Origin of the sequence: Aliivibrio sp. S2TY2 (genome assembly GCF_028765525.1) — a bacterium.
Taxonomy (GTDB): domain Bacteria; phylum Pseudomonadota; class Gammaproteobacteria; order Enterobacterales; family Vibrionaceae; genus Aliivibrio; species Aliivibrio finisterrensis_A.
The window spans coordinates 1-57671 of sequence record NZ_JARACS010000012.1; the positions used below are offsets into that span (position 1 = coordinate 1).

Below are 57671 nucleotides of genomic sequence, written 5' to 3' on the forward strand. Positions count from 1 at the left end.
AATCCAGGTATCCCAACCACTTTTAAGAAAGCTCATCATTAATTTGATGGGCTTTTTTTTTCGTCTGTACTATTCCTCTTTAAATCTCTTCTCACATATCCATGTTCTTTTTATATCACGTAATAAAAAAGGGCGATCAAATGATCACCCTATCTTGTACAGATTCGCTTTACTCATCCCTAAGCTCTAGCCTCTGATATTATTTCTATAAACCTAACGCATATTTCAATGCTTGTGTTTTTAACGCCCCAGATGAATCTGCTAACTTTAAACCTGCATTTCGTAAAAATTTAACTGGAGGTAAAGAATTACTGAATAAGGTATAAAATAGATCCATACTGGATTGCATCGCTAAATTGTCTATTTTTCGTCTTGATTCGTAAATACGTAACGCTTTATCTGTCTCTGTGCCTTTAGATTCTATTTCTTCCAATAAGACTTTTACGTCTTTAAAACCCAAATTTACACCCTGACCGGCTAAAGGATTAATAGTATGGGCTGCATCTCCTAATAAAACACAGCGATGTTCAACGTATTTTTGAGCATGTCGACGCGTTAAAGGAAAAGAACCATGTTGCTCTACAGTAAACTCCCCCAACTCTTGTGGAAAATGCGCTTTAATTTCTTTTTCTAACTGAATAGATGTCATAGAAGAGAGTTGTTTAATGCGCTGAGGCGAGTCATACCAAACTAAAGAACCTTTATTTCCATGTAAAGGTAGGAATGAACGAGGGCCTGAAGGCGTAAACCACTGCCAAGTAATATCCTGTTGTGGTTTTTCTGTTTCAATATTTATCAACATGCAGTGCTGACGATAATCCCAAGCGGTAATACCGATCTTTGCTTTCTGGCGGACATAAGAATTAGCACCATCTGCACCAATAACCCATTTAGTTTTAATTTTATTGCCATTATCCAGTGTTAGTTCATTGTGCTCACTAAAAAATTCAAGCTCGATAATTTTAGCCGGTGTAACAACCGTTAAATTGTCATAAGAAGAAAACTCTTGCCATAGACCTAATTGAATCAAACGATTTTCAACGATGAACCCCAGCTGTTCCATATTAAGGGTATCAGAATGAAAACGAGTTCGACATTCAGGATGCTCCCAAGTTTCTAAACGCTTATAAGGGCAAACTCTTGTTTTCTTAATGTGCTCCCATGCACCTAGCTCATTAAGTAAATCAACGGATGATTGAGAAATAGCAGAAACACGTACATCCATTGATTGGCTATTATCAAAAGAATCCGGAGCTTTATGCTCAATAATAGCAACTTGATACCCTAATTTTGATAAACCAATAGCAGTCGCTGCTCCTACCATTCCACCACCAACAATGGTGTAATCATATTTTTTCATCATCCATAGACCTTATATGAGTCAATTATTTCCTTCATTCTACCGTGATTTTCACGTAATCAAAATCAATCAGGTTGTGCGAATTAACCTTTCTAGCTCAATATGACCTAATACCCATAAAATATTCAAGGGTGTCTACATCTAGTCATTAAGCGCGGAAAGCAGTACAATACGCGCCCTATCCGTTTTGATCGAGCTTGTCTCTCAAAACTGTACCGAATTCTAGTAATAAAATACGAGTGAAAAAGTTACATGACTAAGAAACTGCTAATCAAGACCTGGGGCTGCCAGATGAACGAATACGATTCATCTAAAATGGCCGATCTTTTAGGTGCCGCAAATGGTTATGAATTAACTGAAGATCCAAAAGAAGCGGATGTTCTGTTATTAAATACCTGCTCAATTCGTGAAAAAGCTCAAGAAAAAGTTTTTCACCAATTAGGCCGTTGGAAACATTTAAAAGATAAAAAACCAGACTTAGTGATTGGTGTTGGTGGCTGTGTAGCAACTCAAGAAGGCGACCATATTCGTCAACGCGCTCCTTATGTTGATGTCATTTTTGGTCCTCAAACGCTTCACCGTTTACCAGAAATGATCAAACAGTCTCAATCAAATGAAAAACCAGTAATGGATATTTCATTCCCTGAGATTGAAAAATTCGATAACCTTCCTGAGCCAAAAGCAGAAGGTGCATCAGCGTTTGTTTCTATCATGGAAGGCTGCTCAAAATACTGTACTTACTGCGTAGTTCCTTATACTCGTGGTGAAGAAGTTAGCCGTCCATTAGATGACGTATTATTTGAAATTGCACAACTGGCTGAACAAGGCGTACGTGAAGTAAACCTATTAGGTCAAAACGTAAATGCTTACCGTGGTCCAACGTATGACGGTGATATCTGTACGTTTGCTGAATTGCTACGTATGGTTGCTTCTATCGATGGTATCGACCGTATTCGCTTTACAACAAGTCACCCATTAGAGTTTGGTGATGATATTGTCGCGGTATATGAAGATACACCGGAATTAGTAAGTTTCTTACACTTACCAGTTCAAAGTGGTTCTGATCGCATCCTAACAATGATGAAGCGTCCTCATACTGCAATTGAATATAAATCAATTATTCGTAAATTACGCAAAGCTCGTCCGGATATCTTAATTAGCTCTGACTTTATCGTCGCTTTCCCTGGCGAAACAGATAAAGACTTCCAAGACACAATGAAGCTAATTAAAGACGTTGATTTCGATATGAGCTACAGCTTTGTTTTCTCTGCTCGTCCTGGGACTCCTGCAGCTGATTATCCATGCGATATTCCTGAGCAAACAAAGAAAGATCGTTTAGCTGAACTACAACAACAAATTAACTTCCAATCGTCGCGTTACTCTCGTCTAATGCTAGACACTGTACAACGTGCACTTGTAGAAGGTCCGTCAAAACGTAACCCAATGGAATTACGTGCTCGTACTGAAAACAACCGTGTAGTTAACTTTATCGGTAGCCCTGATTTAATTGGTCAATTTGTTGATATTCACATTACTGAATCATTCACTAACTCTCTACGCGGTAACCTCGTGCGTACAGAAAAAGAAATGGGTTTACGCGTTGCGGTATCTCCAGCAGAGATGATGGAAAAAACACGCCGTGAAGATGATCTTGGTGTAGGTACTTTTACGCCATAATGTGACATCCTCAATAAAATCAAAAACTAAAAAGATGATTAAGGTTTCTTGATCATCTTTTTTCTTATTTAACCTTGAGATAATTTATACTTTACCCAATAAATAATAGATAAGCATTTGTAATTAGCATTCTGAGAGGCAATCTTGAGCATTAAAACAACCAAATTAGAGTTGACCTTAGAGCCAGCAGACAATCACCGTTTATCTAGCCTTTGTGGCCCATTTGATGACAATATCAAACACCTTGAACGCCGCTTAGGTGTCGAAATCAATTATCGAGGCAACGAATTTACCGTCGTTGGTAAACCTCATACTGTTTCAGCCACTATCGACATCCTCAAAGATCTATACGTCGATACTGCTCCTGTAAAAAATCAATACCCTGATATTGAACCAGAACAAATTCATTTAGCGGTGAAAGAGTCGGGGATTTTAGAACAAGCGAAAGAAGAAGTATCAAGCATTCCTTACGGAAAAGAGATCTTCATAAAAACCAAGAAAGGCCTAATTAAGCCAAGAACTGAAAACCAAGCTCAGTACGTAACCAACATGGTAACTCACGATATTACCTTTGGTATTGGCCCTGCAGGTACAGGAAAAACCTACCTTGCCGTTGCTGCTGCCGTTGATGCATTAGAGCGCCAAGAAGTTCGTCGTATCCTGTTAACTCGACCAGCGGTTGAAGCGGGTGAAAAATTAGGATTTTTACCAGGTGATCTTAGCCAAAAGGTTGACCCGTATTTACGCCCTCTTTACGATGCTCTATTTGAAATGCTTGGCTTTGAGCGCGTTGAGAAACTGATCGAGCGCAACGTCATTGAAGTTGCCCCATTAGCTTATATGCGTGGTAGAACCCTGAATGACGCCTTTATCATCCTTGATGAAAGTCAAAACACCACCGTAGAACAAATGAAAATGTTCTTAACCCGTATTGGCTTTAATTCACGAGCGGTTATTACAGGGGACGTAACCCAGATCGATTTACCTCGCGGGGCTAAATCTGGTCTTCGTCATGCCGTTGAAGTTCTTTCTGAAGTCGATGAAATTAGCTTTAATTTCTTTATTGCAGATGATGTTGTTCGCCACCCTGTTGTTGCTCGAATTGTAAATGCTTATGAAAAATGGGAAGCAAAAGATCAAAAAGAGCGTAAACTAGAAGAAATACGCAGAAAGCAAGAGCGTGACGCTCGTATGGCTGACGCAGAAAATAATAAGTAACACAATCAGGTGAACAATGAGTATTGAACTCGATCTACAAATTGCATGTGAAAACGAAAGCGGCTTACCATCAGAAAAAGAACTGATGACGTGGTTAAATGCCGTTATTCCACAGTTTCAACCACAAGCTGAATTAACCATCCGTATTGTAGATGAAAAAGAAAGTCATGAATTAAATCACGAATATCGTGGTAAAGATAAGCCAACTAATGTACTTTCATTTCCGTTTGACGCGCCTCCTGGTATTGAAATTGACCTACTTGGTGATTTAATTATTTGTCGCCAAGTTGTTGAGAGCGAAGCCATTGAACAAAATAAGCCATTATTAGCACATTGGGCTCATATGGTTGTACATGGTAGTCTGCATCTGCTAGGTTATGACCATATCGAAGATGATGAAGCTGAAGAGATGGAATCACTCGAAACCGAATTAATGCAAGGTATGGGATTTGAAGACCCATACATTGCTGAGAAATAACCACGGGATAATCCGTAGTTACTAATGTGCGCTATCCACATTGATAGCATTTACTTTAAAAGAAGCCATGAACGACGAAAATTCACAGAATACAGAAGGTCCGAGTAGAAAGTCCTTCTTAGGACGCCTTTCACAATTTTTCCAAGGAGAGCCTAAAGATCGCCAAGACCTAGTTGATGCATTTAGAGACTCTGAAGAAAATGAAGTTATCGACCATGACACCCGAGACATGCTTGAGGGTGTAATGGAAATAGCAGAAATGAGAGTAAGAGACATTATGTTACCTCGCTCTCAAATGGTTACGGTCGAGAAAACTCAAGACCTTGAATCACTGATAGCAACCATCATTGAAGCGTCTCACTCACGCTACCCAGTGATCAGTGAAGACAAAGACCATGTTGAAGGTATACTCCTTGCGAAGGACTTACTAAGATACTTAGGCTCTGACTGTGAAGCCTTTGAAATAGAGCAAGTTATTAGACCTGCTGTTGTAGTACCAGAAAGCAAACGTGTTGATAAGCTTTTAAAAGAGTTTAGAGAAGAACGTTACCACATGGCCATTGTAGTTGATGAGTTTGGTGGGGTTTCTGGTCTTGTTACTATCGAAGATATTCTTGAAGAAATCGTTGGTGACATTGAAGATGAATTTGATGACGAAGAAGAAAAAGACATTCGTCAGTTAAGTAAACATACCTTTGCGGTAAAAGCCTTAACTGAAATTGAAGACTTTAATGACGCGTTTTCAACTAACTTCAGCGACGAAGAAATAGATACTGTTGGCGGACTAGTATTAACTGGTTTCGGTCATTTACCAGAAAGTGGTGAAACGATTGAAATTTCAGGTTTTACATTCAAAGTCACTGCTGCTGACAACCGTCGAATTATTCAACTTCAAGTAACGATTCCTGATAAAGAATCGGAACATAAAGAACCTGAAGCAGAATAATGCAATCAGCCACTGACATCCTCAGTGGCTGAACTTTATCTAACTTATACAGACTAACTCTCTTTCGCTACCTACATCTATTTGAGTTATAGCCAATGCCTTTACTTTCTCACTACGCCATCCGTCTTCTTATTGCTCTGCTTTCAGGCGCAAGCGCTACCCTTGCTTTTGCTCCCTACTCTTTATGGCCTTTTGCTTTTATTGCCCCTTTACTTCTTTTATTGCTATTGCATAAACAAACAACAAAAAAAGCAACGTGGTTGGGTTTTGTTTGGGGCTTAGGTTACTTTGGTGCCGGTGTGAGTTGGGTTCATGTCAGTATCGACAACTTTGGTGGCATGCCAGTCGCTGCCAGCCTATTTTTAATGATAGGGTTAATCAGCTACCTTGCGTTATATCCCATGCTATTCTCGTTTCTTTTACAACGAATTTTTAACAACCATAAACTAACGAAATACTTATTGGCCGCTCCGGCGCTTTGGCTTGTTACCGATTGGCTACGTGGTTGGGTATTTACCGGATTCCCATGGTTATGGCTAGGTTACAGTCAAATAGATAGCCCACTGTCTGCTTGGGGCCCAATATTTGGTGTAGAAGGCATAACACTAATGATACTGATTTCTGTGGGGGCAATGGTATACAGCCTTCTGGAAAAAAAATGGACTTTGCTTTTAATCCCAGCAGTCATCATTGCCAGCTCTTTTGCCATCAAACCATTTGATTGGGTTACACCTCAATCAGATAAAGCAACAAAAGTAGCGCTAATCCAAGGAAATGTTAACCAAGCAATTAAGTGGCTGCCTAGCGAACGCTGGCCTACTATTATGAAATATATGGATTTAACCCGTAAAAATTGGGATGCCGATGTTATCGTGTGGCCTGAAGCCGCGATACCGGCACTGGAAATTGAAATCCCTAGTTTTCTACGTAATTTAGATAGCGCAGCATCAATGAACAACAGCACGGTAATCACTGGCATTGTCGGCCAAAGCCCTACCGGTAATTTCTACAATAATATTATTTCATTAGGCGTTAATGGAACAAATGGCTACGATTACACGCAGCAACCAAGGTACAGCAAACACCATTTACTTCCATTTGGTGAATTTGTTCCTTTTGAAAACTTATTACGCCCTATCGCACCAATCTTTAACCTGCCAATGTCATCATTCAGTCGTGGTGATTACATTCAACCCAACATGGAAGCCAGCGGCACACAATTAGCCCCTGCATTATGCTACGAAATCGTTTATGGCGAACAGGTCAGAGAAAACATTACACCACAAACTGATTATATTTTAACCCTATCTAATGATGCATGGTTTGGTACTTCTATTGGCCCACTGCAACACATGGAAATGGCTCAAATGCGAGCTTTAGAGATAGGAAAACCTGTTATTCGTTCAACAAATAATGGCGTAACGGCAATCACAGATCATAAAGGCAATATAACGAAACAAATTCCTCAGTTCACTACCGCTGTATTGCGAGGCGAAGTAATACCAACCATGGGTACAACGCCATATCGTTACTGGGGTTCATGGCCTTTATACCTATTAGTCTTTTTATCTTTACTTCTTGCTTGGCGTAAAAGAATCTAATTGAGTTCTATCGGTCTGTATCTATTAATTGAGATACAGACCTTTCTGCTTTAGCCAATAAGCTCAGCTATGGCTTAAGAGATACTCGGGTAAACTCTTCATTCTCACAATGCGTACAAGGCTGAATAATTTGTGCGTGATTAAATTGCTCGCGATGGCCACATTTCTCGCAAACCAAAATACCAAGCCCTACGACTTCACCTGCCTGATAAACGCCTTGATGTGCTAAGTCATCAAACATCTCATGCCATTCAACTTGTGTTTTATCGGTTATTTCAAGCAAACCGTGCCAAATAGAATCAGAGATTAATCGATAAAAAGGAGAATCAGGGAATGTTGTTTTGCTCTTTTCGTAATTCTGAGCAAACTCCTTCATGTCTCGTTTTACATAACTTGAAATTAAAGCCAATTCATCTTTGGTCATATCAGAAGCAGCGTCCACCACTTCTTCGGATGATTTAGCCCAGTGTTCAAATTCTTCAGGGCTTCTTTCTAACACATTCATTACGCGCTCTAAGACGGCGTTATAACCTGTTTTTTGCTTAGACATAAGTCACCTCCGAGAATTCGCTAGATTTATATAGCGAAGAATGAGTTAAAGGTTATCAGGTCGCTTGAGTATAAGCGCTCCATTAGTTATTCTATGCCGATCAAGTATTATCTGATCAAACCGATCTCACATTTTTTGTGATCCACTGACATAACTGGGTAAATCGATGCAAGAACAATATAATCCACAGGATCTTGAACAAAAGATCCAAAAACATTGGGACGACAACAAAACGTTTGTTGTGACTGAAGACGCAAGCAAAGAAAAATTCTATTGCCTCTCAATGTTCCCATACCCAAGTGGTCGTCTACACATGGGTCACGTTCGTAACTACACCATCGGTGATGTGGTTTCTCGCTATCAGCGCCTACAAGGCAAAAACGTAATGCAACCTATCGGTTGGGATGCGTTTGGTCTTCCTGCTGAAAATGCAGCGGTAAAAAATAAAACAGCGCCTGCACCGTGGACTTACGAAAACATCGAATACATGAAAAACCAGCTTAAACTATTAGGCTTTGGTTACGATTGGAACCGTGAATTTGCAACCTGTACGCCTGAGTACTACCGTTGGGAACAAGAGTTCTTCACTAAACTGTACAACAAAGGTTTAGTTTACAAAAAAACGTCTTCTGTGAACTGGTGTCCAAATGACCAAACGGTTCTTGCAAACGAACAAGTTGAAGACGGTTGTTGTTGGCGTTGTGATACCCCTGTTGAACAAAAGAAAATTCCACAGTGGTTCATTAAAATTACAGAATACGCACAAGAGCTTCTTGATGACCTAGATAATCTTGATGGTTGGCCTGAAATGGTTAAAACCATGCAACGTAACTGGATCGGCCGTTCTGAAGGTGTAGAGTTATCTTTTGCTGTTAACGGCGAAGAAGCACCTTTAGAAGTATATACCACACGTCCAGATACGCTAATGGGTGTTACTTACGTTGGCATCGCAGCAGGTCATCCTCTTGCTGAAAAAGCGGCGGCAACTAACCCTGAGCTATTCGCTTTCACTGAAGAGTGTCGCAATACTAAAGTTGCCGAAGCTGAATTAGCAACGATGGAAAAGAAAGGTATGGATACTGGCCTACGTGCTATCCACCCTCTTAACGGTCGTGAAGTGCCAATCTATGTAGCAAACTTCGTATTAATGGATTACGGCACAGGTGCAGTAATGGCCGTTCCTGCTCACGATCAACGTGACTTCGAATTCGCAACTAAATACAATTTGGATATTATTCCAGTAATCAAACCTGAAGATGGTTCTGATGTAGACGTTTCTGAAGCGGCTTACACTGAAAAAGGCGTTCTGTTTGATTCTGGTGAATTCGACGGTCTTGCTTTCCAAGAGGCATTTGATGCAATCGCGGCGAAACTAGAAGCAGAAGGTAAAGGCAAGAAAACAGTAAACTTCCGTCTACGTGACTGGGGTGTTTCACGCCAACGTTACTGGGGTGCTCCAATTCCAATGGTAACCACTGAAGATGGTGAAGTTCACCCAGTGCCTGCAGATCAATTACCAGTTATTCTTCCTGAAGATGTGGTTATGGATGGCGTAACTAGCCCAATCAAAGCTGACAAAGAATGGGCAAAAACGACATTCAATGGCGAGCCAGCACTTCGTGAAACAGATACCTTTGATACCTTCATGGAATCATCTTGGTACTACGCACGTTACTGTTCACCACAAGCTGACGATATTCTAGACCCAGAAAAAGCAAACTACTGGTTACCAGTAGACCAGTACGTTGGTGGTATTGAACACGCATGTATGCACCTTCTTTACTCTCGCTTCTTCCACAAACTTCTACGTGATGCGGGCTATGTAAACTCAGACGAACCATTCAAGCAGCTTTTATGTCAAGGTATGGTACTTGCAGATGCATTTAGCCACACTAATGAAAAAGGCACAAAAGAGTGGATCGCACCAACAGATGTAACGATTGAGCGTGACGCAAAAGGTCGTATCGAGAAAGCAATCGACAACCAAGGCCGTAATGTTGAGCACTCAGGCATGATCAAAATGTCTAAGTCTAAAAACAACGGTATTGACCCTCAAGAGATGGTTGATAAGTTTGGTGCTGATACAGTACGCCTATTCATGATGTTTGCAGCACCTGCTGATATGACTCTAGAATGGCAAGAATCAGGCGTTGAAGGCGCAAGTCGTTTCCTTAAGCGTGTATGGAAATTAGTTCACGAGCACACAACAAAAGGCGCAACTGACGCGTTAGATGTTGCCGCTCTTTCTGGTGACCAAAAAGCACTACGCCGTGATGTTCACAAAACGATTGCAAAAGTAAGTGATGATATTGGCCGCCGTCAAACATTCAACACTGCGATTGCTGCAATCATGGAATTGATGAACAAGCTTAATAAAGCACCTCAAGAATCAGCACAAGATCGTGCCCTTCTTGATGAAGCGCTAAAAGCGGTTGTTGTTATGCTTTACCCTATGACACCACATGCAAGCTTTGCAATGTGGGACGCATTAGGTGAATCGAACATCGATACAGCAGCATGGCCAACGTTTGACGAAAAAGCACTTGTTGAAGATGAAAAAACTATCGTTGTTATGATCAACGGTAAGTTACGTGCAAAACTGATCGTTGCTGCAGATGCAACTGAAGAGCAAGTTAAAGAGCTTGGTCTAAAAGATGAAAACGCAATCAAGTTCCTAGATGGCTTAACGATTCGTAAAGTAATCTATGTACCTGGTAAACTGTTAAATATCGTAGCTAACTAATATTAACCAGTTAGTACTATTTAAACGTAAAAAAGTAATTTGAACCTTTTATCAGATTACTTTTCTATTTAAAGCATAAGCGGATAGCCGCTTATGCTTATTTAACTGCTTTATTTTGAAACGACAAATTAATTAGAACAGTTAAATAAGCATTCTTACACCACTTGAGGGAGTTACTCGGTGAAACGTCTTTTATCTCTATTTTCTCTTCGAACCACTATTGTTCTGACTCTTTCACTTATGGTTTCAGCTTGTGGATTCCACTTGCGCGGTAATTATTTATTACCAGAAGAACTGCATGAAGTTTCTCTGACCAGTTTTGACCAATACAGTGATTTAACCCGTAATGTGCAAAAACAATTAAGAATGAATGGGATCCGTCAGGTTGCACCAACAACCGTAACGCCTAGCTTAAATTTAATCAGTGAAAGTCTTGGTGAGCGTACTCTATCTCTTTATCAAAATAGCAGAGCAGCAGAAAAAGCGCTGACCTATACCGTTACTTATAGCGTACTTATCCCTGAACATGACATTAAAACGTATACGACATCAGTAAACCGTAACTACCTTGATAACCCATTAACTGCCTTAGCGAAATCGGTAGAACGTGACATGATCGAAGATGAAATGCGAACGCAGGCTGCTGAGCAAATTTTACGTCAAATGGCACGTTTAAAAGCAGACGACACACCAGTAGGCACAAGTGTTGAAACAGCAACGCTTGATGATGATACTGAAAGTAAAGTGACAACCAAAGAAGTTATTGAAACGATGGATACATCGACAGGAAATATTCAATAGTCATGAGAGTATTTCCCGAACAACTTGTTCAAAATCTTGAAAGAGGTTTACGTCAGAGCTACTTATTATTTGGCAATGAACCGCTTTTAAAACAAGAAAGTCTCGATGCCATTCGTCAAGCTGCAATAAAACAAGGGTTTGAAGAGAAGCACCAATTTACGCTAGATAAGCAACTTGATTGGGAATTAATCTTTGATTGTACCCAAGCATTAAGCCTATTTTCATCTCGACAAATATTGGAACTCACTATTCCTGATACAGGCTTAACGACTGCACATACCAATAAAATAAAAGAATTGGTTCCAGCACTTCACGATGATATTCTGCTGATTTTTCAAGGGCCAAGAGTCAACAAAGCACAAGAAAATACGCAATGGTTTAAAGCACTAACTCAACTTGGATTATTTGTTCCGTGTAATACACCTGATAATCAACAGTTACCACGCTTTATTCAACAACGCTGTAAAACGTTGAAATTAAAACCCGATGCTGAAGCAGTACAAATGCTTGCTCAATGGCATGAAGGTAACTTATTAGCCCTTGCTCAAAGCTTAGATAAACTGGCACTGCTATACCCAGACGGCTTATTAACCTTAATTCGTATTGAGGAAGCGTTAAATAGAAATAACCATTTCACTCCATTCCAATTGGTAGATACATTATTGTCAGGCCAAGCTAAACGTGCGCAACGTATCTTGCGCCAATTAGAAAGTGAAGGCATGGAAGTGGTAATTTTACTAAGAACGTTACAAAAAGAGATCTTCCTGCTACAAAATTTTCAGCAGGCAATAACTCAAGGCGAAGCTATGTTTACGGTTTTCGACCGATATAAAGTCTGGCAAAACCGCCGTTCACTGTATCAATCCGCATTGCAACGACTACCCATGCCACAGATACAACTACTAATTCGTTCACTGGCATTAATGGAAGTAGCAACAAAAACTGACTTTGATACCAATTGTTGGCCACAACTTAGCCAATTGACGTTAGATATGTGTAATATTCACATTTCAGTGACACCCAACTTATCTCATTGATTGAGTATCACTGATATACTCTTCCATAAATACTCCATTTCTTCTAGGTGATTACTTTGCAAGATAAAGAACTTCATGATTTTCTATTCAACCATGTTGACGATATGAAAGCCGAAAACATCATTACTCTTGATGTTCGCGATAAATCAAGCATTACTGATTTTATGATTGTCTGTACGGGTACCTCTAAACGCCACGTTAGTTCTATTGCTCTGAACGTATCAGATAAATCAAAAGAAATTGGTTTAATGCCTTATGGTATTGACGGTGAAGCGGAAGGTGAATGGGTGGTTGTTGATATGGGAAATGTCATGATCCACATTCTGCAACAAGAGCACCGTGAGCTATATCAACTAGAAAAGTTGTGGAGCTAGTTTAATGAAGCTTCAATTAATTGCTGTTGGTACAAAAATGCCGAAATGGGTAGAAGAAGGCTATAAAGAATACAGCCGTCGCTTCCCTAAAGACATGCCACTTGAGCTTGTTGAAATTACCGCTGGAAAACGTGGTAAAAATGCAGATATCGCTCGTATTCTTCAAAAAGAAGGCGAAGCTATGCTTGCAGCTGTTCCTAAAGGTAACCGCATTGTTACTCTTGATATTCCTGGTAAGCGTTGGGATACCGAGCAATTAGCAGAGCAACTTGAAGTTTGGAAATTAGACGCTCGTGACGTATCCATTCTTATTGGTGGTCCAGAGGGGCTTTCCCCTGCCTGTAAAGCAGCAGCAGAGCAAAGTTGGTCTCTATCCCCGCTGACGCTACCACACCCTCTTGTTCGAGTTGTAATGGCAGAAAGCTTATACCGAGCATGGAGCATTACAGCCAATCATCCTTACCACAGAGAATAAGAGTTGATTAAGCGCAAACGCACACAAATTCGTGATTACCACGCCGAAACGAGACTTTTTGCCTCCCGTGCCATTGTCTCTTTTGCGGGGATCATTGTACTTATTGGTATATTATTGACCAATTTATACAATATCCAAATTAATGAATTTCAAGATTATAAAACACGCTCAAATGATAATCGTATTAAAATCGTTCCTATCGCTCCGAATCGAGGGTTAATTTACGACCGTAATCATTTACCTCTTGCGGAAAATCGCCCTGTTTTTAATTTAGAAATCACCCCTGATAAAGTAAAAGATTTACCTTTATTGCTTACTGAGCTCCAAGGTATTTTACCGATTACTCAGGATAATATTGATGACTTTCAAAAAGAACGTCGTCGTACTCGTCGTTTCAGATCTGTACCAATTTTATCCCAGTTAACTCAGGAGCAAGTGTCTGTTTTTGCGGTTAATCAACACAAATTCTCTGGTGTTGAAGTTAAGGCGTATTTAAAACGCTTCTATCCTTATGGCAAAACCTTTACCCACGTCCTTGGCTATGTTGCTAAAATTAATGATCGAGATCTAGCCCGTTTAGCTCGTGAAGAAAAAGACGCTAATTATCAAGCTACGCGTGATATAGGTAAACTTGGTATTGAACGTTATTACGAAGATATCCTTCATGGAACCGCAGGTTATCAAGAAGTTGAAGTCAACAGCCGTGGTCGTATTGTTCGTACACTAAAATATGTACCACCAATTCCAGGAAAAGATATCGTCTTAAATCTAGACGTAGAGCTACAGCAATTTGTTGAAAAACAACTTGATGGCCGACGCGGCTCAGCCATTGTACTAGAGCCGAAAACCAGTGCTGTATTAGCGATGGTCTCAAGCCCTAGCTATGACCCAAACTTATTTGTGCATGGTATTTCTAGTAAAAATTATAATTCATTATTGAATAACCCAGATCGCCCACTAGTCAACCGAAGCACTTTAGGTATTTATCCACCCGCTTCTACAGTAAAGCCATTTATTGCCGTTTCAGCATTACAAGAAAAAATAGTCACCACCGAAACGACTCGTAATGACCCAGGCTATTGGCGTATTCCTAATTCTAAAACCAAACCATTTAGAGACTGGAAACGCTGGGGGCATGGAACGGTTAACTTAAAGCAATCAATTGAAGAATCTGTAGATACTTTTTTCTATCAAATCTCTTTTGATATGGGGATCGATAAACTTTCAACGTGGATGATGAAGTTTGGCTTTGGTGATTACACTGGCATCGATATTCATGAAGAAAGTAAAGCCAACATGCCCACTCGCGATTGGAAAGTGGCACGCTTTAGAACCCCTTGGTATCAGGGCGATACAATTCCGGTAGGCATCGGGCAAGGATATTGGACAGCAACGCCAATGCAAATTGCTAAAGCTACCGCAGTACTGACTAATCACGGTAAAGTACAAGCACCTCATTTGCTAAAAGCAATTATTGATGGCCAACATGAAATGCCTTTTGAACCTGAGCCGTATCCACCAATCTCTGGGGTAAAAGATAGCTATTGGCAATTAGCCATTGATGGCATGATTCTAGTTAATAATGGTCGAATGGGAACAGCAAGGCGTGCTTTTGCTGGAACGCCTTATGTGAGCGCGGGTAAATCAGGTACATCTCAAGTCTTTGGATTAAAAGAAGACCAAGAGTATAACGCCGACGAAATTGCTGAACACTTAAGAGATCACGCCCTATTCACCGGCTTTGCTCCAGCAAAAGATCCAAAAGTCATTGTGTCTCTTGTTCTTGAAAATGGCGGGGGAGGCTCCAGTCAGGGTGGACCAATTGCAAGGAATGTATTTGATTATGTATTACTGCCAAAATCAGAAGAGGTGACGAAAAAGTAATGAGAGTTGATATTGCTTCAGGAAAGAATCGTGATTTTTTCCACCGTTTCCATTTAGATTTACCCCTATTAATGGGGATATTAACCCTTATGGCAGCAGCATTAATGATAATGTATAGCGCCAGTGGTCAAAGTCTATTAATGATGGATAAGCAAGCAATGCGAATGCTCTTGTCACTTGGAGTCATGCTGCTTTTAGCTCAAATATCGCCAAGAGCTTATGAAGCTGCAGCTCCCTATTTATTCACCCTTGGTATTATTTTATTGCTTGGCGTGCTTTTTTTTGGTGAAGCTTCTAAAGGGGCACAGCGATGGCTTAATTTCGGGTTTGTTCGCTTTCAGCCTTCAGAACTTATTAAGCTAGCCGTCCCTTTAATGGTGGCTCGCTATATTGGTAATCAACCTCTTCCACCCACAATTAAAACTCTATTTTGCGCATTGTTAATGGTGTTTATCCCAACAATCATGATTGCTAAGCAACCTGATTTAGGTACATCAATTTTGATTGCTGCATCAGGTATTTTTGTTATTTTCTTAGCGGGAATTAGCTGGAAAATAATTTCAGCAGCCGCTATAGCCGTAGGCGCATTCATTCCTATTCTGTGGTTCTTTTTAATGCGACCTTATCAGAAAGTTCGAGTGCAAACCTTATTCAACCCAGAGTCCGACCCACTCGGTGCAGGGTATCATATTATCCAATCTAAAATTGCAATCGGTTCTGGTGGTTTAGTAGGTAAAGGGTGGCTTCACGGAACACAGTCTCAATTGGAATTTATTCCTGAACGTCACACCGACTTTATTTTTGCTGTAATTGCTGAAGAATGGGGCTTGATTGGTGTTATCGCCCTTTTATCCATTTATTTATTCATCATTGGTCGCGGGCTTTTTTTAGCAAGTAAGGCTCAAACAGCCTTTGGTCGAATGATGGGGGGCAGTGTTGTCTTAAGTTTCTTCGTCTATATTTTTGTAAATATTGGTATGGTAAGTGGTATTTTACCTGTCGTTGGCGTTCCACTTCCTTTAGTAAGTTATGGTGGTACTTCCATGGTTACCTTAATGGCCGGTTTCGGCATATTAATGTCAATCCATACTCATAGAAATGTTCACTCTAAGGTTAATTAATGCGTATTCTGTTACTTACTATCTCTCTTATATTAGTAGGTTGTGCTTCTGAGCCACCAGTAAATCAAGAAGAGCCTAATGCCGGTCGTTATCAAATAGACAGTGATATCGCACCTAACTCGCCAATATCAGTTAAGCACATTGAAGATGCTCACCCTCGCTATGAGCCTAAAAGCCTTTCAGGCAATAAAGACTATACGCTCTTAGGTAAAGATTACCCTATCGTAAAAGAGCCAAAAGGTTTTACGCAAGAGGGCATTAGTTCTTGGTATGGTAAGAAATTCCACGGCCACAAAACCTCTAATGGAGAGGTATATGATATGTACTCAATGAGTGCAGCCCATAAAACACTGCCTATCCCAAGTTATGTCAAAGTTACGAACAAAGATAACGGCAAGACAGCGATTGTCAGAGTAAATGATAGAGGGCCATTTCATGACGGGCGTATTATTGATTTAAGTTTTGCCGCAGCCACAAAACTTGATGTGGTTAAAACAGGAACAGCAAATGTGAAAATTGAATATATTTCTGTTGAAAAACCAACCAACCCTCAAGATTGGCATGCCATCGATCCAAACCAATATCATATTCAAATGGTTGCTGTAAAAAATGAAGACAGCGCAAAAAAAGCAGCTTTACAATTACAAAAGCAATTTGATGCTCCAACCAACATAGTAAAATCGGATTCCGTATTTCGGGTTCGTTTAGGGCCATTTCTTGATCGTGATCTTGCCGATAGTACCCTGTTAAAAGCAAAAAACAGTCACTATTCATCTGCGTTTATTCTTCAAGAAGCAAAAAAATAATGAGCTTAAATGTCAGTGTTACGTAAATATTGTAACCAGATATCTACCCTCATTTACAATGCAAATATTAGTTGAACTAATCAAATGCACCATTGTCTTTATATAACAACAAGATAGCTTTTAATATGGTTTCATATCCCATGCATTTTATTCGCTATCTTTTCATATAAAATCAGTTATTTAATTACACATCTGGTCATGATATTCAAATCTGCTATTATGTATGCAGTTTCACTACCTCACAGTGCAAAAGTTATTATTATGAAAAAATCAGCGAAACAGTTAAAACGAATTATTTTATCCAGCTTTATTCTTGGCTCTAGTGTTGCAGTTGCTGCACCAGCCGTCATCCCGAACGCTCCGCAAATTGCTGCGAAGGGTTATGTACTGATGGATTATCACTCAGGCAAAGTTCTTGCTGAAAAGAACATGAATGAGCGAATGAACCCAGCAAGTTTAACTAAAATGATGACAAGTTATGTTATCGGCCAAGAAATCGAAAGTGGCAATATTTCGATGGATGACGATGTTGTTATCAGTAAAAATGCGTGGGCTAAAAACTTCCCTGGTTCTTCAAAAATGTTCATTGAAGTTGGCAGCACAGTTAAAGTTCGAGACCTAAACATGGGTATCATCGTTCAATCAGGTAATGATGCTTGTGTGGCTATGGCTGAACATGTAGCTGGTTCTGAAGATGCTTTTGTGGATCTAATGAACGCTTGGGGACGTACATTAAAACTTGAAAATACCCATTTTGGTAATGTGCACGGTCTAGATAGCGATGATCTATACTCTACGCCTTATGATATGGCATTAATCGGACAAGCATTAATCCGTGATGTACCAGAAGAATATCGTGTATATTCTGAAAAGTCATTCACTTACAATGGCATTACCCAATACAACCGTAATGGTCTGTTATGGGATAAGAGCATGAATGTTGATGGTATCAAAACCGGTCATACTGACGGTGCTGGCTATAACTTAGTAAGCTCTGCTACTGAAGGGAAAATGCGTTTAGTTGCTGTAGTTATGGGCACTAAATCAAGCAATGCACGTAAAGCAGAAAGTAAAAAACTGCTAAATTACGGCTTCCGATTCTTCGAAACAGTGTCTCCACACAAAGCAAACGAAACATTCGTAACTGAAAAAGTGTGGATGGGTAGCACTGACGAAGTCGCTCTAGGTGTTGCTGAAGATACTTATGTAACGCTTCCTCGTGGTCAAGCGAAGAAAATGACAGCAAGCTTTGTATTAGAAAAAACGCTTGAAGCTCCTATTTACAAAGGTGATGTTGTTGGTAAGCTTTTCTACCAAGTCGATGGTGAAGACATTGCTGAATACCCACTGCTTGCATTAAATGATGTTGAAGAAGGTGGTATCTTCAGCCGTCTTATCGATTATATCGTATTAATGTTCAAAGGTTGGTTAAGCTGATAACAGAGTAATCAACGAATAAAAGGTGGCTTCGGTCACCTTTTTTTATTTCTCTTGTTATCTGACTTAGGTCACAGTAAAATTCCCTTCTTACTATTTATCCACTCTCGATTGGAGACGGTTATGCAAGAGCAATCAAAGCTAAAAGATCTTCTAGAATTCCCATGTAAATTTACTTATAAAGCCGTTGGCCTTGCTCATGAACAACTGCCTGAACTTGTTCTTGAGGTAATTCAACGTCATGCACCTGGCGATTATACTCCAGCAGTAAAACCAAGTGGCAAAGGTAACTACCACTCTGTATCTGTAAGCATTACTGCTACATCTATTGAGCAAGTAGAAACGCTATACAAAGAGTTAGCTGAGATTGAAATCGTTCGTATGGTTTTATAATCAGATACAGGGCATTTTTTAGAGATAAATAGTGCCCGCCTTCTACTATTTTTGATATACCCCTACATTTCTTATCTATTCCTTCCTTTCTATCCTTGCTATCATTAGCGCAAATTTTCAAATCAAGTGTGATCCTATTGAACAAGCGTCTCGTTGTTAAAAACCTTGGCCGACAAGATTATGAACCGGTATGGAAAGCAATGCATACTTTTACTGATGAGCGTGATGAAAATACATGCGACGAAGTGTGGTTGGTAGAACATAACCCTGTATTTACTCAAGGACAAGCTGGTAAAGAAGAGCACGTACTTGCTGCTGGAGACATTCCAATAGTAAAAAGTGATCGTGGTGGACAAGTCACCTACCATGGACCAGGTCAACTAGTTGCTTATGTTCTGATCAACTTACGCCGTAAAAACACAGGCGTTCGTGAATTAGTAACGCATATTGAAAATACGGTAATAAATACGCTACAACAATTTGGTGTAGTGTCTGCAGCACGACCTGATGCTCCGGGCGTGTATGTTGATAATAAAAAGATATGCTCACTTGGATTACGCATTCGAAAAGGGTGTTCATTCCATGGATTAGCACTAAATGTAAATATGGACCTGTCTCCTTTCCTTCGTATTAACCCTTGTGGTTATGCTGGAATGGAAATGGCACAACTGCACGACTTATTAAAAGAAGATGATAAGGTAGAGAATAAAGCAGAACACGTTGAAGATGTTCATCCTCTACTGATTAAAGAATTAACAACATTACTTGATTACACAGATATCGAGTACTTAACGGAAAGCAGCGATCATGAGTAAGCCAATTCAAATGGAAAAAGGCGTGAAATACCGCGATGCCGATAAAATGGCTCTAATTCCAGTTAAAAATATGCCAACAGAAAAAACAGAAGTATTACGTAAACCAGATTGGATGAAGATCAAACTGCCATCAAGCAGTAAACGTATTGATGAGATTAAATCTGCAATGCGTAAAAACAATCTTCATTCTGTTTGTGAAGAAGCGTCTTGCCCTAACTTAGCAGAATGTTTTAACCACGGTACTGCGACCTTTATGATCTTAGGTGCTATTTGTACTCGCCGTTGTCCTTTCTGTGATGTTGCCCATGGTCGCCCTGTGGCCCCTGAAGCTGAAGAACCAAAAAAATTAGCAAAAACAATACAAGATATGAAGTTGAAGTATGTGGTTATTACTTCAGTTGACCGTGATGATTTGCGTGATGGTGGTGCACAACACTTTGCAGATTGTAACCGTGAAATCCGTGAGCTAAATCCTGAAATCCGAATTGAAACCTTAGTACCTGATTTCCGTGGTCGTATGGATCGTGCATTAGAAGCAATGATCGATAACCCACCAGATGTTTTCAACCATAACTTAGAAACGGCTCCTCGCCTTTATCGTAAAGTTCGCCCAGGCGCGAACTACCAATGGTCTCTTGATCTATTGAAGAAATTCAAAGAACAACACCCTGAAGTTCCGACAAAATCTGGTGTGATGATGGGATTAGGCGAAACCAAAGAAGAGATCATTGAAGTCTTAAAAGATTTACGAGCTCATGGTGTAACAATGCTGACATTAGGTCAATACTTAGCACCAAGTCGCCACCACTTACCTGTTGAGCGCTACGTTCCACCAGCTGAGTTTGATGAGTTAAAAGAAATCGCACTAGAGCTTGGATTTACTCACGCTGCTTGTGGACCTTTTGTTCGCTCTTCTTACCATGCTGATCTTCAAGCTAAAGGCGAAGAAGTTAAGTAGAGTTCAGAGTTCAGAGTTCAGAGTTCAGAGTTCAGTTATAAAAAAAGGTTGACGTTTTGACGTCAACCTTTTTTGTTTATAGATACTTTAGAGCTATAGCTAAGAGCGGATTAAGTAATCTGCTTTACCAACCCATTTATAGCTTGTTAGCTCTTCTAAGCCCATAGGGCCACGTGCGTGAAGCTTCTGAGTTGATACCGCTACTTCTGCACCTAAACCAAACTGAGCACCATCAGTAAAGCGTGTTGATGCATTTACGTATACCGCAGCAGATCCAGCCGTATTAATAAACTTCTCAGCGGATTCAATGTTGTTAGTTAAGATGGTATCTGAATGGCTCGCGTTATGCTTTTGCATATGTGCTGCTGCTTCATTAACATCTGCAACCACTTTAACGCCTAATGTGTAGCTAAGCCATTCTGTATCAAAATCACCTTCTTGCGCTTCACGTAATGATACGCCTTCAAAATCTTTTAATAATGCGTACGCTTTAGGCTCTGCAACTAACTCAACACGGCCTGCCATGTTATCGGCAAGTAGTGCTAAAAACTGTGGTGCTACCGCCTCATGAACCAATAGCGTATCTAACGCATTACACGCAGATGGACGTTGAGCTTTTGAATTATCAACAACTACTAAGGCTCTTTCTAAATCCGCGCTTTCATCAACAAACGCATGGCTAATACCAAATCCACCGATAATCACAGGAATAGAGCTGTTTTCTTTACACATTTTGTGTAAACCAGCCCCACCACGTGGAATAATCATATCAACATAATCATCCATCGTTAGAAGCTGTGATACTAACTCTCGGTCTGGTTTTTCAATGTATTGAACAGATGCAGCTGGTAACCCTGCTTTTTCTAAAGCAACTTGGATAACCTTAACTAACTCCATATTGGAGAAGAAAGTCTCTTTACCACCACGTAAAATACTGGCATTACCTGTTTTTAAACACAAAGAAGCGATATCAATCGTTACATTTGGGCGTGCTTCATAGATAACACCGATAACCCCAATTGGCACACGACGACGAGATAATGACATCCCATTTTCAAGGACTTTACTGTCAATTTCACTGCCAACAGGATCGTTTAAACTAATAACATTACGTACATCATTAGCAATACCAACTAAACGCTCTTCAGTGAGTAATAGACGATCTTGCATTGCATCTGAAATACCCGCTTCAACAGCAGCTTTAATGTCTTTTGCGTTAGCAACTAATATAGCGTCTTTATTTGCTTCTAGTTCATCTGCAATAATGGCAAGCGCCTTGTTCTTTTGTGCTGTTGGAGCAACAGCCAAGTCAAATGCAGCGGCTTTTGCTGCTTGACCCATAGTTGTTAAATTCACAATATATCCTTTTACTAAATCAGTACTAAATCATCACGATGGATAGCTACAGGGCCATATTCGTAGCCTAATACTGCGTAAATATCCTGACTGTGTTTTCCTAAAATCTTAGTCAAATCATCACTCGAATAACGTGAAATACCACGAGCAATTAATTCGCCTTTTGTATTAACAATTTTGGCTACGCCACCACGAATAAAGTGACCAGAAACCTCAGTAATACCTTTACTTAATAAACTACTGCCTTTTTGCTGAACCGCATTTACCGCGCCATCATCAATAACAATACTGCCTTTTGATGGAGGCCCAGCCAAGATCCAACGTTTACGGCTTTCTAAAGCACACTCTACCGGTAAGAATTTCGTACCTTGAGGCTTAGAGTTCACAACATCGGTAATTACATTTTCTGCACTACCCGCTGCGATAATTACTTCAATGCCTGCTCGACGTGCCACATCAGCCGCTTGTAGCTTAGTTGCCATACCACCAGTACCTAACGTGGTACCACTGCCACCAGCAATCTTACGCAGTGTTTCATCGATAGTATGAACTTCTTTAATCAGTTCTGCTTTTGGATCTTTACGTGGGTCAGCAGTAAACAAACCTGATTGATCTGTTAATAATAGTAATTTATCTGCACCAGCTAAAATACCCACTAACGCAGAAAGGTTATCGTTATCACCCACTTTAATTTCATTGGTTGCTACTGCGTCGTTTTCGTTAACAATAGGCACAATGTTATTTTTAAGTAGCGCAGTTAGCATATCTCGTGCATTTAAATAACGCTCACGGTCATCTAAATCTGCGCGGGTAAGTAGCATTTGACCGACATCAACACCATAAATACCAAATAAACTCTGCCATGCTTGAATTAAGCAACTTTGACCAACAGCAGCCAGTAGCTGCTTATTGGCCATGGTTTTGGGTAGCTCGGGGTAGTTAAGATGCTCACGGCCAGCGGCAATAGCCCCAGATGTAACAACAATAACCTGATGGCCCGCTTTTTTTAGCTGAACACATTGGCGAACTAACTCAACCATGTGTGCTCTGTCTAATTTTAATGTGCCACCTGTGAGTACACTTGTACCAAGTTTAACGACTATGGTTTGAGATTGTGTATTCAATTCCCTACTACCTATTTTACTTAATAAATGATGTGATTATTACGACGATAATCATCGTAATATAATTGGAATAACTGTAACTACTTTTAGCAAGCAAATCAGAACAGTACAAGCCTAAAATAGCATTTAATAACATTTCACTTTAATAAGATGGATAAAAAGTCAGATTATTGCTTCATCTCTTCTTTTATCCACTCAATCATCTGATTTAGTGCCTCTTCGTAGCCACTATGCAAGGTCTTACTTTTTAATTCAATCCCTTTGCCATACTGGCTAAATAAAGATGCCAACTTGTTATCCGACTTTGGTGAAACAGGATCACCTTGTAATCCAATCGAAAGGATCGATACTGGTGTTTTTCTTCCTCCAGATAAAAAACCTTGATTCTTTAATGACCAAGCCTGCATTTGACTTGTGAGGCTATTGATATCAACAACTTGTTTAACTAAGCGAGAGGCTAATACATCCAAATACATCTTAGGCATTTTTTTCAAAGATGCTGAATCAGATAAAATATGATGAATTGGAGCACCCAATGCGACACAAGCCTTCAATCTGCTTGGTTCTAGAAAAGAAAGGCGTAAGGCTACATTCCCACCAAATCGAAAGCCCATCACCGCAGCATGAAAGCGATCCACCCATGGAATGTTTGGTAAATGGTTAAGCACAGCCTGATGCAAGCAACTCGAATCCTCAGTCAAAGGCCAATGAGAACTATGGCCAATCGATGGCATGTCCAGCGTTAACATTGCGATATTGTTTGGAGCTAGGAAATCACGGTACAAACGCCACATATCCGTTTGTAATGAGTCCATACCACCGCTAACGATAACGACAGGTAAAGGCTTTTCTGTGCTTGGTAAGTGCAAATAACAGGTGATTTTTCGTCCCTGATAAGGAACCAATATTTTCTCTACTCGATGAGACGATTCTTTTGCTGCCATCTCATACGCTTGATTGGCAAGAACCTGAGCCTGAGTTGCAAGATTATCCCCTTTTATATGCGGATATCCGGCAATGCTAAAATAAAGACTGGCTTTAAAGAGTTCCTCAGCGGCTTCATCTCCTTTCAGATCGGCTGCTCTTTTTTGGTGATCCATTCCTGCATGAATCCACTCATAAGCCCAATTACCAGAGTGATAGCCACTGACTGTATCTAACCATTCATCACGAGTTCTATGTTTATCACTATTCGCAATTCGAGCAAGCAGTAATTCTAACTCAATCGGCTCTACACCTTGCCAAATCCATTGAGGTCGACGCAGCTCTCTATACCAACGACGATCATGAATATTAGAAGATATCTGCTCTGCACTGCTTGGAAGATAAGGAACAAGGCCTGAGGTTTCTAAGGCTTGTTTATTATTTTTAAATAATTTAACGGAGAGGTTTTCACTTTCAGGCTGAGTCATATATCAACTACCACTAATACAAAGGTTCATAGCCATTACTATATACTGAAAGAGAAATAAGAAATACGTAGAGTGTAATAAAATCAAATTCAAGGCAAAAAAATGGCCCTATTTAAGGACCATTAATCAATTAACTTGCGATTATTTTTTCGCAATAGGATCAACGTATGTTACCGCCATATCCCATGGTTGTTCAATCCACGTATCTTGTGGGATATCTACAATGTAAGTATCCACTAAGTGAATTCCTGCAGGCTTAGCACATACAGTTACTAGTTTACCTTTAGGATACATTTCACGTAATTTAACCGCTGTATCACCGCTGTCAACAAGATCATCAATGATGATAAAGCCTTCACCGTCACCTTCCATTGCTTTAACCACTGTCATGTCACGCTGATGATCATGGTCATAGCTTGAGATACATACTGTATCAACATAACGGATATTTAACTCACGAGCTAAGATAGCAGCAGGAACTAAACCACCACGGCTCACAGCCAAAATACCTTTCCATTGTTCCGCAGGAAGTAACTGCTCAGCAAGCTGGCGAGTATACATCTGCATGTTGTCCCAAGTGATTACAAATTTGTTAGCCATAATAGACAAAACCTCTAAAAAGCATAGACAACAGACTATGCCGTAAAAATAAATTTCAGCGTGAATAGTGCAGCAAGAACCCAAACACTGATGTGAACATCACGACCTTTACCACTTAGCAATTTAATTGCCGCATAAGAGATAAAGCCTAAAGAAATGCCATCAGCAATAGAGAAGGTTAAAGGCATTAGTAAGCATACCACAACAACAGGGGCTGCTTCAGTAAGATCTCGCCAATCAATACTCACAAGACCTGACATCATTAAAATTGCTACATAAAACAATGCTCCAGCAGTTGCATAAGCTGGAACCATACCTGCTAAAGGTGAGAAAAATAATGCAAGAAGAAATAATACACCAACAACAACAGCAGTTAAGCCAGTACGCCCCCCAGCAGCAACACCAGAAACACTTTCAATATAAGATGTTGTATTTGATGTACCTAATAAAGCACCAACAGAAGTCGCTGTTGAGTCAGCTAATAATGCTTTATTTAAACGAGGGATATTTCCATCTTTATCCATGATGCCCGCTTTCTGAGACACGCCAACTAAAGTCCCTGCTGTATCAAATAAATCAACAAACAAGAAAGCAAAAACAACAGTCAACATGCTCAATTCAAACGCACTAGAAAAGTCTAATTGTAAAAATGTTGGTGCGATACTTGGTGGCATTGACATAATGCCTGCGTATTGAACATCACCGAAAAGTAATGAAAGAGCAGTAACCGCTAAAATAGCGATCATTACAGCAGCTTTATAACCACGATGAACCAATGCAATCGTTAAAAAGAAAGCCAATGCCCCCATTGCAGCAGGAAAACCGTTAATAGCTCCCATTGAAACTAAAGTTGCTGGATTATCAACAACGATACCTGAGTTTTTTAATGCAATAAAAGCCAGGAATAAACCAATACCCGCAGAGATGCCCGTTCGTAAAGAAAGAGGGATTGAATTAATAATCAATTCTCTAATTTTAAACAAGCTTAATAATATAAATAGAACACCAGACATAAATACAGCCGCTAATGCAACCTGCCATGTATGCCCCATACCTAAAACAACGGTATAAGTAAAGAAAGCGTTTAGTCCCATTCCTGGAGCTTGCGCAATTGGGAAATTAGCAACAAATCCCATAATAAAACAACCGATTGCAGCAGCAATACAAGTTGCAACAAATACTGCACCTTTATCCATACCGGCATCAGCTAAAATAGCTGGATTAACAAAAATAACATAAGCCATAGTTAGGAAGGTGGTTAACCCTGCAATAATCTCAGTACGAACATTCGTACCGTTTTCTTTCAGTTTAAATAGTTTCTCAAGCATTTGAGTAATCCCTAAAGTTTTTATTGCAATCTAAACGTTTGCGTAATCGATTGGCTGAGGATTATAAAGAGGAATTATAGGAATTTCTAGCGATAGTTACCCTTTTACTATGTAAATAGTAAATAAAGTGAATGCCTTGATCTAATAATTAATTTTTTTTATTTAAAGTCAGTATCTTAAAATAGAGATGAGGGTTTTGAAGGGATTTAAGCAGAAAATTTAGATAAAAAAAACGCCACCCAAATGATTTGGCTGGCGGAGAATTAAGTCACCCTTAATGGGGTTAATTGAATTCCAATTATAGGGGTATTACTTTACTGTATAAAACCGAAGTTTTATTAGTAACCAAAGCAAGCTGGGTATACGAATTGACTTGTATAAACAGAGCGTTGATTCCAGAAACTTGAAGAACTTAAACAAAACATAACATCACCTTATCAATTGATAGTTTTTAACATTAAAATTGATCTCGGTTCCTTGGAGGCGATAAATCGGACTCATCCTTTGAGCATTTATTTCTTGCTGTAACAGCAGATGAGTTAACTATACCACCATGAAATTTAATTACAACAAAAACATGACACAGTTCACACTTATTAAATTAATCCTCTCTTTAGTATCGAACGTTATGTAATTTTATTACTTTAATTTTTGCTATTAAAAAAACACTCTATTTCTCGTACTTTCTTCATGACTTCTGATAATGTATTTGCAATATCAAACAGAGTAATTAGCTAAATTCATAGGTATACTTGTTTTAATTAACAACCAATAACTCAAATGAATAGAGCATTTCTAAATAAATAATGCTTTCAAAAGGAGATCCTTGTGTCTGAGATCAGTCAACTAACCCCTCAACCACTTTGGCAGTTTTTCGATAAAATTTGTTCTATCCCTCACCCTTCTAAGCATGAAGAAGCGCTCGCTCAATACATTATTGAATGGGCAACAAGTGAAGGTTTAGATGTACGTCGTGATCCAACTGGCAATGTATTCATTAAAAAGCCAGCAACCGCAGGCATGGAAGATCGTAAAGGGGTTGTACTTCAAGCGCATATCGACATGGTTCCACAGAAGAATGAAGATACCGACCATGACTTTACAAAAGATCCGATTCAACCTTACATTGATGGTGAGTGGGTAACCGCTAAAGGAACTACTCTTGGTGCTGATAATGGTATGGGTATGGCTTCTTGCTTGGCTGTGCTTGCTTCAAAAGAGCTTAAACATGGTCCATTAGAAGTCTTACTTACTATTGATGAAGAAGCGGGAATGACTGGCGCTTTCGGTCTAGAAGCTGGTTGGTTAGAAGGCGATATCCTTTTAAATACTGACTCAGAGCAAGAAGGCGAGATCTACATGGGCTGTGCTGGCGGCGCTGATGGTTCAATCAAATTGAATATCGAGCGTGAAGCATTACCTAGTGGTTATGTAACTCGTCAAATTACACTAAAAGGCTTAAAAGGCGGTCATTCAGGTTGTGATATTCACACTGGCCGTGGTAATGCAAACAAATTATTAGGTCGCTTCCTTGCTGGACACGCTGCTGAACTTGATTTACGTCTTGTAGAATTCCGTGGTGGTAGCTTACGTAATGCTATTCCTCGCGAAGCATTTGCAACAGTAGCCGTACCCGCTGAAAACGAAGCGAAACTAGCTGAATTATTCACTTTTTATACTGAGTTATTAAAAGAAGAATTAGGCCGTGTTGAAACAGATATTGTTACATTCAATGAAGCAGTATCTACTGAAAATACATTAACGTCAGTAACTCAAGCACGCTTTATTGCTACTCTTAATGCATGTCCAAACGGCGTCATCCGTATGAGTGATGATATTGAAGGTGTTGTAGAAACGTCTTTAAATGTTGGCGTTATTACCACTGACGAAAGTTCTATTACTATTCTATGCCTTATCCGTTCTCTGATGGATTCAGGGCGTAGCATGGTTGAAGGTATGCTTTCATCTGTTGCAGAACTGGCTAGCGCACAAGTTACTTTCTCAGGGACTTACCCTGGTTGGAAACCTGATGCTGACTCTGAAATCATGCATGTTTTCCGTGATGTTTATGAAGGTATTTACGGAAATAAACCAAATATTATGGTTATTCACGCAGGTCTTGAATGTGGTCTATTTAAGAAGCCTTACCCAGAAATGGATATGATTTCATTTGGTCCAACAATCAAGTTCCCTCACTCTCCAGATGAGAAAGTGAAAATTGACACCGTTGCTCTTTATTGGGAGCAAATGGTAGCTATCTTAGAAAATATCCCTAAGAAATAATTCTATTACTTGTTAATAAAAAAACGGTCAGCATATGCTGACCGTTTTTGTTTGTACCAATAGAGCAGATATTATAAATATACTTTCGGGTTGGTTGCACCCCAGATAACATATAGCTCAGGCATACTACGGCTGCTAAATGCTTCCATTTCTTTAGTTTCAATCGTCTCTTCATTTTGAGAGCCAAAAAGAACTACTTCATCACCTGGTTGAACATCAGCAATATCGGTAACATCTACCATAGTGGTATTCATAGACGTCACACCCACTACATTTGCTTTCTGGCCATTAATTAATACGTAACCATTATTACCAATAGAGCGTACGTAACCATCAGAATAGCCTAATGGTAGGTTAGCTAGAATAGAATCACGTCCCAATACATAAGTACTGCTGTAGCCAATAGTGCTGCCTTTTGGTAAGTAATTTAAAGATGCCACAGAGGTTTTAAAGCGAACAATGCGCTGGTACTCTGGATTACTTGGCATATCACCATAAAGTAGGCCACCAGGACGAACCATATCTAAATGTGCTTCTGGCAGGTTAATTGTAGTGTAAGAGTTTGCTACGTGTAGAGTGATATTTTCACGATTTAACTGAGCTTCATCAATCAACCATTGGCTTTCTTGTTTGAATAAGTTCAGCTTTGTACGGATCTCTTCAACTGACTCATTTGGGAAGTGAGTCATAATGCCGACGATATTAACATGACCATTAAAGGCAATATTTAACGCTTCTTTTTTACCTTGTAACTGAGACAGATCTAAACCATTACGCCCCATACCACCAGCATTTAGAGCTAAGTGTACTGGAATAATAGTATTATTTTTTTTTGCTAATTTAGCAATGGTATTAGCTTGCTCACTTGAACCAATTAACTCTTCAATTTGGTATTCTAGACCTGATTGAATTTCATTTGGTGTTGCAGCGCGTACACGCATGATTTCGCCTTCGAAGCCTTTAGCTCGAACAATACGCGCTTCTTCATTACTAGTAATACCGATGCATTCAACGTTGCGATCAATCACTGATGCCATTAGGCCTTCAATGCCATTACCATAAGCATCTGCTTTCATAATTGCACACACTTTAGTCCCTTCTGATAAGGTCTGTTTTAGTGTATCAATATTATGTTGAAAAGCCTTTGTATCAATCTCTAACCATGCATTGGTTTGTTGAATTTTCTCTTGATTCGTTAACGTATCTAAAGAAAGTAAAGGAGCTGAATTCGCTACTGCTGGAAAAACCAAGCTTAACGCCAATGCACATTTTGTAAACTTCATAAACAACCGTTTCTATATAATAATTATCTTATAAATTTTGAAACGAGATTATATATTGCTTATTTTATCAGCTCTACAAAAAATAGCTTATATTACATACAGCTAAAACACTTATAACAATAGCGCTAGAAATAAAAACCTATCGCGCACGACCGGGTCTCATTTTGAAAACATAAGTATCATTATTATTACAGCACGTTCTTAAATCAAACTTAATTGCTGAAAAACCTCTCTATCTTTAAGCATAACACTTACTCCTATCAGTCTAATTTCTCGATTCTTTTGCCTTTCTAACACTTCGATAAGTAACTCTTCAAAAAATGCTAAGGTAAGACTGGAATGAACATGCTCAATTGTTGTTTGTTGAAAATCAGCAAATTTAATTTTAATCCCTTGCTTAGCAATACCTAAAGAACCATTCGCTTTAAGTAAACGTTTTTCTAGCTCTGGGTATAATTTAGTCTGAATCACCGACCAACACTCTTCAAAAGAGTGAATATTATGAGTAAACGTTCTCTCTACTCCTACTGATTTTCGATTCCGTTCAGTAATAACTTCTCTCTCATCAATCCCATGCGAACGCTTCCAAAGTGAAGCCCCCATTTTTCCAAACCTTAACAATAACTCTCGCTGTTCGCATCGTTGCACATCATTGCACGTATATAAACCAAATTGGTGTAGCCGCTCTAAACTCACCTTACCAACACCGGGAATTTTCTCTAACGGTAATCCCTTTATTTCACTCATTACTTTATCTGGAGTAATAACATATTGCCCGTTGGGTTTATTAAGATCGGAAGCAATTTTAGCTAAAAACTTAAGTGGTGCAATCCCTGCAGAAGCAGTCAGTTGCAACTCATTAAAAATATCTTTTCTGATTTGTTCAGCTATAAGTGTGGCTGAGCCGTGTAATAGTGAGCAATCACTTACATCCAAATAGGCTTCATCTAATGAAAGGGGTTCAATTTTATCTGTATAGCGCTTAAAGATACGGTGAATATGAAGAGAGACCTCTTTGTATACCTGCATTCGACCGGGTACAACGACTAAATTAGGGCACAGTTTTAATGCTTTTCCCGTTGGCATTGCTGAGCGTATCCCAAATTTTCTTGCTTCATAATTACAAGTACTTAGAACACCACGTTGCCTTTCGTGCCCACCGACAGCCAGTGGCACATTTCGTAATAATGGGTTATCTCGCATTTCTACCGCTGCGTAAAAGCAATCCATATCTATATGAATTATTTTCCGACCTTTTTTCTCAGTATTTAACTGCGAGTTTTTCATATTTATGCTCACACAACACAACTGTATAAATAAACAGTTAAATGATAGCGCTGAATCATTTCAGATTCAAATAATTAATACCTACATCACGACTTATACCATTCTGGATAAGTAGTTGTTCAGATAATTGCGTAGGAAAAATCGATTAGAGCAAGGCATAAATTACAGTAACTAGTGGATCTAATTACACCTAATTTTTGCAAAAAAAAAGTATAACTCTGATATAATCGATTTTAACAAGCAAGAATGATCAAATACTTATGTAGATTGGTATTATTATGATGAGTGATCTCCAAATAAAAAAACAGCACTCAAAGGTGCTGTTTTCATTTAAAGATTACTCGTCATCAAGAAAAAATTATGCGATACGATCTTTTTCCCACGCCGCTAATTTTTCAGCTCGGATGGCTTCTTTGGCTTCACGTTTTTTACGTGCATCACACGGTTCAGGACAGTTACATACCTTATCGATACCAACAGCACCAAGACCGCCACAGCTACCTTTAACGACTTTACGTTGTACAATATAGCCAATAGCCATTGCACCAATAACCGCTAAAAATACAAAAAAGGTAATTAGAAAAGTATTCATTATCTACTCACTTATTTCAAAAAAGGCTTAAAGGCTTCAGATGCGATTTCTTTAAAGCCATCTTGTGTCTTCACTATCATGAAAACAGGGATATTATGTTGTTTTGCGACTTCCATGCCTTTTTCTTCACCTAACACCATTAGGCCAGTTGCCAATCCATCAGCTGTCATCGACGATTTATCAAGCACTGTTACTGAGACAACTTTATTCGCTATTGGTTTACCCGTAATTGGATTGATAATATGGGAGTAACGAACGCCCTCTTTTTCAAAGTATATACGATAATCACCTGAAGTCGCGACTGCGTGGTGACCAGGCTCTATAATTTCTTGAATTGCTCGTTCATCAACGGATGGCTTCTCTATTGCAATACGCCAAGCAACATTTTCTTTGTTATTGCCTTTAACACGCATTTCACCGCCGACTTCAACCATGTAATTTGTGATGCCTAACTCTTCTAAGTAATTAGCAACAACGTCAACTCCCCAACCTTTCGCAATCGTTGATAAGTCTACATATAATTCAGGGATGTCTTTAGTTACCGTTGTTTCTGTCACATTAAGATGTTGAATCCCAACAATCGCACGACGAGCACTTAATTCTTCATCTGTAGGAACAACTTCTGGGCGAGCTTCTGGTCCAAACCCCCATAAATTAACAAGAGGTCCAACAGTAACGTCCAATGCTCCCATCGTTAATTGATTAAGACGCATCGCCTCTTTAATCACTGTTGCCGTATCTTTTGATACCGTAAATGGCGTAGAAGCAGTACTTTGATTAAAACGACTTAGCTCTGAGTCTTTACGATAAGTCGACATTTGATCATTAACTAATTCTAACTTTTTATCTACTTCTGTTTGAATTGCCTCAGCGGTAGGTAAGCCCTCTTGGTCTATAAACTTGATATTATAGCTTGTACCCATGGTTGGTCCATTCAGGTATACCTGTTCACGTTGATCACCGCATCCAGAAAGTAGTACTAGAGCAAAGGATACCAAAATAGCTGTTTTTACTTTATTTACTAAATGAGTAAAACTGACAGTCACTGCCAACTCCTTAATTAAATATAGATAATGCAACAAGGCACAGGAATATAGATTTACAAAACCTATATCCCTGTACTTTGTCAGGTTATATAGAGACATTAATACGAAAAAAGGCTGACTCAGTGATGAGTCAGCCAATATTTTTTACTTTAATGGATTAACCACCAAAGTCATCTAGCAAGATGTTTTCATCTTCAACACCAAGATCTTTCAGCATACCGATAACAGCAGCGTTCATCATTGGTGGACCACACATGTAGTATTCACAATCTTCAGGTGCTTCATGATCTTTCAAGTAGTTTTCATAAAGTACATTGTGAATAAAGCCTGTGTAACCATCCCAGTTATCTTCTGGCATTGGATCAGAAAGTGCACAATGCCATACGAAGTTTTCGTTATCAGCCGCTAGGCCATCGAAATCTTCAACATAGAACATTTCACGCTTAGAACGTGCACCATACCAGTAAGACATCTTACGCTTAGATTTAAGACGTAAAAGTTGGTCAAAGATATGAGAGCGCATTGGCGCCATACCTGCACCACCACCGATAAATACCATTTCATTATCTGTGTCTTTAGCAAAGAACTCACCAAATGGACCAGAAATAGTACATTTGTCGCCTTCTTTAAGAGACCAGATGTATGAAGACATCACACCAGGAGCTACATCAGGGTTATTTGGCGGCGGAGTTGCAATACGAACGTTAAGCTTGATAATGCCTTTCTCTTCTGGGTATGACGCCATAGAGTAAGCACGGATCGAATGCTCATTTACGATTGACTCATAACGGAATAAGTTAAACTTATCCCAATCGCCACGATATTCTTCAGGAATATCGAAATCTGAGTATTTAATGTGGTGTGGTTCAGCTTCAATTTGAATGTAACCACCAGCACGGAATGGAACTTCTTCACCATCAGGGATAGCAAGAGCCAATTCTTTGATGAAAGTTGCTTCGTTATCATTAGAGATAACGGTACATTCCCACTTTTTAACACCAAAGATTTCTTCTGGAAGTTCAATTTCCATGTCAGTTTTCATTGCAACTTGACATGCTAGACGCTCACCTTCACGAGCCTCACCTTTTGAAATGTGATCAAGCTCAGTAGGTAAAATATCACCACCGCCAGATTTCACTTTCACACGACACTGACCACAAGAGCCACCACCGCCACATGCAGATGATACGAAAATACCCGCGCTACCAAGAGCACTTAGTAATTTACCACCAGGCTGTGTAATGATTGCTTTATCAGCATCGCCGTTTACAGAGATAGTAATGTCACCTGATGGTACTAGCTTAGATTTAGCGAATAAAATCACTAACACTAAAGCCAATACAATAATGGTAAACATCGCTACACCAAGAATAATGCTTTGCATTTGTTATTCCTTATTATTGGGTGCTTACCCTACAGTTGAACACCAGAGAAAGACATAAAGCCTAACGCCATTAAACCTACTGTAATGAAAGTAATACCTAGGCCACGAAGACCTGGAGGTACATCTGAATATTTCATTTTTTCACGAATACCAGCAAGTGCTACGATAGCCAGCATCCAACCGATACCAGAACCAAAACCGTATACTACAGATTCAGCAAAGTTATAGTCACGCTGTACCATGAAAGATACACCACCGAAAATTGCACAGTTAACTGTGATTAACGGAAGGAAGATACCTAGCGCATTGTACAAAGGTGGGAAGAAGCGATCTAAGATCATTTCTAAGATTTGTACAAGTGCTGCGATAACACCGATAAAGGTAATAAAGCTAAGGAATGTTAAATCAACACCCGCTACAATCGCATTTTCTTTTAGCAAGTAAGTATAAACAAGGTTGTTCACAGGTACCGCAATTGTAAGTACAACAACTACTGCAACACCAAGACCAAACGATGTTTTTACTTTCTTAGACACAGCTAAGAAAGTACACATGCCTAGGAAAAATGAAAGCGCCATGTTTTCGATGAAGATCGATTTAACAAGTAAACTAATATAATGTTCCATTTCGACCTTACTCCTTCGCTTCTACTTGTTCAGGTCTAATGATACGGATAGCCCAAATCATAAAACCAATTAAGAAGAATGCAGATGGTGCTAGAAGCATCATGCCGTTTGGTTGATACCAACCACCGTTAGAAACAAGTGGAAGAACCTCAACACCAAACAGTTTACCTGAACCTAAAAGCTCACGGAAAAATGCAACAGTCATCAATACAAAACCGTAACCAAGACCGTTACCAATACCATCAATAAATGATGGAAGTGGTGCAGACTTCATTGCGAACGCTTCAGCACGACCCATTACAATACAGTTTGTAATGATCAAGCTTACAAATACTGAAAGCTGTTTAGATATATCGTATAGATATGCTTTCAATACTTGGTCAACAACGATTACCAAAGAAGCAATGATCGCCATCTGAACGATGATACGAACGCTGTTTGGCATGTGGTTACGAATTAGCGAAACGAATAAGTTAGATAAAGCAGTAACAAATATTACCGCTAAAGTCATAACAAAAGCCGTTTCAAGTTTAGTAGTTACAGCTAGAGCCGAACATACACCAAGAACTTGAAGCGCGATCGGGTTGTTATCCAACACCGGCGCTAAAATGCTCTTTTTAATTTCTTTAGCATTAGCCATTAGTTCAGTTCTCCATTACGAACTTTAGTAAGGAAAGGACCGAAGCCATCATTACCTAACCAGAAGTCAAATGTATGTTGAACACCATTAGCAGTTAGAGTTGCACCAGAAAGACCATCAACACCGTGTTCAGAACCTGCTGGAGCACCGCCTTTAACAATCTTAATTGCAGGGTTATGATTTGCATCATACAGTTTCTTACCTACAAATTGTGCACGCCACGTTGGGTTTTCTACTTCACCACCAAGTCCCGGAGTTTCCGCTTGATCGTAGTAAGTAATACCAGCAACAGTGTTACCATCAGTTTCAACAGCAACAAATGCATACATCATTGACCATAAGCCAGTACCGTGAACAGGGATAATAACTTTAGACACGTTATCGCCATCTTTAACTAGGTAAACAACACCTACATTAGCACGACGAATAATGTTTGCTTTATCTTGTTCAGCAGTTAACTTAATTGATTGTTTTGGATCTTTAGCCGCTTTACGTTGATCGTAAGTTGCTGCATCACCTTCAACAAAATCACCCGTTTTGAAATCAACAAGACGAGGCTCAATGTTTGCAGCGAACAACTCAGGAACTGAGCCTTCACCAGTAACACCAGCAACTTGAATGATTTTGCTTTGCTTATCTAGCACGGCATTAGCTTGCTGCTTAGGTTTAAGAACAACAGCAGCAGTTGATACGATGATTGAACACACTAAGCTCAAACCAATAACAACACCGAGTGTTTTTTTAATGCTATCGTTATTACTTGCCATAGCGTTTTAGTCTCCGTTTCACGTTACCTTCAACTACAAGGTTATCAAACAGTGGAGCAAATAGGTTTGCAAACAGAATAGCTAACATCATACCTTCTGGGTATGCTGGGTTAACTACACGGATCATTACAGCCATAGCACCAATTAAAATACCGTACCACCACTTACCTTTACTAGTAAACGATGCCGATACAGGGTCTGTAGCCATAAAGATCATACCAAACGCAAAACCACCTAAAACTAGGTGCCAATGCCAAGGCATGCTAAACATTGCGTTTGTATCAGAACCGATCAGGTTAAACAGCGTTGACACTGCAACCATACCGATCATAACACCCGCAATAATGCGCCAAGATGCAATACGCATATAAACGATCATTAGGCCACCAAGGATCAGAGCAAGAGTCGAAACCTCACCAATTGAACCTGGAATATTACCAATAAACGCATCCATCCAAGAGATAGTGTTGCCAGTAATTGTATTAACTAAACCGCCTTGACCACCTTGCGCCCATTGGCTAAGTGCTGTTGCACCAGAGAAGCCATCAGCTGCAGTCCAAACCGCATCACCTGAAATTTGAGCTGGGTATGCAAAGAATAAGAATGCACGACCCGCAAGTGCTGGGTTAAGGAAGTTACGACCAGTACCGCCAAAAATCTCTTTAGCAACAACAACACCGAAGGTAATACCTAACGCTGCTTGCCATAAAGGAAGTGTTGGTGGAACGATCAATGCGAACAGAATAGAAGTAACGAAGAAGCCTTCATTTACTTCATGCTTACGCACCATACAGAACAATACTTCCCAGAAACCACCAACGATAAATACCGTTGCGTAGATAGGTAAGAAGTAAGTAGCACCCAGAAGCATGCTACTGCCCCAGCCAGCATCGGAACTTACGGTACCGCCTAACATTTCGGTTAGCCAGTAGTGCCAGTTTCCAGAGATAACTGCAGCTAGTTCAGCACCAGAATACATGTGCTCAAGAGCAACGATTGCTTGGTGACCTGCGTTATACATGCCCCAGAATGTAGCTGGGAATACCGCAAACCACACCATGATCATGATACGTTTTAAATCAACGCTATCACGAACATGAGAACCACCTTTAGTTACTAAACCAGGTGTGTAGAAAAGTGTTGCTGTTGCTTCATATAAAGCAAACCACTTCTCATATTTACCGCCTGGTTCAAAATGATGTTCAACTTTTTCAAATAAATTTAAAAGGCTCATCAATTACCCTTCCTTCTCGATGGTATCCAAGATCTCACGAAGCATTGGACCATACTCATATTTACCAGGGCACACATATGTACATAGACCTAGATCATCTTCATCTAATTCTAATGCACCTAAACGTGCTGCACTGTCAACATCGCCAGCACAAAGATCACGTAACAACATCGTTGGTTCCATATCTAATGGCATTACACGCTCGTAACTACCGATTGGTACCATTGCACGATCACTACCGTTAGTAGTTGTCGTCATGTTAAATACTTGACCTGAGAATACATGGCTTAGGAAAGAACGAGTTACTGAGAACTTGTTTTTGCCAGGAACAGCCCAACCAAACAACTCTTTTTCACGTCCTTCACGAAGAACAGAAACTTGTTGATGGTAACGACCAAGATAAGCGTGAGGACCTGAAGCTTGAGTACCGTTAAGTACTGAGCCAGAGATAACACGTACTTCACCAGGCATCACTTCACTGTCAGTCAATTCAAGTAAGCTAGCACCAGTAATAGTACGAACTAAACGAGGATTATTTACTGCAGGACCAGCTAAAGATACGATTCTATCTGAGTAAATTTCACCCGTTAAGAAAAGTTGACCAAATGCGATCACATCTTGGTAGCCAATGCTCCATGCTACATTCTTTGTATCTACAGGATACAAGAAGTGCATATGTGTACCTGCTAGTCCTGCTGGGTGCGGGCCATCGAATACATGTTCTTCAACATTCTTTTGAGAAGAGCGAGGTAAGCTACCGCCTTTTTTACATACATATACTTTCTCACCTGTTAATACAGATAATAAGTCTAAGCCTGCAACAAAAGCCTCTTCTTGTTGGTTAATGATCACTTCTGCATCAGCTGCTAAAGGATTAGTATCCATAGCAGTAACAAAGATAGCCTTTGTTTCAGAATCGATCGCTGGAACCTTGCTGAACGGACGAGTACGTAATGCAGTCCATGCACCAGAATCAACCAGTTGTGTTTTAATCGTTTCACGATCAAGAGACACTAGTTCATTCGCTGCATAGCTATTAAAAGTAACCTGCTCTTCGCCTTCAACTGCAATTACTACAGATTGAAGTACACGCTTCGCACCACGGTTAATTTCAATAACCTTACCACTTACTGGAGCAGTAAAAATAACGCCTGGATTCTTTTTATCAGCAAAAAGAACCTGACCTTTTTTTACTACATCTTCCACGCGGACATGCATCGTAGGACGCATACCAACGTACTCTTCGCCAAGCAAGGCGACTTTAGTGATGGATTTACCATCATTAATCACCTGAGTTGGAGCTCCTGCAATAGGAAGGTCCAAACCCTTTTTTATTGTAATCATACGCACTTGCACTAATTTTATGGGAAAAAAGATTCTATATAAGACACGACATTACTAATAGGTTTAATACTGTTAATTCGAAAATCGCAGTACGTAACATTTTAGTAATATGCTTTTTACATAAATACGAAAAAGCTGTTTTAAGGCCGAAGATTCTATCATTTTTTATGGTGAAAATGCCATGTTCAATCTCCAGATTCCTACTATTTTTTGCTATTCATTGTTAAAAGTCATTGAAACATGTTGCGTATTTTAGACCAAGTGCACAATTCTTGTTCAAAATCAAAAAATACCACCTAAGTAGTATCCATTTCGATAAATAGCCACTTTTTAACATGTCGCATCATGATGTATTTATTTTATGTTAAAAAATAAACATTTCATTTTCAAATTTAACCTTTACCACCACCCATGCAATCAGGAGATGTTGGCACTCGCTCATTATCTAGTACTTCCCACTCAGCTTCTGTATAAGTGTGAATTGCTAATGCATGAATATGGTTTGCAAGCTCATCAGCCAAAATGGTATTAATCATACGATGGCGTGCTAATAATCGCTTACCATCGAATTCATCACTTACTGCAATGACTTTAAAATGGCTTTCAGATCCCTCTGGTACATTGTGCATAAAGCTCTCATTTAAGACTTTTAGATAAGAAGGAGATAGTTCTGAGCGTAATTTTTGTTCAATTTGATGCTGAATCATATAATTCCTTTCTTTATTTGAATTCTTCTGTTTCCACTTTATACACCATTTGCGACAATAGCTAGAAGCCTTCCCTATTTGAAGATTGAATCATTATGAAAACAGAACTGTGTCTACTTGACCGAAGCCTAAATTTACAACGTTACCCTAAACGTGCTCAAGAACTACTGCAAGCATGGGATGCTGGTGATGAATACCTAATTAAGCATGTTGAGGAAGAATTAAAGTTAGAAGAGGGAAAAAATATTCTCATCTTAAACGATAACTTTGGTGCTTTATCTTGTTGGTTCTCTGAAAAACACAACGTAACCATGATGACTGACTCTTTTGTCTCTCAGCGTGGTACATTAAAAAACCTTCAACGTAATCAATGTAACCGTGTTCAGTTAATCACTTCAACTGAAGAAATGCCTCAAGGCTTTGATCTTGTTCTCATGCAAATACCAAAAAATAATCGCATGTTAACTTGGCAACTTCAGCAACTTCGTCAATCTATGAGTGCTGACTGCCCTATTATCGCTGTAAATAAAGCAAAGGAAATCCACAATTCGACTCTTGAGTTATTTGAAGATTTCTTGGGTGAAACAAAAACCTCTTTAGCTTGGAAGAAGCACCGTCTAGTATTTTCAAATGCAAATGCAACTAACCCTGCAACCATTGCAGAAGCGGTATGCTGGAGTGTAGATAATGAAGATATTGATCTATTAAACTACCCAAATGTGTATTCTGGAGAGCGTTTAGATCAAGGTGCTCGTTTTATGCTTGAGCATATTCCGGTTGATCCTGAGTTACGTCATATTATTGATTTGGGTTGTGGTAATGGCGTTCTTAGTGTTAAAGCCGCTCAACTAAACCCAGAAGCTCGTATTACCTGTGTTGATGAGAGCTTTATGGCCGTTGAATCTGCTCGTCGCAACTTAGAAGTAAACTTAGGTAAAGAGCGTCAATTTCAATTTATTGCTAATAACTGTTTGGATGGATTTAAAAAACACAGTAGCTACCTAGTTTTATGTAACCCTCCATTCCATCAAGGCCAAGCGATTACTGATCATATTGCATGGCAAATGTTCTGTGATGCTAAGCACATCTTATGCAAAGAAGGAAAATTATTAGTTATTGGAAACCGTCATCTTGATTATGATGATAAATTATGTCGATTATTCGGTGAAGACAACGTCACCACTATTGCTAGTAATTCAAAATTCGTTATTTTAGAAGCCGTTAAAGCTGAAAAATCAAAATAAAAAAAGGATATTCCAATGAAAAAGGCCATTATTGCCCTTTCTGCTCTATTTTTAGCTGCATGTTCTGCTCCTTCAGATCCTCAATTGGATATAAAACCAGTTGCATCAAGCAATGCACACCAGATCGTTGAAAATATAAAATTAACTCTGGATAGTAGTGATTTACGTACTGCGCAATACGTTGCAGTGATTGATAATGGACGCCAAAATGTTCAGCCAATTCATGCAAAACAAAACCTACGAGTTACGCTTGAAGATGCTCTCTCTACTCAATTAAAAAATCAGGGATTTATCGTTACTGTTGATAGCGATAACACGTTACGTCTAGACATCATTGAAGCATTAGTTAGTGTTCAACACTCATTAATGAGCAATGAAATAAAGACACAAGTAAAGCTTCAAATCACAGCAGAAACACCAAGAGGAAAGTTTGTAAAAACCTACAACGGCGTTTCTGAAAAATCAGGCTCTATGAGTGCAGATAACCAAGATATCGAGCAAGTATTAAATGATCTTCTGAATGCAGTATTAGACAAAATTGCCGTTGACGAAGAACTACAAACTTACATCAAAGGTAACTTTTAATGGTTAAAATGATTTCAAAAGCAGCTGTCATTGTCGCTGCTCTTATGACGAGTCAAGCTGCACTTGCTGAATCAGTGAAGTTTGATACTACGTTAGGCAGTTTCACTGTAGAGCTGAATTCAGAAAAAGCCCCTATTTCTGTGGCTAACTTTCTTCGTTATGTTGAGGACGGCAGCTATGTCGGTACTCAATTTCACCGCGTGATCCCAGGGTTTATGGCTCAAGGCGGTGGTTTTGATAAAGACATGCTAAAAAAAGCAAGTTACGGTCCAATTAAGAATGAAGGCAATAACGGGTTAAGTAACGATACTGCAACTATTGCAATGGCTCGTACCAATAACCCAGACTCTGCAACTCGCCAATTCTATATTAATCTAAATAACAACGGGTTTTTAAACGCAAACCAACGTCCACCAGGTTATGCTGTTTTTGGTAAAGTTACGCAAGGTTTTGAAGTAATTCAAGAAATGGCGACAAAACCAACAAAAGCATTGCCAAATGGAATGCGTGATATCCCAGTTGAGCCAATTATCATAACTAAAGCAACATTAATTAAGTAATTTAGTTATTATTGATTCTGTTTCATTATCAAAGCAGCTTACGAGCTGCTTTGTTTTTTCTCATATAAATATAAAAACAAGGAGCGTTTCATGTCTCAATCCATGCAATGGAAATCAGCGATTAAAAGCTACATGGATAAACGCCTACTTTGGGTCTTCATGCTTGGCTGCTCTAGCGGTTTTCCTTGGGTATTAATTGGCTCAAACATGTCGGGTTGGTTAAAAGACGCAGGGCTTACTCGCGCCGCTATTGGCTATTTTGGTTCAGTCTTTGCTGTTTATGCAATAAACTTTATGTGGGCACCTTTAGTTGACCGTGTAAAACTTCCTTTTATTGGTAATAAACTAGGGCAACGCCGTAGTTGGATTTTTCTTTGCCAAGCTATCGTACTATTTTGTACCTTACAAATTGCAGGCCTAGATCCATCAAATAATTTAATGCTGGCCTCAATGTTTGCTTTGGCGATTGCAACCGCTTCTGCTACTCAAGATGTTGCTATTGACGCTTTCCGTATCGATACCTTCCCTAAATCAGAATCGACCAAGATGCCACAAGCCTCTGCAATGGCCGTCATTGGTTGGTGGACAGGTTATTCACTTCCAGGTTATTTAGCGTTTGTTAATGCGGATAGCATAGGTTGGAATGGTGTTTATTATGGAATGGCTGGGATCGTCGGGTTATTGATGGTATTTACTTTACTCGTTGGCGAGCCAAAAACTAAACGTGATGAACTGCAACATGCAGCAGAAGAACGCCATAATAAACTCGTAGGTTCTAAAGTCGCAGCTTGGTTTACGGTAACCGTTATTGAACCGTTCTATGATTTCTTTAATCGTAATGGCGTAAAAACAGCTTGTACTCTATTACTGTTTGTTTTTCTTTTTAAAATTGGAGAGGCCTTCTTAGGCAGAATGTCGATTACCTTCTATAAAGAAATTGGATTCAGTAATGAACAAATTGGTTATTACTCAAAATTAATTGGTTGGGGGGCTACCGTCTTCTTTACCCTATTAGGCAGTTTGATCAACGTTCGATTCGGCGTAATTAAAGGATTAATGATCGGCGGTATTGCTATGGCTGCAAGTAACCTAATGTTTGCTCTCATTGCTAATGTGGGCCCTAATGAACATCTATTCTTGGCTACAATTATCGTTGATAACTTTACAACGGCATTCTCTACGGTTGCCTTTGTCTCTTTCTTAACGATATTAACTGGTGAAGCGTTCTCTGCAACCCAATACGCTCTACTTGCTTCATTAGGTAATCTAGGTCGAACTACCTTAGCGTCATTCAGTGGAGAATTAGCTGACTACTTAAATAGTTGGCCATTATTCTTTATATTGACAGCAGTAATGGTGATCCCAAGCTTAGTTATGCTGCTTATGCTTAAAGGGCATTTCAAAGCCCTACTTGATAAAGCTCAAGGTTCTTAAACGCTCAATTTAGATAACATATCCACTATCAAAGCCTCTATATCTCGGAGGCTTTTTTGTTTGTGTTCACAATTATCTGTCAGAATAATGTCAACTGGGTGATATAGATCACCTTAATGTCAAAGTCGAATTTATAAACACGATCAAGATCTACATACAACATTAGAGTTACATTGGTTGCATTTAAAAAAGTGAACTTTATCGATATCATGTGCGCATCTTAAAAACAGTACTCAACCTACTGACCTATTATTCTAGTAATACTAACTATAGAGATGCCATTATGCGTAAATCCCTTTTAGCTCTATCTGTTCTTGCTACCACTGTTGCTATCCCTGCTCAAGCTGAATACCTATATGGTTTCGCAAATATGAGCGTGAACTACTTAGATTGGTCAAGCGATACAACAGACCGTTCAGGTAAAGAAGATTTTACTTACTTAGAGCTTGAAGGTGGCTCAGGTTATACTTGGGGTGAACTATACGGTTTTGCTGATATTGAAAACCTAGAAAATGGTTTTGATGAAGCACGTACTTCAATCAAAGGTAGCGTAGCATGGAAAACTGGTATCGAAGAGCTTCGTTTATACGCACAACTTTACAATACAAACTCAGCAGGCTTCACTGCACAAAATACTGTCACAGGTGTGTCGTATAACTTTAGTGGTGATAATTGGTATTTCAATCCTTGGGTTGGTTTCCATCACACAATCACAACTAACTCATTCCAATTTGATAAGAATGGTGACCCATTACCAGCTAAATCATTTAGTGGTATGAATGGTGGTATGTTTGGTTGGGCTTTGGGTTATAACTTTAACCTAGGCGAACAAAAATTTACACTATCAAACTGGCATGAAACTGAGTTTGGTCGTAAAAATGATTACCTTGCAGCTTCTGGTGAATCAGATGACCTATCAATGAACGGTGCTGTAGCTCTTTGGTGGAACGCAACTGATGCTGTTACAACTGGTATTCAATACCGTTATGCTGATAATAAACTAGGTCAAACAAAACTTGATCAAGCTGTAATTTACACTGTGAAATACAACTTCTAATCTAATTTAGATTATTAATTTTACTAAGGCGCTCACCATGAGCGCCTTTGTTTTTTCTAATAAACCTATTACACTTCTCTCATTATTTCTTCTATCTGGATTTACCTGTGAATATCACCATTCTTGGCCCTGGAGCCGTTGGTTCTTTATGGGCGTGTTACCTACAAAAAGCAGGGCATAATGTCTCATTATGGACAAGAAGCTCAACGCCTTCTGAATGTTCTCTTTCTTTAAATGCAAAAGACAATTCATCACATGCTTTTTCTTGTAACGACAAAGAATCACTCATTCATTGTGATCTGCTTTTTATTACCGTTAAAGCATGGCAGGTAGAAAACGCACTACTCCCTTTACTTTCATTATTATCACAAGAAACCATATTACTCTTTATGCATAATGGTATGGGAGCAATTGATGCGATAAAAGACAAAATTAGCCATCACCCTATTTTACAAGCCACCACAACACATGGCGCATTAAAAGAAAGCTCACACAAAGTAAAACACACTGGAATGGGCCATACTGTTATCGGTCCGTACAACGCGTTAGGGGCTCAGTGTCAATTTCTTCAAGAAGTACTAGACCATAGCTTACCAAGTATTGAATGGAACCCTAACATTGAAATAGCACTCTGGAAAAAACTTGCTATCAATTGCGCGATAAACCCTTTAACGGCAATTCATCAATGTCAAAATGGGCACTTAGCACACTCTGATATTCATAAAGATGTCATTCGCATTTGCAGTGAAGTACAACAAGTATTACAACAAGAAGAAGTCATCCTATCTCAGTCAGAACTGCTTTTAATCGTTAATCAGGTCATTTCTACAACTGCTGAAAACTACTCATCGATGAACAGAGATTGCTTTTATCAACGAAAAACTGAAATTGATTTTATTACCGGGTTCTTATTACAAAAAGCAAAACAACATGGAATATCAGCATCAACCAACCAAACGTTATATAATCAAATAAAACAATTAGAAGAGAACTTCCTATGACAGCAAAAATTCTCGTATGCCTTGCCCCTGGAACCGAAGAGCTAGAAGCAATTACGGTTATCGATATTCTAGAACGTGCTAAATTTGATGTAACGATTGCCAGCACCGCTTTTGATGGATCATTAACCATGAAAGCCGCTCAACGTGTCACTCTGACTGCTGATGTGAAATTAGTGGAAGTCGCTGATGAAGAGTTTGACTGTATTGTCCTTCCTGGTGGCCTAAAAGGTGCAGAAAATTTCAGAGACAGCACTCTTTTGATCGAAATGCTAAAACAACAAAAATACGATGGTAAATGGGTTGCGGCTATTTGTGCTGCTCCTGCTGTCGTGCTTCAACATCATAATTTATATCCAGATGCACGCATGACTTGTTACCCTGCCTTTATGGAAGCCATCCCTGAAGAGAACCGTCGAATCAAACGTGTTTTTACTGATGTATTAAATCATTTAATTACAAGCCAAGGTCCTGGCTCTGCTCTTGAGTTTGCTATGGAGATCGTAACATTATTAGGTGGAAAAGAGCTAACTGTAAAATTAGCTGCAGATCTAGTGACTCTACCAAACTTAAATTATCATCAAATCTAGCACCAATAAAAAAAGGGAGCTGATTACTCAACTCCCTTTTCAATATCAGTAATAATTACACACTATGGACGGTAAACTTTTACGTTTTTGTAGCCATTTTCAATTAACAATAAAGCTTGAAGACGACTCATCACACCGCGCTCACAGTATAATAAGTACTCTTTAGATTGGTCTAAATCACCAAACTTAGTCGCTAATTTAAAGAAAGGAATATGAGCAATTTCAATACCATCTAGTACTAGAGGTTTCTCATCTTCTTCTTCTGCGCTACGAATATCAAGGACAACAACATCAGAGCCTAGCTCAGATACCATCTCAACTTCTGTTGCTTGCTCTTGGCTTTCTTTTTCGATATCACGAATATCCATTACTCGCGCATTATAAACGGCTTGCTCAAGAACAGAGAAATCAAACTTCGCTTCTTCTTTTTCTAATTTCTCTTTCACCGCTTTTACTGTTGGTTTCTTAGAAATCACACCACAGTATTCTGGCATTGTTTTCGCAAAATCTTCAGTACCGATTTCACGAGCTAAATCAATAATGTCTTCTTTATCCCAGTTAATTAAAGGACGTAGAATCAATGAATCGGTTACGTTATCAATATGACGTAAGTTCGTTAGTGTTTGGCTAGATACTTGACCTAATGCTTCACCAGTAACTAAACCTTCGATGCCAAATTTCTCAGCGACCATACCGCCCGCACGCATAAACATACGTTTTAAGATAACACCCATTTGGCCATCATCAACTTTCTCTAAGATCTCAGCAACCACTGGATCAAAATCGACAGAGATAAATTTAACTTTTGCTGATGAACCGTATTTTTTCCACAAGAAATGAGAAACTTGTTTTACACCAATCTCGTGAGCTGGGCCACCTAAGTTAAAGAATAAGTAGTGGACTTTTGAGCCACGTTTGATGTGTAAGTAACTTGAAACACCCGAGTCAAAACCACCAGAAATTAAACTTAATACATCCTCTTGTGTACCAAGAGGGAAGCCGCCTAAACCTTTATGGCGAGCAATCACTAAGTTCAGTTTTTCATTCTCAACTTCAAACTTAACCGTTACTTCAGGATTCTTTAATCGTACTTTTGCTGATTCAACCGCTTGATTTAAACCGCCACCAACATAACGCTCTAATTCAATAGAAGTAAATTCATGTGTACCACGGCGTTTAGCACGCACACAGAACGTTTTACCTTCAATGATCTCACGATTCATCTCTAAACATTGTTCATAGATATCGTGCATATCCGCAAAAGCACTCTGTTTAACTTCTAGTACATGGTGAATGCCTGGAGTATGAGTAACAGCCGTAAGTACTTCATTACGGTATGTACCATCAAGACCTGAAACTTCAATGTAATCACGACGGTTAATCACTTCAACGCCTTTTGTTTCGCGTTTAATGATGCTGCGTAAATTCGTTTCAAGAATACGAATAAAACGCTTACGTACTGAATCACTTTTTACAAAAACTTCTGGGTGTGGCTTAACGATAAACTTCATATATAGGCTTCACTGATGTGGAATAACAATCAAAAGGTTAGACTAAATGGATTTAAGACCTAATCTAAGGCGCAAGATTATACCGAAAAAAAAGGTGAGTTGCTAATTCAACTCACCTTTCCATTTACTTGTTGCTTTATGTTTTACTGCTGAGTACTAGGTACTTCATCACTCTCATGCGCTTTACCTTGCATGATGCTGATTTCAACTCGACGGTTACGAGCTCGCTGAGCCACCGTTTTATTAGGTACAAGAGGCTCTGTCGACGCCATTCCTCGAACACGCAAACGGTCACTTTCAAAGCCCTTCACTCGTTCCATTTCATGAGCAACAGAAACTGCGCGTTGAGCAGATAAATCCCAATTAGAACGGTATAACTCCGAATCTAATGGTTGATTATCAGTGTGTCCAGATACTCTAATAATCCCTGGAACATCCTTAACCAACTCACCAATTTGACGGATAAGAGGACGAAATTGAGGCTGTAAGAATGCAGAACCCGCAGGGAATGCGCCCTTTTCACGAATTCGAATCACTAATTGCTGACCCAAATTCTCAACTTCTAACGCACCATCATCAATTTCACGTTCTAGTGCTTTTTTGATGGTTTCTTCTAACTCTTGTTGTGTTTGGCTTTGGCTTTCTGACTCTGACTCACTTTGAGAATTAGTCTGCGTTGAGGTAGAAGATGACTCTCCTCCTGTTTGCTTACCTGCATCACGTTTTGTACCACCAGCACGATCAGACTCGCCATCATGAAAATCCAATGTCTTCTGAGGGATATCTATCGTTTGTTGCATGATCACTTCAATCGGTGTTGGCTCAGGGCGACCAGGTCGAAACTCTTGCGCAATAACACTGGTTCCTTTAGGTATATCTTTTACTTCAAGTACGTTTTGAACACCAAATGCAAACTTCATCGAACCTGCTATTTGCTTAAATTTCAATACATCCATTTCAGAAAAAGAAAGTAACAGTACGAAGAAACACATTAATAGCGTTGCTAAGTCAGCAAATGTTGCCATCCATAAAGGGGCACCAGGAGGACATTTACACTTATCTTCATCTTCCATTGCTAGCTCCTAGTTTTATTCTTCGCCAATATCAACAACACGCTTCTTCTCGTTTAAGTAATTACGTAGGTAACTATCAATAACACGAGGGTTCTGACCATCTTGAATAGCTAAAATACCATCAAGGATCAAACGTCGATTTAATTTCTCTTGTTCTTTACGTAATTCTAATTTATGCGCAATAGGGAATGCGATCATATTTGAGATAACAGAACCATATAATGTTGTTAAAAGTGCAACGGCCATTGCTGGACCAATCGATTTAGGATCGTCCATGTTTGATAACATACCTACCAAACCGATAAGCGTACCAATCATACCCATTGCCGGCGCGACATCGCCAAACGCGTTAAATACACCAACCCCACGCTCATGACGTTCGTTAGTCAACGCGATGTCTTTTTGTAATGTTGCTTTAACTACTTCAGCATCGTGTCCATCAACCAATAAGTCGATGCCTTTTTGCATGAATGAATTACTGATCTCTTTTTCTTCTAATGCTAAAAAACCGCCTTTACGAGCAGCATCGGCCATTTCAACGATCGTCACAATTAAATCAACTGGCTCGTCCGTTTTAAACATAAATGCTTTTGCGGCAATTTTACCTGCGCCAAAAAATTGGCCTACGGTAAACTTCATCAATACAACGAAGACAGAACCACCCATTACAATCAGTACCGATGTTGTATCCATAAAGATGGCTAAGCCACCGGCCAGTACCATTGCCATGATAATAAATGCAAAGCTACCAACTAAACCTATTAACGTTGCTAAATCCACAGAGCGCTCCCCTATCTTGCTGCTTGTGTTTATTTATAATGTGCTAAGCAAAAAACAAGCCATAAAAATCACCCATTTTTTTGCCGCTTATCTCTTATCGACCGAACGTATCAATGGTTTAATTTTTTTATTAAAAAAGACAACACCACCAATGGATTGTTTGAAATTTAACCCCTAACGCGTAAATTCTACTTTAATGTATCACTTTCTTACCACTTCAATTGACCCTTTACGTACTCTGAGTTACCTTTCTTGGATCATTTTAAGAGTGAATCATTATGGCTGTAAAAAAACCTGAAAATTTATCGTTTGAAGCGGCAATTGAAGAACTGGATTCTGTCGTTAACCAATTAGAGGGCGGAGATCTGCCTCTTGAAGATGCTCTGAAGAAGTTTGAGCGTGGTATTGCCCTAGCTCGTGCGGGACAAGAAAAGCTGACTCAAGCTGAGCAACGTGTCGATATTCTTCTTCAAGCTGATGATAATGCTGAACTAACCCCTTTTGATACTAATGATGATTGATTCACTAAAACAACAATTACCTATTTATCAACAACGTAACATTGAACAATTGCATCAATGGCTTGATAAAATTGAAATTCAACAGCAACCTCTAACTGAAGCGATGAAATACGCATTACTTCTTGGAGGTAAACGCGCTCGTCCTTATCTTGTCTATATCACGGCAAAAATGTTAGGTGTACCGACTAAACACACTGATGCAGCAGCGGCAGCAGTTGAATGCATACACTCATACTCTTTAATTCATGATGATTTACCAGCAATGGATAATGACGATTTACGCCGAGGTCATGCTACTTGTCATATAAAGTTTGATGAAGCTACCGCTATTCTTGCCGGTGATGCCTTACAAACCTTAGCGTTTGAAATTCTAGCTAATGGTTCATTGACCGCAGATGCTGAATCTTCTCGAATTGATATGATCCGCGTGTTAGCAAAAGCCTCTGGAGCTTCTGGTATGTGCATGGGGCAATCTCTTGATTTACAGGCTGAAGGGAAGAAAGTTAACTTGTCTTCTTTAGAGCAGATTCACGCTCATAAAACGGGAGCATTAATAAAAAGTGCCGTTCAACTTGGTGCATTATGTGCTGGGGATAAGGGCAAAGCAATTCTCCCTCAACTTGAAACCTATGCCGACGCTATCGGTTTAGCTTTTCAAGTTCAAGATGATATCCTAGATATTACTAGCGATACTGAAACTCTCGGAAAACCTCAAGGTTCTGATCTAGAATTAGAGAAAAGTACTTACCCTGCCTTACTTGGCCTTGATGGCGCTCAACAGAAAGCAGAGCAATTGTACCAAACCGCAATTGAAGCATTGAATGATATCCCTTATAACACGGATGCAATGCAAGCGTTCGCCCAATACGTCATTGAGCGTAAAAACTAAAACAGATAAGCGCTAATATTATGTCACTAGATATTTCAAAATACCCGATTCTGGCTTTGGCAAATACACCAGATGAATTACGCTCTTTACCTAGAGAAAGCCTGCCTGCTTTATGTGATGAGCTACGTACTTACCTATTAAATTCAGTCAGTAAAACAAGCGGACACTTAGCGTCTGGTCTTGGTGTTGTTGAGTTAACCGTTGCTTTGCATTACGTGTATAACACGCCTTTTGATCAGCTTATTTGGGATGTTGGACATCAAGCTTATCCTCATAAAATCTTAACCGGTCGCCGTGAACAGTTATCTACTATTCGCCAAAAAGACGGATTACACCCATTTCCATGGCGCGGTGAGAGTGAATACGACGTATTGTCTGTAGGACATTCATCTACTTCAATTAGTGCCGCCTTAGGTTTAGCTATTTGTGCTGAAAAAGAACAAGAGAACCGTAAGGTCGTTAGTGTTATTGGTGATGGTGCAATTACCGCAGGCATGGCATTTGAAGCCTTAAACCACGCAGGTGATATTCACCCAGATATGTTAGTTGTCTTAAATGACAATGAGATGTCAATTTCTGAAAACGTAGGTGCATTAAACAACCAATTAGCACGAGTACTTTCAGGAAGCCTATATACATCAATTCGTGAAGGTGGCAAAAAAGTACTTTCTGGTACCCCAACGATTAAAGAGTTATTAAAGCGCACGGAAGAACACTTAAAAGGCATGGTTGTACCTGGCACCATGTTTGAAGAACTAGGTTTTAATTACATTGGTCCTGTTGATGGACATGATGTCAACGAGCTTGTTCATACCTTAAAGAATATGCGTAATTTAAAAGGACCGCAGTTCTTACACATCATGACCAAGAAAGGAAAAGGCTACGAGCCTGCTGAAAAAGATCCTATCAGCTACCATGGTGTTCCAAAATTTGACCCAAAAGACAGCTCATTACCTAAATCGTCTGGCGGCAAACCAACATTCTCAAACATCTTTGGTGATTTCCTTTGCGATATGGCTAAAGAAGACGATAAGTTAATGGCCATCACGCCTGCTATGCGCGAAGGATCTGGCATGGTTCGCTTCTCTAAAGAATACCCAAGCCAATATTTTGATGCCGCTATTGCAGAACAACATGCAGTGACACTTGCCAGTGGTATGGCTATTGCCGGTTACAATCCGATTGTTGCTATCTACTCAACGTTTTTACAACGTGGTTATGACCAGTTAATTCATGACGTTGCGATTATGGATTTACCCGTGATGTTTGCGATTGACCGTGCAGGTCTCGTGGGCGCAGACGGTCAGACTCACCAAGGCGCTTTTGATATCAGCTTTATGCGCTGTATTCCAAATATGGTTATCATGACGCCAAGCGATGAAAATGAATGTCGTCAAATGCTATACACTGGCCATAAGCATACTGGACCAAGTGCAGTTCGTTATCCAAGAGGCAGCGCAACTGGTGTTGATGTTGATAAAACAATGCAAGCGCTAGAAATTGGTAAAGGCCGTCTACTTCGTGAAACTAAAATCACGGAAAAAGGAGAGCGTGTTGCTATTTTAAACTTTGGTACTTTCTTAGAAAATAGCCTTGTGGCAGCTGAGAAGTTGGATGCTACTGTTGCAGACATGCGCTTTGCAAAACCACTCGATGAAGCCTTACTATGTGAATTAGTAACGAGTCATGATGTATTAGTTACTATTGAAGAAAATGCAATTTCAGGTGGTGCAGGTTCGGGTGTGATTGAGTTCTTGATGAAGAACCGCTTAATTAAACCAGTTCTACAATTAGGCTTACCAGATGAGTTCATTGCTCAAGGTACGCAAGAAGAAATGCACACCGAACTTGGATTAGATGCGCAAGGTATTGAAAAACAGATCAGAGACTATCTGGATCTCTAAGTAATCCTTATCTAATTTTCAGTAATACATAAAAAATGCCACAACTTTGTGGCATTTTTTACATCTAGCTAAACAGCAATTTAGTCTAATTTGCCTACTTTCGGCAAAAACTGAGCAAGGCAATATATTTCTTAGACATAAGATTTCCTTGTGTTATTGACTGTCGTTCATTTATCTTTCATTATCACCCTACGATTAATTGTATGGTCAACATAATGAAATCAGACGTAGATAAAATGCTTAATAAACACCAACAACTTACGCACAGTGTTGATGTAAAAGTTACATCCCATACTCAGCGTGATATTGGAGAATGGGTGCAGCATACCATTATGATTGAAAACTGTAATGTTCCATTCAAATTTAACCGAACAAAACCCTATCAATCACTCAAGGGTTCAAAAGTAAACCTTACTTATTACCCAAGCGTAGAAATACTAGCGGGTTTTGAAATAGAAATAATGAAAGTAGTTCGAATTAAACGCAGCTAATTTCTACACTGAAGCTTATAAAAAACCAAAGCATCTAAAATAGACTTTTCTTTTATTGGCTTCGTAATTATATAATTAGCTCCAGCCATTAAGAACTCCTCATTAGACTCTTTTAATACATCAGCCGTATACGCATAAATAGGTGTATTCAATTTTAATACATCACGAATATATTTTGTTGCCTCAATACCACTCATCCCTGGCATCTGATTATCCATAAGAATAAGATCAAACGACCTCTCCAAGAGTTGATTAATACCATTCTGAGCAGAAATTTGCCAATCCACACTTAAACCATATTTTTGACAATAAGCCTTAGCGATATAAGCATTAGACTTATTATCTTCAATCAAAAGTACATTTAAACCTGTTGGCAACAAAGATTCGTAAGTATTACTTTGGCCCTCAATGCTTGTATCTACTGTTTCAATAACAGCAACAGGGACTTGTACATAAAAAACAGAGCCTCCACCAGATTTGCTTTGGACACTAATTTTTCCATTCAATAAATTTAACAACTGCTTTACAATGGCTAACCCTAACCCACTACCACCAACTCGTCTTATTTCTGTTGATTCCGCTTGAATGAAGGGCTCAAATATTAACGCTTGTTCCTTTCGGTCCATACCTATTCCGGTATCTGCCACATCAATATAAAGGATAATTTGGTCATTCTTTGTTTTTAAAGAAAGCGTCAATTTAACATTACCAAACTCAGTAAACTTAACAGCATTACTTAATAAGTTGAATAATATTTGAGTTAGCCTCACCTGATCTGAATTGATTAATGCATTTTCATCGATTTTATTATGGATAATAAAATCGATTCCCTTCTCACAACAAAGAGGTGTATATATTGCGTTAATTGTTTCTAATACGTCACTCAATTTGAATGGTTCGCACGATATATTGAGTTTATCTTGTTCTATTTGAGAAAAGTCAAGCACATCATTTAACACAGCAAGAAGGTGTTCACCTCCCTGGTGAAGTATTGCTATTTGCTTTCTTTGTTCAACGGTTAAATCACTTTGTTTTAATAAACTAGAAATCCCAAGGATACCATTTAAAGGTGTGCGTATTTCATGACTCATTCGAGCTAAGAAATCTGATTTTACTTGTGTGGATTTTTCAGCAGCGGCTTGAGCTTTATAACTTTCTTCTTTTGCTTCAATTAATTCAATAAAGGTTTCTTCTAATTTATGCCCGATATTATCAAACTCAAGAATTCCACTGCCATGATATTGGGTATCCGAATTTTTTTTCGAAACATCATCTGCATATTTTAGCAATGAATTAAGTGCTAATACTATTTTATGCTCAAACAGACCTCTAATTAATACAGCGATAGCGATAAGAACAAAAAATGAAAGGACAACACTATAAATGAATCGCTGCTCCAGCATTTCTATATTCTTTTTATTTTTCAAAGTTAATATAGATAGTTTCCCATTTAATGATTTAACCTCTATATCTGTAGCATTTATAATTTTATTTGGTGATAGTAAATCAGATTCGTTAATTACTTTTTTAATTCTATTATATTCTTCTGTTTCTTTTTTTATACTTGAAGCGATAATGTTTTTATTATTAACAATCAACACTTCTTGGCTATTGCTTACCGTTTTTAAATTATGAACAAAAGAAATATTATTATTTAATATTGCCGCATTGTATAAATATCCTCTTACCTTACCAGTAGAAGAGACTACAATCGGTGTTTTTCTAATTAAAATATGAGCATTAGGTAACGCCTTATCGATCATCATATAATACCAAGTATTAATATGAATATTTTTATCTAGTATACCTTGGAGGTCTTGCTCTCCTAAACCAAGAAAAAGATTATTTCCATCATTCCAATAAAGAGTATTATCTACCTCAATAAAACGAAAGTCTGGTGAGTTATATGGTGATCTTGCCTCTATATCTGAGAAATAATGCTCAAGGCTTCGAATACGGTCTGTATTTTCACCATCTTGTAACCCCAAACTGCCCGCATCCGTATCTTGCCTTATTTGCAATATGGCTAAACGATGATTTAAAAAATTAGTTACTAAACTAGAGGTTTGTTGTAAGTTTCGCTTAACCTCTTCATTAATTGTATTAATGCTAAGCTGGTAGGTATGAATTGTTATACCTACCGTTAAAATAGAAAATATAACGAAAATAGCTCGAAAGATAAGATCAGCTAACGATGCTTTTTTCAAAACATTTCCTTTACTCATGCTCGAAGTCCACGCCTGAATAACGGAAAGCTCTCTGCTTTAGCTTCTCTAATTCTTCTGTGCTTGTCTCTGATGTTACCATTTCAAAATCACCAGAGTACACAGTAGGAACTTGCTTGCCTTCAAGATCTAATTTAATTGCTTCAGCCATGGCAACGCCAATATCATCGTTCATTCTCATGACTGTGGCATCGAGTTTACCCTGCTCGATAGCTATTAATTCGAGCGAGCCACCACCCCAACCATTAAGCACAGGTTGAACATTCATATTCTCATCTAAGGCATCTAGTGCACCAAGAGCAATATCGGTAGAAGAAGCATAAATAAAATCAATATCAGGGTTGTCATTCACTATATTTTTCGTTGCCTTATAAGCACTTTCTTCTGTCGCATCAGTATAAAAAGAAGACGTTAACGTGTACTTATTATTATCCATCGATTGAACGAATACATCCCCTCTAGCTGTACTTAAATAACCATAAGAATAATATAACATTCCATATTTAGCGCCGTTAGGAAACTTAGTTTGAAAATATTTGGCTAATAAACGAGTTCCTATAACATGATCAAAACCCGCATATAATAGTGGTTGAGTGTCATGCCATGCTTTTACGGGTGTTGTAATATTTTGCAGAATAATTTTGGTTTCAGGGTTCTGTAATACATGTTCAATGAATTTACGATGGCGAGCCGTACTAAGGGTAAAAATAAGATAATCCGATTTTTGCTCAATCGCATTATATAAAGAACAGCTCTGCTCTTTAAAGTCTACATTCAATCGGGTTGATACTGGCGTTAATTCATAATCTATATTTAATGCCTGTAAGCGAGCCTCAAAAGCGATTAAGTTACGCTTCCAATAGTCAGAGGCTTGCTCTCCAGGATAAATAAATGAAATTTTAACAGGTTTATCTTGTTGCACAGAAAGTGGAATGGGCGCTTCCTTTACGGTATCAGCCAATGACAATGTGAGTGCTTTTTCTTTAGGATATTTTGTTAAATACTCATTATAGCCCCAGTAACCGACCAACACAGGATCTGAAAATACTGATTTGGAATAACTTAAAAAAGTTGCCAATACGAATAATAATGAACAGTATTTTGCCTTGAATGTAACCATTTATAACCAACCAGAATATTTACCTATTAACCAAAGGCTAATTAGAGCCATAAATCCAGCGACAATATCATCTAGCATGATGCCAAAGCCGCCATGAACTTTGCTATCTAGCCATCCAATTGGCCAAGGTTTTACCATGTCGAAAAATCGAAATAAAATAAACCCTGTTAGTAACCATTTCCAGTCAGTTACCGATATATTTAAGTAGGGAACAATACTCATCGTTATCCAAAGACCAACGAATTCATCCCATACAATTGAACCGTGATCGTGCACCTTCATGTCTGATGAAGTAATGTCACAAATTTTAATTCCTATTACTGCAGAAACAATAACTGCGACCACAAATAGAGAAAAAGGAAGTTGTGCTAGCAATAGATAAAATGGGATTGCAGCTAGCGTTCCCATGGTTCCTGGGATCACTGGCGCTAAACCACTACCAAACCCTGTAGCCAGAAGATGCCACGGATTTTTTAAACTAATTAATGCTAAAGGATTTGTCATGATTAATTCCTAAAATGATCGTAGCCATAAAGAACCCAATCTAATGAGATGGAATCTTTACGTAATTTCACATTATTCTCTAAAGTGGTAAATGGGCCTTCCGAGATTTCACCAATTATACTAACATCATGATTTAAAAGAAAAGATATTTGTTTAATCGCTTCTCTATTCTCTTTTGGTGCAGTGAAACAAAGTTCATACTCCTCTCCACTTACTAATGCCGTTTTCAAACACTTATCAATGTCATGAGAATAAAATGCCAGAAGTTCATCACTAATTGGTAAGGCATTAACCTGTATTTTAGCAGATACATTTGACTGTTTAAGTATATGACCTAAATCTGAAATAAGCCCATCAGAAATATCTAATGCAGAGTGACAGAGATGACGAATTTTTTGTGCTAATTGGACTTTGGGGTTTGAATAATAATGTCTATGCTCTAGTTCTTGCTCTAGTTGTGTTTTTATTTGCTTATTTGTATCAAGCAATATCTCAAGA

At 39.0% G+C, this 57671-nt stretch carries 54 protein-coding genes (1 of these 54 running past the window's edge); 29 read left to right on the forward strand and 25 right to left on the reverse strand.

The window, feature by feature from the left end:
- Positions 1 to 205: 205 nt before the first annotated feature.
- Positions 206 to 1360, reverse strand: a complete 1155-nt coding sequence (locus PVK63_RS15780; RefSeq protein ID WP_207215696.1) for a 2-octaprenyl-3-methyl-6-methoxy-1,4-benzoquinol hydroxylase — start codon at positions 1358 to 1360, stop codon at positions 206 to 208.
- A gap of 252 nt (positions 1361 to 1612) precedes the next feature.
- On the opposite strand from PVK63_RS15780, the gene miaB reads away from it, so the two are divergent.
- The 5 genes from miaB to lnt all read left to right on the forward strand — a co-directional run bounded on the left by miaB (position 1613) and on the right by lnt (position 7280).
- The gene (miaB, locus tag PVK63_RS15785) at positions 1613 to 3037 is read left to right on the forward strand and encodes a tRNA (N6-isopentenyl adenosine(37)-C2)-methylthiotransferase MiaB (protein ID WP_130048787.1); all 1425 of its coding nucleotides are present in this window, start codon (positions 1613 to 1615) and stop codon (positions 3035 to 3037) included.
- 144 nt (positions 3038 to 3181) lie between these two features.
- Complete coding sequence (locus tag PVK63_RS15790; RefSeq protein ID WP_130088249.1) at positions 3182 to 4255, forward strand: PhoH family protein; 1074 nt, start codon at positions 3182 to 3184, stop codon at positions 4253 to 4255.
- Positions 4256 to 4271: 16 nt separating this feature from the next.
- The gene (gene ybeY, locus PVK63_RS15795; protein ID WP_130088248.1) at positions 4272 to 4733 is read left to right on the forward strand and encodes an rRNA maturation RNase YbeY; all 462 of its coding nucleotides are present in this window, start codon (positions 4272 to 4274) and stop codon (positions 4731 to 4733) included.
- A gap of 67 nt (positions 4734 to 4800) precedes the next feature.
- Positions 4801 to 5679, forward strand: coding sequence for a CNNM family magnesium/cobalt transport protein CorC (corC, locus tag PVK63_RS15800; protein ID WP_130044781.1), 879 nt, complete (start codon positions 4801 to 4803; stop codon positions 5677 to 5679).
- 95 nt (positions 5680 to 5774) lie between these two features.
- Positions 5775 to 7280 (forward strand): apolipoprotein N-acyltransferase, encoded by a 1506-nt coding sequence (lnt, locus tag PVK63_RS15805; RefSeq protein WP_130088247.1) that lies wholly within the window; start codon positions 5775 to 5777, stop codon positions 7278 to 7280.
- Between the two features lie 67 nt (positions 7281 to 7347).
- Here lnt and PVK63_RS15810 read toward each other — a convergent pair whose 3' ends face one another.
- Positions 7348 to 7830 carry a zinc ribbon-containing protein gene (locus PVK63_RS15810; protein ID WP_130044779.1) on the reverse strand — a complete coding sequence of 161 codons (483 nt, stop codon included), beginning with the start codon at positions 7828 to 7830 and terminating at the stop codon, positions 7348 to 7350.
- A gap of 166 nt (positions 7831 to 7996) precedes the next feature.
- On the opposite strand from PVK63_RS15810, the gene leuS reads away from it, so the two are divergent.
- The 12 genes from leuS (at position 7997) to lipA (ending at position 20674) form a co-directional block, all read left to right on the forward strand.
- Positions 7997 to 10573, forward strand: coding sequence for a leucine--tRNA ligase (gene leuS / locus PVK63_RS15815; protein WP_130088246.1), 2577 nt, complete (start codon positions 7997 to 7999; stop codon positions 10571 to 10573).
- Positions 10574 to 10813: 240 nt separating this feature from the next.
- Positions 10814 to 11374: an LPS-assembly lipoprotein LptE gene (locus PVK63_RS15820; protein ID WP_165367197.1), complete on the forward strand. Its 561-nt coding sequence runs from the start codon at positions 10814 to 10816 to the stop codon at positions 11372 to 11374.
- A gap of 2 nt (positions 11375 to 11376) precedes the next feature.
- Entirely contained in the window at positions 11377 to 12411 is a 1035-nt protein-coding gene (gene holA / locus PVK63_RS15825; protein ID WP_130088245.1) for a DNA polymerase III subunit delta, read from the forward strand.
- 56 nt (positions 12412 to 12467) lie between these two features.
- A complete protein-coding gene (gene rsfS / locus PVK63_RS15830) occupies positions 12468 to 12785 on the forward strand; it encodes a ribosome silencing factor (protein WP_165366864.1) in 318 nt (105 codons plus the stop codon).
- A gap of 4 nt (positions 12786 to 12789) precedes the next feature.
- Positions 12790 to 13260 (forward strand): 23S rRNA (pseudouridine(1915)-N(3))-methyltransferase RlmH, encoded by a 471-nt coding sequence (gene rlmH, locus PVK63_RS15835; protein ID WP_060993527.1) that lies wholly within the window; start codon positions 12790 to 12792, stop codon positions 13258 to 13260.
- Positions 13261 to 13266: 6 nt separating this feature from the next.
- Positions 13267 to 15144: a penicillin-binding protein 2 gene (mrdA, locus tag PVK63_RS15840; protein ID WP_207215695.1), complete on the forward strand. Its 1878-nt coding sequence runs from the start codon at positions 13267 to 13269 to the stop codon at positions 15142 to 15144.
- Positions 15144 to 16265, forward strand: a complete 1122-nt coding sequence (gene rodA, locus PVK63_RS15845) for a rod shape-determining protein RodA (RefSeq protein WP_130088244.1) — start codon at positions 15144 to 15146, stop codon at positions 16263 to 16265. Before mrdA ends, rodA begins: the two co-directional genes overlap by 1 nt.
- Entirely contained in the window at positions 16265 to 17071 is an 807-nt protein-coding gene (locus PVK63_RS15850; RefSeq protein WP_130088243.1) for a septal ring lytic transglycosylase RlpA family protein, read from the forward strand. Before rodA ends, PVK63_RS15850 begins: the two co-directional genes overlap by 1 nt.
- Before the next feature lie 261 nt (positions 17072 to 17332).
- On the forward strand, positions 17333 to 18508 hold the full coding sequence (locus tag PVK63_RS15855; RefSeq protein ID WP_130044772.1) for a serine hydrolase: 1176 nt from the start codon (positions 17333 to 17335) through the stop codon (positions 18506 to 18508).
- A 123-nt stretch (positions 18509 to 18631) separates the two neighbouring features.
- Positions 18632 to 18901, forward strand: coding sequence for a DUF493 family protein YbeD (gene ybeD, locus PVK63_RS15860; RefSeq protein ID WP_130048771.1), 270 nt, complete (start codon positions 18632 to 18634; stop codon positions 18899 to 18901).
- A gap of 128 nt (positions 18902 to 19029) precedes the next feature.
- On the forward strand, positions 19030 to 19716 hold the full coding sequence (gene lipB / locus PVK63_RS15865) for a lipoyl(octanoyl) transferase LipB (RefSeq protein WP_207215693.1): 687 nt from the start codon (positions 19030 to 19032) through the stop codon (positions 19714 to 19716).
- Positions 19709 to 20674, forward strand: a complete 966-nt coding sequence (lipA, locus tag PVK63_RS15870; RefSeq protein ID WP_130044769.1) for a lipoyl synthase — start codon at positions 19709 to 19711, stop codon at positions 20672 to 20674. The genes lipB and lipA overlap by 8 nt, the downstream gene beginning before the upstream one ends.
- Before the next feature lie 99 nt (positions 20675 to 20773).
- On the opposite strand, the gene PVK63_RS15875 is transcribed toward lipA, so the two are convergent.
- From PVK63_RS15875 to PVK63_RS15895, 5 genes are all read right to left on the reverse strand, one after another.
- A complete protein-coding gene (locus PVK63_RS15875; protein ID WP_165366863.1) occupies positions 20774 to 22030 on the reverse strand; it encodes a glutamate-5-semialdehyde dehydrogenase in 1257 nt (418 codons plus the stop codon).
- Between the two features lie 14 nt (positions 22031 to 22044).
- Positions 22045 to 23154 (reverse strand): glutamate 5-kinase, encoded by a 1110-nt coding sequence (gene proB / locus PVK63_RS15880; RefSeq protein WP_130044768.1) that lies wholly within the window; start codon positions 23152 to 23154, stop codon positions 22045 to 22047.
- 167 nt (positions 23155 to 23321) lie between these two features.
- Complete coding sequence (frsA, locus tag PVK63_RS15885; RefSeq protein ID WP_130088242.1) at positions 23322 to 24566, reverse strand: esterase FrsA; 1245 nt, start codon at positions 24564 to 24566, stop codon at positions 23322 to 23324.
- 141 nt (positions 24567 to 24707) lie between these two features.
- Positions 24708 to 25166 (reverse strand): xanthine phosphoribosyltransferase, encoded by a 459-nt coding sequence (gene gpt / locus PVK63_RS15890; RefSeq protein ID WP_130044766.1) that lies wholly within the window; start codon positions 25164 to 25166, stop codon positions 24708 to 24710.
- Positions 25167 to 25201: 35 nt separating this feature from the next.
- Entirely contained in the window at positions 25202 to 26494 is a 1293-nt protein-coding gene (locus PVK63_RS15895) for an NCS2 family permease (RefSeq protein ID WP_130044765.1), read from the reverse strand.
- Positions 26495 to 27322: 828 nt separating this feature from the next.
- On the opposite strand from PVK63_RS15895, the gene PVK63_RS15900 reads away from it, so the two are divergent.
- Complete coding sequence (locus tag PVK63_RS15900; RefSeq protein WP_130088241.1) at positions 27323 to 28777, forward strand: aminoacyl-histidine dipeptidase; 1455 nt, start codon at positions 27323 to 27325, stop codon at positions 28775 to 28777.
- A gap of 71 nt (positions 28778 to 28848) precedes the next feature.
- Here the strand turns inward: PVK63_RS15900 and alr are convergent, their stop codons facing one another.
- From alr to bolA, 11 genes are all read right to left on the reverse strand, one after another.
- Entirely contained in the window at positions 28849 to 30060 is a 1212-nt protein-coding gene (gene alr, locus PVK63_RS15905) for an alanine racemase (RefSeq protein ID WP_130088240.1), read from the reverse strand.
- Between the two features lie 201 nt (positions 30061 to 30261).
- Positions 30262 to 31347 carry a DNA polymerase IV gene (dinB, locus tag PVK63_RS15910; protein WP_130088239.1) on the reverse strand — a complete coding sequence of 362 codons (1086 nt, stop codon included), beginning with the start codon at positions 31345 to 31347 and terminating at the stop codon, positions 30262 to 30264.
- Between the two features lie 358 nt (positions 31348 to 31705).
- On the reverse strand, positions 31706 to 31939 hold the full coding sequence (gene nqrM / locus PVK63_RS15915) for a (Na+)-NQR maturation NqrM (RefSeq protein ID WP_130044761.1): 234 nt from the start codon (positions 31937 to 31939) through the stop codon (positions 31706 to 31708).
- 11 nt (positions 31940 to 31950) lie between these two features.
- Complete coding sequence (locus tag PVK63_RS15920) at positions 31951 to 32940, reverse strand: FAD:protein FMN transferase (protein WP_423734716.1); 990 nt, start codon at positions 32938 to 32940, stop codon at positions 31951 to 31953.
- Positions 32941 to 33142: 202 nt separating this feature from the next.
- On the reverse strand, positions 33143 to 34369 hold the full coding sequence (nqrF, locus tag PVK63_RS15925; protein ID WP_130088238.1) for an NADH:ubiquinone reductase (Na(+)-transporting) subunit F: 1227 nt from the start codon (positions 34367 to 34369) through the stop codon (positions 33143 to 33145).
- A gap of 29 nt (positions 34370 to 34398) precedes the next feature.
- On the reverse strand, positions 34399 to 34995 hold the full coding sequence (gene nqrE / locus PVK63_RS15930) for an NADH:ubiquinone reductase (Na(+)-transporting) subunit E (protein ID WP_061030474.1): 597 nt from the start codon (positions 34993 to 34995) through the stop codon (positions 34399 to 34401).
- A 7-nt stretch (positions 34996 to 35002) separates the two neighbouring features.
- Positions 35003 to 35635 carry an NADH:ubiquinone reductase (Na(+)-transporting) subunit D gene (locus PVK63_RS15935; protein WP_130044758.1) on the reverse strand — a complete coding sequence of 211 codons (633 nt, stop codon included), beginning with the start codon at positions 35633 to 35635 and terminating at the stop codon, positions 35003 to 35005.
- On the reverse strand, positions 35635 to 36402 hold the full coding sequence (locus PVK63_RS15940) for a Na(+)-translocating NADH-quinone reductase subunit C (RefSeq protein ID WP_130044757.1): 768 nt from the start codon (positions 36400 to 36402) through the stop codon (positions 35635 to 35637). Before PVK63_RS15940 ends, PVK63_RS15935 begins: the two co-directional genes overlap by 1 nt.
- A complete protein-coding gene (locus PVK63_RS15945; RefSeq protein ID WP_130044756.1) occupies positions 36392 to 37636 on the reverse strand; it encodes an NADH:ubiquinone reductase (Na(+)-transporting) subunit B in 1245 nt (414 codons plus the stop codon). The genes PVK63_RS15940 and PVK63_RS15945 overlap by 11 nt, the downstream gene beginning before the upstream one ends.
- 3 nt (positions 37637 to 37639) lie before the next feature.
- The gene (locus PVK63_RS15950) at positions 37640 to 38980 is read right to left on the reverse strand and encodes a Na(+)-translocating NADH-quinone reductase subunit A (RefSeq protein ID WP_130048760.1); all 1341 of its coding nucleotides are present in this window, start codon (positions 38978 to 38980) and stop codon (positions 37640 to 37642) included.
- Between the two features lie 392 nt (positions 38981 to 39372).
- A complete protein-coding gene (gene bolA, locus PVK63_RS15955) occupies positions 39373 to 39687 on the reverse strand; it encodes a transcriptional regulator BolA (protein WP_130048758.1) in 315 nt (104 codons plus the stop codon).
- 95 nt (positions 39688 to 39782) lie between these two features.
- Here bolA and PVK63_RS15960 point away from each other — a divergent pair, with 95 nt between their 5' ends.
- The 7 genes from PVK63_RS15960 (at position 39783) to PVK63_RS15990 (ending at position 46155) form a co-directional block, all read left to right on the forward strand.
- Positions 39783 to 40931: a methyltransferase gene (locus PVK63_RS15960; RefSeq protein ID WP_130048756.1), complete on the forward strand. Its 1149-nt coding sequence runs from the start codon at positions 39783 to 39785 to the stop codon at positions 40929 to 40931.
- A 15-nt stretch (positions 40932 to 40946) separates the two neighbouring features.
- Positions 40947 to 41516, forward strand: coding sequence for a YajG family lipoprotein (locus PVK63_RS15965; protein ID WP_130048755.1), 570 nt, complete (start codon positions 40947 to 40949; stop codon positions 41514 to 41516).
- Positions 41516 to 42076: a peptidylprolyl isomerase gene (locus PVK63_RS15970; RefSeq protein ID WP_130044751.1), complete on the forward strand. Its 561-nt coding sequence runs from the start codon at positions 41516 to 41518 to the stop codon at positions 42074 to 42076. Before PVK63_RS15965 ends, PVK63_RS15970 begins: the two co-directional genes overlap by 1 nt.
- A gap of 90 nt (positions 42077 to 42166) precedes the next feature.
- Positions 42167 to 43510, forward strand: coding sequence for an AmpG family muropeptide MFS transporter (locus PVK63_RS15975; RefSeq protein WP_130088237.1), 1344 nt, complete (start codon positions 42167 to 42169; stop codon positions 43508 to 43510).
- Positions 43511 to 43793: 283 nt separating this feature from the next.
- A complete protein-coding gene (locus tag PVK63_RS15980) occupies positions 43794 to 44567 on the forward strand; it encodes a nucleoside-specific channel-forming Tsx family protein (RefSeq protein ID WP_130088121.1) in 774 nt (257 codons plus the stop codon).
- 107 nt (positions 44568 to 44674) lie between these two features.
- On the forward strand, positions 44675 to 45568 hold the full coding sequence (gene panE, locus PVK63_RS15985; protein WP_207215689.1) for a 2-dehydropantoate 2-reductase: 894 nt from the start codon (positions 44675 to 44677) through the stop codon (positions 45566 to 45568).
- Entirely contained in the window at positions 45565 to 46155 is a 591-nt protein-coding gene (locus PVK63_RS15990) for a DJ-1 family glyoxalase III (protein ID WP_130044748.1), read from the forward strand. The genes panE and PVK63_RS15990 overlap by 4 nt, the downstream gene beginning before the upstream one ends.
- 62 nt (positions 46156 to 46217) lie before the next feature.
- Here the strand turns inward: PVK63_RS15990 and thiI are convergent, their stop codons facing one another.
- From thiI to pomA, 3 genes are all read right to left on the reverse strand, one after another.
- Positions 46218 to 47666: a tRNA uracil 4-sulfurtransferase ThiI gene (thiI, locus tag PVK63_RS15995; RefSeq protein WP_130048753.1), complete on the reverse strand. Its 1449-nt coding sequence runs from the start codon at positions 47664 to 47666 to the stop codon at positions 46218 to 46220.
- Positions 47667 to 47809: 143 nt separating this feature from the next.
- A complete protein-coding gene (locus tag PVK63_RS16000) occupies positions 47810 to 48739 on the reverse strand; it encodes a flagellar motor protein MotB (protein ID WP_130048751.1) in 930 nt (309 codons plus the stop codon).
- Positions 48740 to 48754: 15 nt separating this feature from the next.
- The gene (gene pomA, locus PVK63_RS16005) at positions 48755 to 49519 is read right to left on the reverse strand and encodes a flagellar motor protein PomA (protein WP_130048749.1); all 765 of its coding nucleotides are present in this window, start codon (positions 49517 to 49519) and stop codon (positions 48755 to 48757) included.
- A 278-nt stretch (positions 49520 to 49797) separates the two neighbouring features.
- Here pomA and xseB point away from each other — a divergent pair, with 278 nt between their 5' ends.
- The 4 genes from xseB (at position 49798) to PVK63_RS16025 (ending at position 53324) form a co-directional block, all read left to right on the forward strand.
- Entirely contained in the window at positions 49798 to 50040 is a 243-nt protein-coding gene (xseB, locus tag PVK63_RS16010; RefSeq protein WP_130044743.1) for an exodeoxyribonuclease VII small subunit, read from the forward strand.
- On the forward strand, positions 50033 to 50929 hold the full coding sequence (gene ispA / locus PVK63_RS16015; protein ID WP_165371242.1) for a (2E,6E)-farnesyl diphosphate synthase: 897 nt from the start codon (positions 50033 to 50035) through the stop codon (positions 50927 to 50929). The genes xseB and ispA overlap by 8 nt, the downstream gene beginning before the upstream one ends.
- Positions 50930 to 50949: 20 nt before the next feature.
- Complete coding sequence (dxs, locus tag PVK63_RS16020; RefSeq protein ID WP_130088120.1) at positions 50950 to 52833, forward strand: 1-deoxy-D-xylulose-5-phosphate synthase; 1884 nt, start codon at positions 50950 to 50952, stop codon at positions 52831 to 52833.
- Between the two features lie 215 nt (positions 52834 to 53048).
- On the forward strand, positions 53049 to 53324 hold the full coding sequence (locus PVK63_RS16025; RefSeq protein WP_165371240.1) for a hypothetical protein: 276 nt from the start codon (positions 53049 to 53051) through the stop codon (positions 53322 to 53324).
- Here the strand turns inward: PVK63_RS16025 and PVK63_RS16030 are convergent.
- The 4 genes in view from PVK63_RS16030 to thiL are tightly spaced (at most 2 nt apart) and all read right to left on the reverse strand, a layout consistent with a single transcriptional unit that may run on beyond the window.
- On the reverse strand, positions 53321 to 55549 hold the full coding sequence (locus PVK63_RS16030) for a LuxQ periplasmic sensor domain-containing protein (RefSeq protein WP_130088119.1): 2229 nt from the start codon (positions 55547 to 55549) through the stop codon (positions 53321 to 53323). The two genes, PVK63_RS16025 and PVK63_RS16030, sit on opposite strands and share 4 nt — an antisense overlap.
- Positions 55542 to 56669, reverse strand: a complete 1128-nt coding sequence (locus PVK63_RS16035; protein ID WP_130047204.1) for a substrate-binding domain-containing protein — start codon at positions 56667 to 56669, stop codon at positions 55542 to 55544. Before PVK63_RS16035 ends, PVK63_RS16030 begins: the two co-directional genes overlap by 8 nt.
- Entirely contained in the window at positions 56670 to 57173 is a 504-nt protein-coding gene (gene pgpA / locus PVK63_RS16040; RefSeq protein WP_130088118.1) for a phosphatidylglycerophosphatase A, read from the reverse strand.
- 2 nt (positions 57174 to 57175) lie between these two features.
- Positions 57176 to 57671: the 3' portion of a thiamine-phosphate kinase gene (gene thiL / locus PVK63_RS16045; protein WP_130088117.1), read on the reverse strand. Its footprint extends 497 nt past the window's final position; 496 of the gene's 993 nt are visible here — the last part of the coding sequence; its start codon lies off the right edge, out of view; its stop codon occupies positions 57176 to 57178.

Bases quoted from the DNA above. Each gene is read 5' to 3' on its own strand.
- PVK63_RS15780 (WP_207215696.1), bottom strand. From the start codon at position 1,360: ATGAAAAAATATGATTACACCATTGTTGGTGGTGGAATGGTAGGAGCA.
- miaB (WP_130048787.1), top strand. From the start codon at position 1,613: ATGACTAAGAAACTGCTAATCAAGACCTGGGGCTGCCAGATGAACGAA.
- ybeY (WP_130088248.1), top strand. From the start codon at position 4,272: ATGAGTATTGAACTCGATCTACAAATTGCATGTGAAAACGAAAGCGGC.
- corC (WP_130044781.1), top strand. From the start codon at position 4,801: ATGAACGACGAAAATTCACAGAATACAGAAGGTCCGAGTAGAAAGTCC.
- lnt (WP_130088247.1), top strand. From the start codon at position 5,775: ATGCCTTTACTTTCTCACTACGCCATCCGTCTTCTTATTGCTCTGCTT.
- PVK63_RS15810 (WP_130044779.1), bottom strand. From the start codon at position 7,830: ATGTCTAAGCAAAAAACAGGTTATAACGCCGTCTTAGAGCGCGTAATG.
- leuS (WP_130088246.1), top strand. From the start codon at position 7,997: ATGCAAGAACAATATAATCCACAGGATCTTGAACAAAAGATCCAAAAA.
- PVK63_RS15820 (WP_165367197.1), top strand. From the start codon at position 10,814: ATGGTTTCAGCTTGTGGATTCCACTTGCGCGGTAATTATTTATTACCA.
- holA (WP_130088245.1), top strand. From the start codon at position 11,377: ATGAGAGTATTTCCCGAACAACTTGTTCAAAATCTTGAAAGAGGTTTA.
- rlmH (WP_060993527.1), top strand. From the start codon at position 12,790: ATGAAGCTTCAATTAATTGCTGTTGGTACAAAAATGCCGAAATGGGTA.
- rodA (WP_130088244.1), top strand. From the start codon at position 15,144: ATGAGAGTTGATATTGCTTCAGGAAAGAATCGTGATTTTTTCCACCGT.
- PVK63_RS15850 (WP_130088243.1), top strand. From the start codon at position 16,265: ATGCGTATTCTGTTACTTACTATCTCTCTTATATTAGTAGGTTGTGCT.
- PVK63_RS15855 (WP_130044772.1), top strand. From the start codon at position 17,333: ATGAAAAAATCAGCGAAACAGTTAAAACGAATTATTTTATCCAGCTTT.
- ybeD (WP_130048771.1), top strand. From the start codon at position 18,632: ATGCAAGAGCAATCAAAGCTAAAAGATCTTCTAGAATTCCCATGTAAA.
- lipA (WP_130044769.1), top strand. From the start codon at position 19,709: ATGAGTAAGCCAATTCAAATGGAAAAAGGCGTGAAATACCGCGATGCC.
- frsA (WP_130088242.1), bottom strand. From the start codon at position 24,566: ATGACTCAGCCTGAAAGTGAAAACCTCTCCGTTAAATTATTTAAAAAT.
- gpt (WP_130044766.1), bottom strand. From the start codon at position 25,166: ATGGCTAACAAATTTGTAATCACTTGGGACAACATGCAGATGTATACT.
- PVK63_RS15895 (WP_130044765.1), bottom strand. From the start codon at position 26,494: ATGCTTGAGAAACTATTTAAACTGAAAGAAAACGGTACGAATGTTCGT.
- alr (WP_130088240.1), bottom strand. From the start codon at position 30,060: ATGAAGTTTACAAAATGTGCATTGGCGTTAAGCTTGGTTTTTCCAGCA.
- dinB (WP_130088239.1), bottom strand. From the start codon at position 31,347: ATGAAAAACTCGCAGTTAAATACTGAGAAAAAAGGTCGGAAAATAATT.
- nqrM (WP_130044761.1), bottom strand. From the start codon at position 31,939: ATGAATACTTTTCTAATTACCTTTTTTGTATTTTTAGCGGTTATTGGT.
- nqrF (WP_130088238.1), bottom strand. From the start codon at position 34,369: ATGCAAAGCATTATTCTTGGTGTAGCGATGTTTACCATTATTGTATTG.
- nqrE (WP_061030474.1), bottom strand. From the start codon at position 34,995: ATGGAACATTATATTAGTTTACTTGTTAAATCGATCTTCATCGAAAAC.
- PVK63_RS15935 (WP_130044758.1), bottom strand. From the start codon at position 35,635: ATGGCTAATGCTAAAGAAATTAAAAAGAGCATTTTAGCGCCGGTGTTG.
- PVK63_RS15940 (WP_130044757.1), bottom strand. From the start codon at position 36,402: ATGGCAAGTAATAACGATAGCATTAAAAAAACACTCGGTGTTGTTATT.
- PVK63_RS15945 (WP_130044756.1), bottom strand. From the start codon at position 37,636: ATGAGCCTTTTAAATTTATTTGAAAAAGTTGAACATCATTTTGAACCA.
- PVK63_RS15950 (WP_130048760.1), bottom strand. From the start codon at position 38,980: ATGATTACAATAAAAAAGGGTTTGGACCTTCCTATTGCAGGAGCTCCA.
- bolA (WP_130048758.1), bottom strand. From the start codon at position 39,687: ATGATTCAGCATCAAATTGAACAAAAATTACGCTCAGAACTATCTCCT.
- PVK63_RS15960 (WP_130048756.1), top strand. From the start codon at position 39,783: ATGAAAACAGAACTGTGTCTACTTGACCGAAGCCTAAATTTACAACGT.
- PVK63_RS15965 (WP_130048755.1), top strand. From the start codon at position 40,947: ATGAAAAAGGCCATTATTGCCCTTTCTGCTCTATTTTTAGCTGCATGT.
- PVK63_RS15970 (WP_130044751.1), top strand. From the start codon at position 41,516: ATGGTTAAAATGATTTCAAAAGCAGCTGTCATTGTCGCTGCTCTTATG.
- PVK63_RS15975 (WP_130088237.1), top strand. From the start codon at position 42,167: ATGTCTCAATCCATGCAATGGAAATCAGCGATTAAAAGCTACATGGAT.
- PVK63_RS15980 (WP_130088121.1), top strand. From the start codon at position 43,794: ATGCGTAAATCCCTTTTAGCTCTATCTGTTCTTGCTACCACTGTTGCT.
- PVK63_RS15990 (WP_130044748.1), top strand. From the start codon at position 45,565: ATGACAGCAAAAATTCTCGTATGCCTTGCCCCTGGAACCGAAGAGCTA.
- thiI (WP_130048753.1), bottom strand. From the start codon at position 47,666: ATGAAGTTTATCGTTAAGCCACACCCAGAAGTTTTTGTAAAAAGTGAT.
- PVK63_RS16000 (WP_130048751.1), bottom strand. From the start codon at position 48,739: ATGGAAGATGAAGATAAGTGTAAATGTCCTCCTGGTGCCCCTTTATGG.
- xseB (WP_130044743.1), top strand. From the start codon at position 49,798: ATGGCTGTAAAAAAACCTGAAAATTTATCGTTTGAAGCGGCAATTGAA.
- ispA (WP_165371242.1), top strand. From the start codon at position 50,033: ATGATTGATTCACTAAAACAACAATTACCTATTTATCAACAACGTAAC.
- dxs (WP_130088120.1), top strand. From the start codon at position 50,950: ATGTCACTAGATATTTCAAAATACCCGATTCTGGCTTTGGCAAATACA.
- PVK63_RS16025 (WP_165371240.1), top strand. From the start codon at position 53,049: ATGAAATCAGACGTAGATAAAATGCTTAATAAACACCAACAACTTACG.
- PVK63_RS16030 (WP_130088119.1), bottom strand. From the start codon at position 55,549: ATGAGTAAAGGAAATGTTTTGAAAAAAGCATCGTTAGCTGATCTTATC.
- PVK63_RS16035 (WP_130047204.1), bottom strand. From the start codon at position 56,669: ATGGTTACATTCAAGGCAAAATACTGTTCATTATTATTCGTATTGGCA.
- pgpA (WP_130088118.1), bottom strand. From the start codon at position 57,173: ATGACAAATCCTTTAGCATTAATTAGTTTAAAAAATCCGTGGCATCTT.